The following is a 42137-nucleotide window of genomic DNA, read 5'->3' on the forward strand; positions in this document are numbered from 1 at the left end:
GGCGGCCCACGCTTCGGCGAGGGCGAGGCACGGCCTTCACGGGCACCGCGGGATGGGGATGCGCCGCGCCCGGCACGCAGCGGCGGCCCGCGCTTTGGGGAGGGCGAAGCACCGCGCCCGCCCCGCGGCGGTGGATCGCGCTTTGCGGGCAGCGGCGCTCATCCGATGCAGGCGCCGCGGGATGGCGATACCCGGCCTTCGCGGCCGCCGCGCGATGGGGATGCGCGCCCCGCGCGCACACCCCGCGCCGGCGCCCGCTTCGCGCCGGAGACGGATGGCGAACGCCGCCCGCCCCGCCCCGCACCACGCGGCCCCCGCGCCCCGGAGCATCGATCCCAGCCGGCGCCGGCCTCCGTACCCGAGCACCGAGAGGCTCCGCCCGAGGCGCCGCGCGAGAAGCCCGCGGCGCCCGGCACCCTCTGGATCTATGGCCAGCATGCCGTCGCCGCCGCGCTGGCCAACCCCGCCCGCCGCAACCGGCGCCTGCTGCTGACCGCCGAGGCGGAGCCGGCGCTGGCCGAGGTGCTGCCGAAGCCCTGGCGGCTGACGCCGGAGCGGGTGGAGCGCACGCGCTTCCACACCTTCCTGCCGGAGGATTCGCTCCATCAGGGCGCCGCCCTGCTGACCGAACCGCTCAACCCGCCACCGCTGGAACGCATCATCCAGAACAGCCTCGGGCCGGTGCTGCTGCTCGACCAGGTCACCGATCCGCGCAATGTCGGCGCCATCCTGCGCTCGGCGGCCGCCTTCGGCGCGGCGGCGGTGGTGGTGCAGGACCGCAACGCCCCCCCAGAGACCGGCGCCCTGGCCCGCGCCGCCTCCGGCGCGTTGGAGCTGGTGCCGATGCTGCGCGAGGTGAACCTGGCGCGTGTCATCATCGCGCTGCAGAAGGCCGGGTTCTGGGTGATCGGGCTCGATGGCGGCGCGAAGGCGACGCTGGCCGAAGTCCGGGCGCAGCTCGGCGAACGGCGGGTGGCGCTGGTGCTGGGCGCCGAGGGCGGCGGGCTCCGGCGCCTGCAGCGCGAGACCTGCGACGAGCTGGCGCGGCTGCCGATCGATGCGCGGATGGAGAGCCTGAATGTCTCCAACGCCGCAGCGGTCGCCCTCTATGAGTTTGCCCGGGGGTAGGAGGAAACAATCATGAGCCAAGCACGCGATGCCATCCTGGCGGCCCGGCGCGATCGGGCGGTGCTGGCGCCGCTCGGCGCCCTGGCGCCGGCGGATGAGGCGGCCGGCTATGCCCTGCAGCGGGAGCTGGCCGAAGCGCTGGGCGCGGTGCCGCCGGCCGGGTTCAAGATCGGCGCGACGGCCAAGGGCATGCAGGCCTATCTCGGGCTGGCCGGCCCGGTCGCGGGCTTCGTGGCGAAGGAGGGCCTGCATTCGGCCGGCGCCACGCTGCGCTATGCCGATTTCTTCCGGGTGGGCGTCGAATGCGAGGTGGGGGTGCGGCTCGGGCGCGACATCGCGCCGGGCGCCATCACGCCGGCCCAGGCCGGGGCAGCGGTCGCCGAGGTCTTCCCGGCGATCGAGATCGTCGAGAAGCGCTATGACGACCTCGGCGCGCTCGGCGTGCCGACCTTGATCGCGGACCAGGTCTTCCATGGCGGCGGCGTGACCGGCGCGCCGGCACCGGCCTGGCCCGAGATCGACCTGGCTGCCGTGCGCGGGCGACTGACCGTCGATGGCGCGGTGAAGGGCGAGGGGCTGGGCGCCGACCTGCTCGGACATCCGCTGAACGCACTGGCCTGGCTGGCCGACAGCGGCGCGGCACACGCCTTCGGCGGGCTGAAGGCCGGTCAGGTGGTGTTCCTGGGCTCGGTCACGCCGCCGATCTGGCTGGAGGGACCCGGCGCGGTCGACGTCGCCTTCGAAGGGCTCGGGATGGTCACGCTCCGCTTCGTTTGAGCCGCTTCGTGGAGGGCGGTTTAGCCTTCGCTAATCTCCGCGCGCCATTCTGCGTCAGCGCCCAGGTCGGGCAAGGCGGCGCCATGACGGCGCGCGATGAGTGTGACGCCATGATGCGGGCTGAATGGTCTTATCTCCCGGATGACGTGCAGTTGACCCTCTCGCGGGAGGCGCTCAAGCGGGCGGTTGCGACGCTGGCGCAGCATGCCGAGCTGCTGGCCGAGGAAATGGAAAGCGGCGCGCTGAGCGACCGCGGCGGGCCGGAGGCGCTCAGGCTCTTCGCCGCCGTGGTGCGGGCGACGCAGAGCAGCGGCCTCGATGCCATGGCGCCGGTGGTCGGGCACGCCTGAGGCGCTTGTGACCCGCCCCGGCCCCGCGCTACATGCGGGCCAGTAGTCTGGTCGCGCGATTCACGCTTTCGGCGATGCCGCCTCAAGCGATCGCGCTCTGGGCCGGGTTAGCACAGCGGTAGTGCAGCGGTTTTGTAAACCGAAGGTCGGGGGTTCGATCCCCTCACCCGGCATATCTTTTCAAATCACGTCGCCGCTTCTCCGGCCAGACGCTTCCCGCAGGCGATCGCGCAGGGCCGGGGCCCTGCGCGATACGTTGCCGGTCAGCTTCCCCGGGCCGGTTCGAGCCGGAAGACGCGCCCGTGGATCTCGTCCGTGAGGACGTAGATCATCCCGTCCGGTCCCTGGCGGACGTCACGCACCCGCTGGCCGATACGCATGGACTGGTGCGCCGCCACCGAGCCGTCGGGGTTCAGCGCGATGCGGCGGACATCCTGCGTGGCGAGGCCGCCGGCGAAGATGTTGCCCTGCCAGGCCGGGAAGCGATCACCGGAATAGACCATCAGCCCAGATGCCCCGATCACCGAGGGGAACCAGACCAGGACCGGGTCCACCATGCCCGGGGCCGAGCGCTGCCCCTCACCGATCGTGGCACCGCCGGCATAGTCCCGGCCCCAGGTCACCACCGGCCAACCATAGTTCTGGCCCGGCCTGATCAGGTTCAACTCGTCGCCGCCGAGCGGGCCGTGCTCAGACGCGAAGATCCGCCCATCGGGGTGCCGGGCGAGGCCCTGGATATGCCGATGGCCGATGCTGAACACTTCCGGCCGCGCGCCCGCGCGCCCGGCGAAGGGATTGTCCGGGGCGGGCGTGCCGTCGTCCCTGAGGCGCAGGATCTTGCCGATATGGCTCTCCGGCCGCTGCGCCTGCAGCCGGGAGAGGCCACCCTCGACCGCGACCGGCGGGTTGCCGCCGTCGCCGACCGACATCAGCAGCGTCCCGTCGGGCAGCCAGAGCAGCCGGCCGCCATAGTGCTGGAAGTCCGGCTTGGTCTGAGAAACCTCGAAGAGCACCTGAAGGTTGGAAAGCGTCCGCCCGTCGAAGGTCGCGCGCGCGAGGCGCGTGCGGTTCTCCTGCGGCGTGCCATGCGCATAGGTGAAGTAGAGCAGGTTGTTCTGGGCGAAGTTCGGATGGGGCGAGACCTCGAAGAGGCCCGCCTGGAAGACGAGGCCACGCTCGGGCGCGACCAGCACCGGCGGCACGCCGCCGATAGGTTGCGGGTCGAGGCGCCCGTTGCGGATGGCGCGCAGCCGGCCGGGCCGTTCGGTGACCAGCGCCGTGCCGTCGGGCAGCCAAGCGATGGCCCAGGGGTGTTCCAGCCCCTCGGCCACGGTGACCTGGCGATAATCGAAATTGAGTTCGGGGTCGCCCGCGGCCTGGTGGGTTTGCTGGGCGTGGATGGCGTTCGGAGCACCCGCGGCGAGGACAAGACCAAGCGCCGTGGCTGACAGGATCTGTCGCATGCGTCCCTCCCATTGTTTGATTTTGTGCGTTGTTTTTTGTGCCGGCCCTGCGGCCGGGGCGGAGGTTACCGGAACGCACTATGCCTTCGCCACCGCCACATCCATGCCGCTCGGCCGGCAACCCCGGCGGCACATCAATGTCGACGACCAGGCCATTGCCATCAGCGCATCAGGTCGGCCCAGACGGCCAGGGCGCTCCTGACGAGCCCGATTTGCAGGTGGTCGATCAGCAGCACGCATCCGATCATGAGCAGCCAGTAAAGGGCTTTCCTCAGTATCTCCACCGGCGCCATCCCCTCTCCAGGTCGGCCGGGGAGACGCCCTTTTTCGCGTGCCCGATGCCCATGATCTCCGCCGCATTCTCCGCCAGCCGGCCTAGGCGCACATCGTCCTTGGCGTGGGGGCTGACGTCCGGCTTTTGCGACTTCTCAATTTCGTGATCTGCAGTAGAAAGCGCGTTTCAGCGCGTGGTCGTATTCGGTGCCCGCTGCGGCGTTTGCGACGTGTGCGGGATCCGCCCAGGCTGGACCACGCACATGGCGAGGGAGGCTGGATGATGGCGGATACCGAACACAGGCAGCCCCCGCCTGCGCCGGAGATCGCCTCCCCGGAGGAGGATCCCAACGCCACCATCCAGTGCAGCTCGCCCCCTTGCTTCATGCACGAGCTCGACCCGTCCTGGCTGGGGTTCATGCCCTGGCTGGAGGTGCGCGCCTGGCGCAAGGCGCAGCGCGCCAGGCTGATCGCGGACCGCCTCGCCCCGCCCCGCGAGGCGCGCGCCGTGCGCGATGCCGCGATCACGCCCCGGATTCGCGCCGCCTTGCCGCCCATGGCAGGCGTGGTCGTCGGCTTCTACTGGCCGATGCGCGGCGAATACGACCCACGGCCCCTGGCACGGGCGCTTCACGCGGAGGGCGTGCAGCTCGCGCTGCCGGTCGTCGTTGCCAAGGCCGCGCCGATGGTGTTCCGCCCGTGGTTTCCGGGGGCGCGCCTGGTACCGGGGATCTGGGACATACCGGTGCCGGCCGAAGGCGAGCCGGTGGCGCCGGATCTGCTGCTGGTGCCGCTCGTCGGGTTCGATGCCGGCCGCTACAGGCTCGGCTATGGCGGCGGCTACTACGACCGCACGCTGGCGGCGATGCCGAAGCGCCCGACCACCATCGGCATCGGCTTCGAACAGGGCAGCCTCGCGACGATCCACCCGCAGCCGCACGATATCCCGATGGACGTCATCGTCACCGAAGGCCGGACGGTATCGGCCGGCCAGTAACGGCCGGCCGGCCCTTGGAAGCGGCTAGGCTTCCCCCACACACTCCAGCATGGCGCATTGCAGCGCATCCGCCGGGCTCTTGCCGCCCCAGAGGACGAACTGGAAGGCCGGGTAGAAGCGCTCGCACTCGGTGATGGCGATATCGACCATGTCCTCGAGCGATTCCGCGGAGGCCCCGGGGGCGCCGCGCAGCAGGACGGAATGGCGGAAGACCGGCATGCCCTCGTCGCTCTCCAGGCCGAAATGGCCGATCCACAGCTTCTCATTGGCGAGCGACAGCAGCTCGTAGAGCTTCTCCCGCCGCTCGGCGGGCACCTTCAGATCGAAGGCGCAGGTGAAGGACATGGCGCTGATCTCGGAGGACCAGGCGAAGTGCAGGCCATAGTCGCACCACTTGCCGGGCGCCTCGGCGGCCATCTCGCCGTCCGAGCGGCGGTCAAAGGCCCATTCATTGGCGACGACGATCTGCTCGACCACGTCGAGGGGATTGGCGGCGGAACGCTCGCTGCGGACGCCGATGGTGGCGGACATCGCGAAACCTCCTTCCCGTCGGGGCGGCGGCTATGCCGCGCTGCGCCCCGCCTGCGCTGCGAGACCGGTGCGGCGCCTGGGCCCCCCGCCGAGGGCGCCACCGGTCCCCTGGGTGGACACCGGGTCTAGCGTGTCCCGGCGCGATTCACCCACAAGGGCTAGACTACGCAAGCGCGAAACGGGATCGCAAGAGACAGCCGCGCGAAAACCGCGTTTGGCGCAGGTTGTTCATACCCCGAGACAAGGGGAGACAGCCATCCCTTTGGAGTTACTGGATTTCAATCGGGTGACCAATCTCGCCAGTAGCGTCCGGGCTCCGGCCGGGCCGGACGCGGGCGGTCCGCCTCCGGCGTGCCGACATAGATCCAGCCGAGCAGCGCATCGGTCTCCGCGAAGCCCAGATGCCGCTTCACCGCGGGATCGCGGAGCGCGCCGGAGGAGAGCCAGCAAGCGCCGAAGCCCATCGCATCCAGCGCGTTCAGCAGGTTCATGGTGCCGGCGGCGGCGGCCGCTTCCTGCTCCCAGGCGGGGACGCCCGGGCGGTCGTGGCGGATCGCGGCGCCGGCCGCGATCACGAGGGGTGCGCGGAGCGGCTTATCGCGCTCGATCTCGAGCCGGGCCGGCGGCGTTTCCGGTTCACGGGCGACGAGCGACTCCGCCAGGATGCGGCCGAGGGCGACACGCGCCTCGCCCCGGATGCAGACGAAGCGCCAGGGCCGCAGGCCGCCGTGATCAGGCGCCCGGAGCGCCGCGGCGACGGCGCGATCCATCGCCTCCGGCCCCGGTGCGGGGTCGCGCAATTGGCGGGGCGGCACGGAGGCGCGGCCGAGCAGGCCTTCGAGCAGGGGCGAAGTGGGGGGCAGCGGGGCTTCGGGCATGGGGCATCCTTACGGCGCGTCGTCGCCGATGGCTTAGCCCAGCCGCTGATCAATTGCGAACGATTCTCAATTACCAGCCTGCAACCCCGGCCTGCGCTCCTGGCCGGTTGTAGCGGAGCGGCGGCGACCAGGTCCGGCGTCCCGGCCGCCGCAGATCGTCACCGCCCGGCGCGGCGGATGTTCCAGAACACCGGAATGCCGCTCGGGATCACGCCCTCCAGCTCGGCGCGATAGGCGATGGGCTGGCTGAACTGGCCCCAGATCACCGCCGGCACGATCTCATAGGCGATGGTCTGGATCTCGGCCGCGATGCGCCGCCTGTCCTCGACCGTCCCGGCCGCCGCGAACTGCTCCAGCAGCGGCGTCAGGCGCGGGTCGCAATGCCAGCCGGTGAAGTCCTGGCAATTGGTGCCGACGTAGAAATGCGTCAGCGGCGACGCCAGGTCGAAGCCCTGGGCATGCACGCCGAACAGCGACCAGGAGGCATCGCGCCGGGCACGGCGGGCGACCACCGTGCCCCAGTCCATCGCCTGCAGATCGACGGTGAAGCCGACCTCGCGCAGCCGGGCGGCTACCACCTCGCTGCCGATGCGCGGCGCGTCGATATCGGTCGCCTGCATGATGACCACGGGCTCACCGCGGTAATTGGTCTGGCGCAGCGCCTCCCGCGCGCGGGCGACATCGGGATGGGCCGCGATCTCGCTGCCGGCCGTGGTCTCCAGCGCGCCGCCGCACATCCAGAAGCTGAGGCATTGCGGCAGCGAGAGGTCACCGGTCGCGCCCAGCGCCTGCGGGCCTTGCGACTGGTCGATCGCCATCATCAGCACCCGGCGCACCGCCGGATCGGCGAAGGGTCCGGCCGCCGAGTTCACACGGACAAAGCCCTGCCACATGCTGGGGCCGGCGAGCGGCACCACGCGGACATTGCGGTTGCGCCGCAGCAGCGGCAGCAGGTCGAAGGCCGGCATCTCGATGAAGTCGATCTCACCGGTGGTCAGCGCATTGGCCGCCGTCGCGGCATCGGGGATGACGCGCCAGGTCACGCGATCGACCTGCACGCGCTTGCCGCCGGCCAGGAAATCCGCCGGCTCCTCCCGCGGGCGATAGGCACGGAAGCGGTCGAAGACCTGGGTGGCGCCGGAGACCGAGAGGTCGCGGCGGAAGACGAAGGGGCCGGAGCCGATCAGCTCGCTGTTCTGCTCAGTGCGCGGGCGCTGGGCCAGGCGCTCCGGCATGATCGCGGGCACCAGGGATGAGGGCTTGCCAAGCGCGTCCAGCACCAGGCCGAAGGGGCGGCTCAGCACCAGGCGGAAGGTGCGGGCATCGACCGGCTCCAACGCAGCGGTCGCCGCCAGCAGGTGGCGGCCGAGCCCGTCGCCCGGGCCCCAGCGCCGGAGGCTCGCGACCACATCGGCCGCTGTCACCGGCTGGCCATCATGGAAGGTGAGGCCTTCGCGGAGCGTAAAGGTCCAGGTGAGACGGTCGTCGGAGGTCGTATAGCGCTCGACCATCTGCGGGCGGATATTGCCCTGGCCGTCCATGGCGAAGAGCGTGTCGAACACCATCAGCGCGAAGTTGCGCGTGATGTAGACCGTCGAGGCATGTGGATCCATGATCCGCACATCGGCCTGCATCACCGCGGTGAGCTGGCTCGCGGGCTGCTGGCCGGCCGGGATCTGCGCCAGCGCGCCGAGCGCGGGCAAGGCGAGTGCAGCGGCCAAGGCCGCGCGCCGCGTCATGCGTCCGATCATTCTTCGAATGCCCCTCATGCTTCGCTCAGGATGATATCCGCCGCCTTCTCGCCGATCATCAGCGCGGTGGCGTTGGTGTTGCCCGCGATGTGGCGCGGGAAGATGGAGATGTCGGCGACCCTGAGCGCTTCCGTGCCGCGCACCGCGAGGTCGGGTGCGACGACGGCGCCGGCATCGGCGCCCATGCGGCAGGTGCCGGCCGGGTGGTAGAAGGGGCGCGCGGCAGCCCGCAGATAAGCCAGGTCGGCGATGCGTGCCGAGCCCACCGGCGGCACGCCGACCAGCCGCTTCACCTTGTCCCCGAAGGGGGGCGTCGCCGCCATGCGGCGCACCCAGTCGAGGCCGCGCAGCAGCGTCTCGATATCCTCTGCGTCATCGAGCAGGCGGGGATGGATCGCGATCGGCGCCGCGGGATCGGCCGAACGCAGCGCGAGATGGCCGCGCGAGCGCGGATGGTTCGCATTCATCAGAATGGTGACGAGGTTGTCGCGCGGAATGACGCGCTTGCCGTCCTTGAGCAGCGAGCCATAGGGGAAGAGGTGGAATTGAAGGTCGGGCTCCGCCGCCTCCGCATGGCTGCGGAAGAAGGCCAGCACCTGCGCGGTCGGCACGCCGAAGGGCGATGGCCGGCCCATCAGCCAGCGCGCGAATTGCCAGGCGGCGCGATGCGGGACACTGTCGGCATTGGCGGTCGGCACCGAGACCTCGGCCTGCACATAGAGGCCGGGATGCTCCATCAGATTGCGCCCGACCTCCGGGCTGTCGATCACCGATGTGATGCCGTGGCGGCCGAGCTCCGCCGGGTCGCCGATGCCGGAGAGCATGAGCAGATGCGGCGAGTTGATGGCGCCCGCTGCCAGCACCACGCCGCGCCTGGCGCGGATCGCGAGCGGCGCTCCATTCCGCCGCGCCGCGAGACCGGTCGCGCGGCGGCCGTCGAAGGTGACGCGTTCCACCAGCACCCCGTCCAGCAAGCGGAGGTTCGGCCGGGAGAGGTGCGGACGGATGAAGGCGTCATAGGCCGAGTGGCGCAGCCCGTTCCGCGTGGAGCCCTGGTTCCAGGCGATGCCCTCATGGCTGGCGCCGTTCAGGTCTGCATTCGCCGGAATGCCGGCGGCGATGCCGCTGGCGATGAAATCGCCCGCGATCGGGTGCCTCCAGCCAAGCGCCGAGACGCGCTGGGGGCCGAGACCGCCGCGATGCGCGTTGTCCGGCGCATCCGCCGTTTCCAAGCGGCGGAACAGCGGCAGCACGTCGCGCCACGCCCAGCCGGTGCAGCCCAGCGCGGCCCAGTTGTCGTAGTCCGCGGCGGCGCCGCGGATGAAGATCATACCGTTGATGGCCGAGGATCCGCCCGGCACGCGGCCGCGCGGCCAGAGCTCCGCCTGGCCATCGCGCGTCGGATCGGGCTCCGAGGTGTAGTTCCAGTCGTAGCGGGCATTGCCGATCGTGCGCATCAGCGCCGCGGGCAGCCGGGTGATGTTCAGCCGCTCCCGCTGGCCTGCCTCCACCAGCAGCACGGAGATCCCGGCGCGTTCCGAGAGGCGGGAGGCGAGGACGCAGCCGGCACTGCCGGCGCCCACGATGACGACATCAGCTTCGATAGTCTCGGGCGCCATGCGGTTCTCCGGGTGGGGACCTTCTGGCATGGCATCGCCGGGACGGGAAGCAGCAGAGCGCGGCCGTTCAGGCCCCTTCGGCCGGATCATAGAGCACGCCGGCCGCGGCGAAGCCGCCATCGGCGTTCAGCATATGCCCGGCGATGAAGCCGCAATCATCGCCGCAGAGGAAGGCGACGGCGGCGGCGATATCGGCGGGGGTGCCGTAGCGCTTCACCGCCATGCGATTCAGGAAGGCGTCGCGCTGCCTCGGCCCATGCGCCGTGCGCGCGATCTGGGTCGGCCCCGGCGCCACGCCGTTCACCAGGATGCCGAGCGGGGCGAGTTCCACCGCCAGCACCTTGGTCAGCATCTCGATACCGCCCTTGCTGGCGCCATAGGCGGCACGCCCGGTACCGCCGAACTGGCCAGACACCGAGGAGATGGTGACGATGCGCCCGCCGCGCTGCGCTTCGTCTCCCTGCGCCATGGCGCGCGCCGCCGCCTGGGCGGTGAGAAAGCAGCCGAAGAGGTTGGTCCGCACCACCCGTTCGAAAGCGGCGAAGGGCATCTCCAGCACCGGGGAGCGATCGGTGATGCCGGCATTGCAGACGGCGATGCGCAGCCGGCCGAAGCGCGACTCCGCCTCCGCGACGGCAGCGGCGGCATCGGCTTCCTGGGTCACGTCCGTGCGAAAGGCCTGCGCCTGGCCGCCGGCCGCGCGGATGCCGGCGGCGATGCGCTCGGCGCCTTCCAGGTTGATGTCGGCGACCAGTACCGGCGCGCCATCCGACGCCAGGCGCTCGGCGATGCCGGCGCCGATGCCGGACCCGCCGCCGGTGACGAGCGCGGTGCGTCCCAGGAGCTTCATGCCAGCGGCTCCGCCTCTTCGGAGACGATGACGCGGGCCGGCGCGCCATCGCTATCGGGGATCCTGATCGGCAGACCGATGACCTGGTTCCGCGGCTGGGTGAGCGCGCCCATGTTGCAGAGGTACTCGAACATGATCACGCCCTGCTTCAGCAGATGGAAATGCGTCACGTGCTCAGGCAGCGGCGGACGCGCTTCCCCGGTCAGGAAGTAGCGGATGCAGCGATCCTGCGGGAAATCGAAGCCGACCGCCTTGATGCCGCGCTCCCGCAGCCAGATCGAGCCTTCCGCCGTCATCCAGGGGGAGTTCAGCCAGAATTCCGGCGTATCGATGGAAGCGCGCTCGTCCCAGCGGGTGCGGATCAGAGCGAAGTCGCCGGGCCGCAGATGCTGGCCGGCGGCGGCGAGCTGCTCACCGGGGATGGGCGAATTGGGCGGTACGTCGGAGACATCGATCACCGCACCCGGCCCGACCGTCATCTCCGGCGTGATGGCATCGGTGGTGAAGCCCTCCGGGTCCACATGGCGCGGGCTGTCCATATGGGTGAAGGCATGCAGGTTCCAGCCCGCCCAGGTGCCCTGCCCGGCGCCGCTGTCATGGCTCTTGAGCAGACGGCGCTCCACATCCTTCCAGCGGAAATGCCCGGTGCGGACAGGCGTCGACAGATCGATGAGGCGAGGCATGGCCAATCCTTTTCGAGCTTACTGGTCGCGCCAGGGCCGCCGCTGCCAGAGCGTGCGCAGCGCCTCCGCCTCGCGGAAGACGAGGTCGCGCGTCTCCTGGGCGTTGCGGTAGCGGAGCGGGATGAAGAGGCGCTCCGCCTCCGCGATCCAGACCGGATCGCGCATGGTGGCGGCGAGCATCGCTTCCAGCCGCACCTGGATGGCAGGCGGCGTGCCTCCGGGGACGACCAGGCTGCGCACCACGCCGGTGTCGATGGCATAGCCGCTCTCGCGGAAGGTCGGCACCTCCGGCGTCATCGCGAAGCGCTCGAGGCCGGCGGTGGCCAGCGGGCGCACCCGGCCCTCCCGGATCAGGCCGACGCTTTCGCCCATGTTCATGGAGGCGACCTGGATGTGGTTGCCGATCAGCGCAGTGATGGTCGGCGCCTGGCCCGCGAAGGGGATGTGGTTCAGACGGACATCCGCCGCCTGCTCCACCGCCATCATCAGCAGATGATCGTCGGAGCCGATGCCCGCGGTGCCGACCGCGACCTCGCCGGGTTTGCTGCGGGCATGGGCGATGAGGTCGGCGAGGGTACGGAAGGGGCTGTCGGGGGCGACGTGGAAGCCGCTCGGGTCCTCGACGATGGTGCCGACATAACCGAGATCCTCCAGCTTATAGCGCGGCTGGCGCTCGATGGTGATGGTCTGCAGGCTTGGGGTGATGACGGTGCCCATGGTGTAGCCGTCGGGCGCCGCCTGCGCCGTCGCGGTATAGCCGATCTCCCCGCCCGCGCCGCCGCGGTTGATGACGACGAAGCGCGCGCCAGGCAGGTGCCGCTCGAAATGCGCCGTCATGGCGCGGATGTTCACATCGGTGCCGCCGCCCGGCGGGAAAGGGACGATGAGCTGGATCGGGCGCTCGCTGGGCCAGGTGCCCTGGGCGCGCGCGATACGCGGCGCGGCGAGTGCCGCGCCCAGCCCGGCGACCATCAGGTCGCGACGCGATGTCCTCATGCCCATTTCCCCTCGCCGCAGCCTTCGTCATGAGGCTGTATACAGAGACAGGCTAGAGCGTGATCGCCCGAGGTGGAAGCGCCGAACAGCGTGGCTCACGCGATCAAGACAGAGTGCCGGTTCATGGCGTCGAGTGCGGCCAGCACTTCAACATCATTGCACGCTGTCCCATGCCCAGGCCCGGGCGGCGCGGTCCCGCGCCTGCCAGGCCGCGATGTCACCCTGGCGCGTCATGGTCAGCGCGATGTCGTCCAGCCCCTGCAGCAGCGCGTCGCGGCGCCGGGTATCGATGGCGAAGGGCAGCTCCCGCCCTTCCGGCGTGGTGACGACCTGACGCTTCAGGTCGATGGTGGTCCGGCCCGCGCCCTGACTGCCCTCGGTCTCCTCGGCGATGCGGCGGACCTCCTCCTCCGGCAGGGCGATGGGCAGCAACCCGTTCTGGAAGCAGTTGGCGAAGAAGATGTCGCCGAAGGACGGCGCGATGACACAGCGGATGCCGGCACCCATCAGCGCCCAGACCGCGCCTTCGCGGGAGGAACCGCAGCCGAAATTCGGGCCGGCGAGCAGGATGGGGCTGTCGCGGTAGGCGGGCTTGTTCAGCACGAAATCCGGGTTGTCGCTGCCGTCCGGCAGCTTGCGGAGCTGCTCGAAGGCGAAGCCGCCGAGGCCGCTGCGGCCGGTGCCGACCAGGCGTTCGATGCGGATGATCAGGTCGGTGTCGATATTGGCGCGCAGCAGCGGCGCGGCGGGGCCGGTGACGCCCTCGAACTTCTCCATCACGCCGCCTCCATCCGCCGTACATCGGTGATCGCACCGGTGACCGCCGCCGCCGCCGCCATGGCGGGACTCGCGAGGTGGGTACGGGCGCCCGGGCCCTGGCGGCCCACGAAGTTGCGGTTGCTGGTCGAGACGCAGCGCGCGCCCGGCGGCACCGCCTCCCCATTCGCGGCGACGCAGAGGGCGCAGCCGGGCTCCCGCCATTCGAAGCCGGAGGCGCGGAACAGCGCGTCCAGCCCCTCCGCCTCCGCATCGCGCTTGACGCGTTCGGAGCCCGGCACCACCCAGGCGGTGACATGCGGCGCGACGTGCCGGCCGCGCAGGATTCCGGCCGCGGCGCGGAGATCCTCGATCCGCGAATTGGTGCAGGAGCCGATGAACACCCAATCCACCTTGGTGCCCGCGATCGGTGCGCCGGGGCGGAGATCCATGTAATCGAGCGCCGCGGTCCAGGCCGCGCGGCGCGCCGCATCCGGTGCGTCCGACGGATCGGGGATGACGCCGCCGACCGGCAGCACATGCTCCGGGCTGGTGCCCCAGGTGATCTGCGGCGCGATATCGGCGGCATCGATCAGGAGGTCGCGGTCGAAGCTTGCCCCCGCATCCGTCGGCAAGCCGCGCCAATGCGCGAGCGCCGCGTCCCAGGCGGCGCCTTTCGGCGCGAAGCGGCGGCCGGCGAGCCATTCGAAGGTGGTGTCATCGGCCGCGACCATTCCGGCCCGGGCGCCCATCTCGATCGAAAGGTTGCAGAGCGTCAAGCGGCCTTCCACCGAAAGCGCCCGCACCGCCGCCCCCGCATATTCAACGGCGTGGCCGGTGCCGGCGGCGGCGCCGAAGCGGCCGATCGCGTGCAGGATCATATCCTTGGGCGAAACGCCCTGCGGCAGCGTGCCCTCATAGCGGATGCGCAGGCGCTTCGGCTTGCGCTGCGGCAGGCACTGCGTCGCCAGCACGTGCTTGAGCTCGGAGGCGCCGATCCCGAAGGCATAGGCGCCCATGCCACCATTGGTGCAGGTGTGGCTGTCGCCGCAGACCAGCGTGGTGCCGGGCAGCACCACGCCAAGCTCCGGCCCCATCACATGCACTATGCCCTGCCCATCCTCGCCGAGGTCAAACAGCCGCACGCCAGTCTCCGCCGCGCGCTGGCGCAGCCCGGCAACCAGCCGCGCGCCGCCGGCGAAGGTCTCCGAGGTGCGCCCCGGCGCCGAGGAGACGGCATGGTCCGGCGTCGCGAAGACCAGCTCGGGATGCGCGAGCGGGTATCCCGCCTCCTTGATCTCGTTCAACGCGCGGGCGCCGGAGAGGTCGTGCAGCAGCACGCGGTCGATATGCAGCAGCGACCAGCCGCCACCGAGATCGGCGACGACATGCGGATCCCAGATCTTGTCGAAAAGCGTCCTGGCCATGGGCCGTATCCTCCGGGTGCTTGACGCTGCCGGCGCCGCCACCCCACCGTTGCCGCCAATAGGCAGGCACGCATCGCACTGCCTGCGCAGGCCGCGGTCAAGCCACCGGCTGAAGAAAAGCCCTCGGAGGAACGTCATGACGCGCATCACACGCCGCGCCGCCATCCTTGCCGCTGCCGCACTCGTGCGCCCTGCTCTCGCCCAGGGCAGCTATCCCGACCGCCCGGTGCGGCTGATCGTTCCCTATTCCGCCGGCGGCGTCGCCGACACCATCGCGAGGGTGATGCAGCCCAAGATCGGCGAACATCTCGGCCAGGCCCTGATCGTCGAGAACCGCACCGGCGCTTCCGGTGCCATCGCCGCCGCGGCCGTCGCGCAGAGCCCGCCGGATGGCCACACGCTGATGCTGGAAGGCGCCACCTTCGCCACCCTGCCGCTGGTCAACCACAACCTGCCGGTCAATTACGAGACTGCCTTCATCCCGGTCGCTCAGGCGACCGCCCAGCCCTATTTCATCGCCGTCCGCCGCGATTTCCCGGCCGAGGACATCCGAGGCTTCATCGCCGAAGCCCGCCGGCGCCCCGGCGAGATCACCTATGGCACGCCCGGCGTCGCCCATATCGGCCATTTCATGGGCGAGCTGCTGCAATCCAGCGCCAATATCCGGCTGGAGCACGTGCCGTTCCGCGGCGGCGCCGACGCGTCCCGTGAGGTCGGCGCCGGCCGCATCGATGCCGCGATCATCAGCCATTCTAGCCTGCTGCCGGCGCTGCAGGCCGGCCGCGCCCGGCTGGTCGCGGTGACCAGCGCCGAACGCCGCCCGCTGGCACCCGACGTCCCGGCGCTGGCCGAACTCTTCCCCGGCTACGACCTCGGCTCCTGGACCGGCGTCTTCGCACCCGCCGCGACGCCCGCGCCCATCCTGCACCGCTTCACGGCCGCGCTGCATCACGCGATCAACGACGCCCAGACCCGCGAACGGCTGATCGCCGGCGGCAACGACCCTGTGATCTCCGACATGGAGCGCTACGCGGCGGTCATTCGCCGGGACCGCGACGTGGCGCGCCGGATCGTGGCCAATTCACCAAGCCTGCGGGGCTGATGAGGTTCATGAGATCAACGAGGGACGCGAAGGCGCCCCCTTTCGAGGGAGAACTTCATGCGGTTTGCACGAAGGCGGACTCTGTTCGCGCTCGCCGGCCTCACGCCGGCCCTGGCGACCCCGGCCCTGGCGCAGGCGGACTGGCCGACCCGGCCGATCCGCATGGTCATCCCCTACCCGCCAGGCGGCGCCAGCGACATCATCGCGCGCCTGCTGGCGCCGCACATGACCGAATTGCTCGGGCAGGTCTGGGTGGTGGAGAACCGGCCGGGCGCCAACGGGTTCATCGCCGCCGAGCACGTGGCACGGAGCGCGCCGGACGGCTACACGCTGCTCATGGGCAATGCCGGGCCGAACGGCACCGGCCCCGCGCTCTATGGCAGCCGCACGCCTTATGATGCGATCCGGGATTTCTCCGCGATCATGGCGGTTTCCGTCGTGCCGCTCGTCATGGCCGTGCATCCGGCCGTGCCGGTGCGGAGCTTCCCCGAATTCATCGCCCATGCCCGGGAGATCCGGGGGCGCCTGAGCTACGGCACGGCCGGGGTCGGCTCCGCCGGACATATGGGGATCGAGCTGTTGAAATCGCTCACCGATATCGAGATGACGCATGTGCCCTATCGCGGCAGCTCGCCGCTGACCTCGGACCTGATCGCCGGGACGGTGCCGCTGAGCTGCGACACCGCGCCGGTGCTGCTGCCGCATGCGCAGGCCGGGCGTGTACGGGCGATCGCGGTCACCGCCGCGCAGCGCATCCCCGAGGCGCCGGAACTGGCGGCGGTGAGCGAGACCGTGCCAGGCTTCGAGACGGTGAGCTGGGGCGGCGTGATGGGCCCGGCGGGACTTCCCCCGCCCATCGTCGCGCGGCTCAACACCGCGCTGAACACTGCCATGGCCCGGCCGCAGGTGGGCGAAGCCTTGCAGCGCCAGGGCATCCAGCCGCAACGCGGCACGCCGGAAGCCTTCGCGACCTATGTCGCCGCGGAAGTGCGGAAATGGACAGGCGTGGTGCAGCAGATGGGACTGCGGCCTGAGTAGGCAGGCCCTATCCCTGGGGAAGGCTCCGCCTTCCCCAACCCCCATCCGCCAGGAGGCTTCCGCGTCGGCGTATACACCGACGGACCTGCTTCACTTGGTGCCCCTGATTGCCAAGGGGGTGCCGCCTCGAAGCGGGCGGCACCCCCTTGGCAATCAGGGCTCTACAATGATCGGGGTGCAGGGGCCCTAGGCTCCTGCCGGGTGAGGTCCGGAGAGGGCAGAGCCCTCTCCGGGATGCGCCACCCTCACTCCGCCGCTTTCGGCATGTGCCCCAGGCCGCCTTCGTACTTCGTCGCGCTGTCGGCGGGCAGCCATTGCGCTTCCATGGCGCGGATGCGGTCGAAGCCGGAGAAGGCGTGGAGGTTGCCGATCGGGTGGGCGCGGAAGCGCGCGTCGAATTCGGCTTCGGCCATGGGGCCGTGGGTTTTGAGGGCGGTCGCGAAGTCGTGGATCGCCATCAGGGTGGCGCGCATGGTGGCACCGGGCAGGATGGTGACGGCGATGCCGAGCTCCGCCATCTCCTCCGCGCTCATGCGGGGCGAGATGCCGGTCATGTTGTAGAAGATCGGGCCCTTCACCTCGGCGCAGATGCGGGCGATCTCGGCTTTGTCGGTCGGGCCTTCGACGAAGGCGAGGTCGGCGCCGGCATCGAGGAAAGCGTTGGCGCGCCATATGGCTTCGTCGAGCGAGCCGCCATGGGCACCGCGCGCATCGGTGCGGGCGACGATGACGAAGCTGGGATCGATCGCGTCACGGACCGAGGCGGCGGCGCGGATCTTCCCCACGGCTTCCTCGCGGCCGATCACCTCGCGGCCGGCGACATGGCCGCAGCGCTTGGGCGCCACCTGGTCTTCCATGTGCAGGCCGGCGACGCCGCCCCGGATATATTCCTCGACCGTGCGGGCGACGTTGATGGCGTTGCCGAAGCCGGTATCGGCATCGGCGATGAGCGGAATGCGGACGGCGCTGGCGATCAGCTTGGCGTTCAGCGCCATCTCGGTCTGGGTGACGAGGCCGGCATCGGGCAGACCGAGCAGCGAGAGGGAGGTGCCGTAGCCGGTCATGTAGATGGCCGGGAAGCCGACTTCCTCCAGCACGCGGGCGGACATGGCGTTGTAGCAGCCGGGGATGATCAGCGGCTTCGCGGCAGCGATCGCCGCACGCAGCCTGGTGCCGGGACGGGCGCTTTCGCCTTCGCCGAGACGCATGGGACTCTCCTCCGTTCCTGGACTTTGCGTGGAGTTTGGCCCTGGGCGCGACGCGCGTCACCCCTCCGGATCGAGGACGGCTTCCAGCGTCATCAGCACGGGGTTGTCACCACGGACCAGACTGCCCTCGCTGAGCGCGCCCGTGTAGTCCACCAGGGTGATGTCGAGCTGACTGTCGGCGCCGATGCAGCCGTCACGGATGAACATCTCGGTGGCGAAGGGATCGACGGGGGGCGCAGCGGCGTAGCGCGCGCCAATGATGCTGCCGACGCCGCCGCGCAGCGCGGCGCGTGAAAATCCGGCCTCCCGCGCCAAGGCCTCGAGGGCGAGGGTGATGTCCTGGTTGGGGCGCAGCCGCAATGCGAGGCCGGGATGGCCGCCGACACCGTCGATGCGTGGCGCGGGAATGGGTGCGAAGAGGCGGAAGCCGGTCTCCGGGTCGTCGGCGACGGCGAATTCGGCACCGGAGAGCGCGACACCCGAGACGCGGATCGGCACGGCGATGATCGCTTCCTCAGGCAGGATATGGCCGGCGCAACGCCTGCCGTCGGCTTCGGTCCAGATGGCGTGGGTGTGGAAGAAGGGCGCGCCGTCACGGCTGCCGAAGGTGACGGCGCCGCGTTCCAGCCGCGTCGTGCCGGGCGGACGGAAGGTCCCGCTGTACCAGGCGGCGCAGGCCGCATCGGGCGAGAGCGCCGGCATCACATAGCCGAAGGGGCCGAAGCCGCCGCCTTCGATGCTGAGCGCCGCGGATCGGAAGCCCTGTGCGGCGAGCGCGTCGCGCAGCGCCTCCAGCAGCAGGGCGCCGGGCGGCAGCATGAATTCCACCGGGTGCAGCAGCGCGGGGACGACAACCGCACGTGCGGTCGGTGGTGGGCCGGGCTGGCGGATGCTCCGCATCAGGTCTTCGCCAGCGGCAGCAACCCGCGCGCTTCCAGGGCTTCGCGCACCAGCCGCTTCGGCACCTTGCCATAGCCGGATTTCGGCATCTCCGGCAGGAAGAAGACGCGCTTCGGGAGTTTGTAGCGGGGCATCTTGCCTGCCATCCAGGCGAGCAGCGTGGCCTCATCCGTCTGGCCGTTACGCACCACGATGGCGGCGACGCCGACCTCGCCCCAGAGCGGGTCGGGCACGCCGATCACCGCGGCTTCGGCGACATCCGGATGGGTCAGCAGCTTCTCTTCGATCTCCCGCGGATAGATGTTGGAACCGCCGGAGATATACATGTCCGACGCACGGCCGGTGATGTAGAGGAAGCCCTCCGCATCCATGTGGCCGAGGTCGCCGGTGCGGAACCAGCCGTCGCGGAAGCTCTTCGCGTTCGCCTCCGGATTGTCGTAGTAGCCGGCGAAGACGGCGGGGCCGATGACGCAGATCTCGCCGGTCTCGAAGGGCGCCAGCGCCCGGCCGGCATCGTCCTGGATCTGCACCTCCATCCCTGTCCGCTCGAAGCCGCAGGTGCCGATGCGGGCAGCCGGGCCATCCTCCGCCTCATGCAGGGCGGGCGGCAGGTAGGTGATGTTGCCGGTGACCTCGCCGAGCCCGAAATACTGGACGATCACCTTGCCGAGGCGCCGCAGGATCATCTGCTGGTCGGCGCGGTACATCGGCGCGCCGGCATAGATGACGTGGCGCAGGGAGGCGTGGTCGTGGCGCCCGGCCGCCGGATGCTCGGCCAGCATCTTCAGGATGGTCGGCACGGTGAACATATTGGTCACGCGATGCGCTTCGATCAGGCGCCAGGCTTCCTCGATGTCGAAGCGCTCGGTCGGCAACAGGATGGTCTTTGCGGCGCGGGCGACCTGCGTGAGCTGGTGCACGCCGGCGCCGTGGGACAGCGGTGCAACCACCAGGGAAGCATCCTCCTCGCAGGTGCCGGGCAGCAGGTCGGCCAGGTGGTTATTCACCACGAAGGCCAACTGCCCATGGGTCAGCACCGCCGCCTTGGAGCGGCCGGTGGTACCGGAGGTGAAGAAGAACCAGCAGGCGTCGTCGTACTCGACCGGCTCGGCCGGCGCCGCGGTGCCGGCGTGCTGCGCCATCAGCGCCTCGAGCTCTGCACCGATGCGGATGACACTACCCGTCAACGGCGCTACGGCCTCGGCATGCGCTGAAAAATCCTCGTGGCAGAGGAAGAGACGCGGGCGTGACATCTCGGCGAGATCAGCGACCTCATCGGCCAGCAGCCGGAAATTGGTCGGCACATAGACGGCGCCCACGCGGAAGATGGCGAACATCGCCACGAACATCTGTTCGCAATTCCTGGAATGGACGAGCACCCGGTCGCCCTTGCCGATGCCACGGGCGCGCAGCAGCGCGGCGATGGCGGCGGCGCGGGCCTCCATCTCGGCGAAGCTCCAGGTCCGGTCGCCCCAGACGAAGCCGGGGCGCGCCGGGTGCCGACGTGCCGCCTGGGTCAAGAGGTGGCCGAGATTCATCACCCGGCGGCTGATCCGCTGTTCGGCCATGATGCGTTCCTCCGTCGTCTCCACGCAGTCTTGCGGAGAAGCGGCGCCCTGCCCAGGCCCCGTGGACAGCGGGGCATCCGTCGCGCCAGTCTCACCCGACCGGAGGAGAATCGCCGATGCAACGCCGCAGCCTGTCCGCCCTGGCGCTGGCCAGCCTCACGCCCGGCGCGGCGCATGCCCAGGCATCGCTGGCGCTTCATACCGCCGGCGCCGGCAGCGCCTTCCTGCCTTATGGGGAGGGGCTGGCGGCGCAGCTCGGGCGGGCGAACATCGCTGTCACGGTGCGCCAGAGCACCGGGTCACTGCAGAACCTGACGGCTGTCGAGGATGACGCGGCGGCGCTCGGCACCGCCTTCCTCGGCAGCGCCTGGGATGCGCTGCAGGGCGCGCCGAATGCCGGCGGACGCCGGCATGTCGCGATCCGCGCACTGTTCCCGATGTATGAGACCGCCTTCATGGTCGCCGCCCCCGCCGCTTCCGGCCTGCGAACGCTGCGCGACCTGCATGGCAAGCGCGTCGGCGCCGGGCCGGCGCGCGGTCCGGCGGAAGGCTTCTTCCGGGTCGCGGCCGCGGCGGCGGGGATCGAGCCGGTGATCGTCAGCGGCGACCCGGCGGCGCTCGCCGAGGGGTTGCTGCGCGGCGAGATGGATGCGCTGTGGCAAGGTGCGGCGGTGCCGATCCCGGCGCTGACCATGGTCGCGGACCGGGCCGACGCGGTGATCTTCGGCCTGACCGCAGAGGAGGTCGCGGAGGTCCGCCGCCGCCTGCCCTATATGGCGGAAGCCGTGGTGCCGCCCGGCACCTATCGCGGCCAGACCGCGTCGGTGACCAGCTTCGCCGCCTGGAACTTCATCGTCGCCAACCGGGCGCTGCCGGAAGCGACGGCTTATGCCATCACCCGAGCCGCGCTCTCCGCCGCCGATCCCCGCGCGGAGATCCATGCCAGCGCCGGCGGCACCCGGGCCGAGAATGCGCGCTTCAACAGCGTGCTGCCCTTCCACCCCGGCGCGGCCCGCTTCTATGCGGAGCGCGGGGTGGCGCTGGCGGCACCGCCGGCCTGACGGCCGCGCCCGCTTCAGGCGATCGGGCGCGCATCGTCCAGCAGGATGATCCGGTGCAGCCGCCGCCTGTGCTGGCCCTCGTCCCATTCCGTCGCGCGGTGCAGGCTGCAGCGGTTGTCGCTCATCAGCACATCGCCGGGCCGCCAGTGATGCTCATGCACGAAGCCCGGCTGGGTCATATGCGCGAGCAACGTCTCGAAGAGGGATTTCGCCTCCTCTTCCGGTAAACCCTCGATGATCGACCCCCATTCGCCACCCATGTAGAGGCCGCGGCGGCCGGATTCGGGATGGGTGCGGACCAGGGGATGGACCACGTCGGGATAGCGGGCGCCCTCCGCCTCCACCTGCTCCTCGGTCGAATCGGGGAACAGGATGCGGAACAGGGTGCGGCGGCTGTGGCGCACGCTCATGCCGGAAATGCGGGCCCGGGTCGGCTCGTCCAGCGCCTCCCAGGCGGCGATGCCATTGGCGTAGCGGGTCTCGCCGGCGACCGGCGGCACCTCCAGCGCATGCAGGAAGGTGAAGAGGGCGGGGCGCTCCAGGTGGTAGTGGTCGGTGTGCCAGTTGAGCCCGACCTTGGCGGCGCCTGCCGCCTTGCCGTTTTCCATCACATTGCCGACCACGAAGACTTCGGGATGGCCGGGGACGCAGAGGTCCTGACGGCTGTGGATGTCCAACTCGCCGCCGAAGCGCCGGGTGAAGGCGACATAGCCATCCACGCTCAGGTGCTGCTGGTCGCGGATCAGCAGCAGCGTGCGCTCGACGCAGGCGCCGCGCAGGATGGCGGTGATCTCTTCGTCCTCGGGCGCCGCCAGGTCGACGCCGCCGATCTCGACACCGATCGCGGGCTCGAGCTCACGGACGGTCAGGCCGCGGCGCGCCGCCGCGGCGCGCCAGAACGCCATGCTGCTGCCCATGTCAGACAATCTCCTGCACGAGGCGAAGACGCCGCTTGTCGGCGTCGGAAGTAAGGAAGCGCGCGTAGAGTGGCTCCGCGGCGCGCTGGAACGCCCCCTTGTCGGGATCGGTCACCACGGCACCATGCGCGATGGCCTGGCTGTGCAGCGCGGTCTCGCCTTCCACCACCAGATTGCGCTCGAAGACCGCACTGTCCTCGGCCGCCTGGACGACGGCGCTGCGGATATCGGCCGGCAGCGCCTGGAAGCGGCGTTCCGAAAGGATCACCGGCGCGGTCAGGCTGAGCCAGCCGATGCGTGACCAGTTGCGCGCGACCTCAAAGAATTTCTGCCCGACATAGTTGGTGTAGGCGGCCTCCGCCCCATCCACCACGCCGACCTGCAAGGCACCGTAGAGCTCGCCATAGGCGAGCGGCGTGGCATTGGCCCCAAAGGCCTGGAAGGCCGCGACATGGACCGGGTTCTGCTGCGTGCGGATCTTCTTGCCGCGCAGATCGGCGAGGGTCGCGACCGGCGAGCGCGCCATGACGTGGCGGATGCCGGAGGAGTAGAGCGAGAGCAGACGGAAGTTGCGCCCCCGTGATGCCTCCGCGAGTTCGGCCATCACCGGGCTGCGCGCCACCTTGTCGAGATGCGCGTAGTCGCGGATCAGGTAGGGCATGTCGAAGAGCTGGAACTCGCGCACGAAATTGGCGAAGGCCGCGTGCGAAGGTACGGCGATGTCGATGGTGCCGAGCGCCACGCCTTCGACCATCGGCAATTCATTGCCGAGCTGGCCGTTCGGGAAGATCTGCAGCCCGGCTCGGCCGGAGGTGAGTTCCCTGAGGCGGCGGTCCATGACCTTGAGACCTTCGTCCTGCACCTCCCCCACCGCATTGGTATGGGCGGCGCGCAAGGTCACGGCCTGCGCCAGAGCAGGTCGCGCGACGAAGGGAGCGGCAAGGCCGGCGGCGAGCAGGCCGCGGCGGGTGATGCGCATCGTCATGGAGCCTCCGGTGTCACAGCAGGGCACGCGGCAGCCACAGCACCACGTCCGGCACGTAGGTGCTGAGCAGCAGCATGAGGATGAGGGGAATGAGCGGAATCCAGATCACGCGACTGACCTGCATGACCGAGCGGCGAGCGACGGTCGAGGCGATGAAGAGGCAGATGCCGTAAGGCGGCGTGATCAGGCCGATCGAGAGGTTGATCGCCACCACCACGCCGAAATGCAGCGGATCGATGCCGAGCTTCACCGCGATCGGCATCAGCACCGGCATCAGGATGAGCAGCGCCGAGATGCTCTCCATGAACATGCCGACGATCAGCAACAGGATGTTGACGACGAGTAGGAAGACCCAGGCGGAGCCGATATTCGCCTCGAACCAGGTGGCGAGCAGCGTGGGGACGTCCTGGATGGCGACCAGCCAGGAGAAGATGGAGGCGGTGCCGATGATGATCATGACCGCGGAGGAAATGCCGGCGGTGCGCAGCATCATCCTCGGTAGGTCGGCGAGCTTCAGCTCCCGATAGACGAAGAGGCCGATCAGCAGGCCCGCGACCACGGCGAGCACCGCGGCTTCGGTCGGCGTCACCACGCCGCCGATGATGCCGACCACGACGATGACCGGCATCGACAATGCCGGCAAGGCTTCGCGGAAGGCGGATATCAGGCGCGACATGCGGAAGGGCTCGGCATCCGCGTAGCGCTCCGGCTGACGGCGCGTATAGAGCCAATGTCCCACCATCAGCCCGGCCGCCGCGATGATGCCGGGCAGGATGCCGCCCAGGAACATGGCGCCGACCGAGAGATCGCTGATCATCGCCAGCACCACCATGATGATGGAGGGCGGGATGATCGGGCCGAGCGTGCCCGCCGCCGCGACGGTCGCCGCCGCGTAGTCGAGGTTGTAGCCACGCTTCTTCATCTCCGGGATGAGGATGGCGGAGATCGCCGCCGTATCGGCGCTGCCGGAGCCGGAGATGGCGGAGAGGCCGGTCGCGGTCACCGTCGCGACCATGTAGAGGCTGCCGCGGATCCAGCCGACCAGCGCGGTCGCGAGGTTGACGATGGCGCGCGCGATGCCGCCCTGCTCCATGATGAGCCCGGCCAGCACGAAGAAGGGGATGGCGAGCAGCGGAAAGCTGTCGATCCCGTTGTAGAGCCGCTGCGCCACGACGACGAGCGGCGTCGCGCCGGTGACCGCGAGGGTCAGCGCGCCGGCCACGCCGAGCACGAAGACCATCGGTGCGCCGGCGGTGAGCAGCAGCAGGAAGGAGCCGAAGGTCAGCGCCATCAGTCCACCCTCACGCCGCCGCCGGTGGTCACAGCACCCTGCCCGAAGATGGCCGCACCGAAGGCCAGCGTCGCCTCCAGCCCGAGATAAGCCGCGCTGACCGGCAATGCGATATAGGGCACCTGCATGGAGACCTGCAGCGCCGCGCTGGTCTGGATGGCACCGACCTCGATGAGCAGCAGCCCGCCTTCGAACACCACCCACAGGAACCAGAGGCAGAGGCCCGCGACCGGCACCATGATGGCGCGTGCCAGGCGCGGCGGCAGCATTTCCACCAACGTCTCGATAGAGACGTGCAGGCGTTCGCGCATGGCATAGCCGGCGCCGAGCAGCACCATCCAGATCTGCGCGAAGGTCGCGACCTCGGTCGCGCCGGCGATGGAGAAGTTGAAGAGGTAGCGCCCGGCCACCTGCACGAGCACGGCGGCCACCATGATGGCGACCAGCAGGATCAGCGCGGCATCGACGATGCGGCGGAGCACCAGGAGCGCGAAGCGCGCAGCACGCAAGGCGACGCCTGGCGGCGCGAGCGGCACGGAACCGGTAAGGCCATGCAAGATCGGGTGCTCCTCCGTCGGCGGGTCCGGCGAAGGCAGCTCAGCAATTTACGGGCCAGCAGCGCGTATACGGGTTACAGGCGACCAATCGACGGCATGTTGCCGCCGAAATGCGCGGCCGGCCTGCCGCGCGGGCAGTTCAGGGCGCGCGCAGCGCCGCGATCCGGCTGAGCGCGGCCTCCGGCAGGCGGCCTTTCGCGACCGCTGCGGCGGCATGCTCGAACTCGGCGGTGGAGGAGCTGCCGACCAGGATCAAGCTCATGCCGGCGGGGCCGATCGCGAAGCGCAGCGCGGCTTCCACCAGGTCGGCGGCGTGGCCTTCCTCCACCAGGGGCAGGAAACGGCGCGCGGCCGCGACATCCTCGGCATAGCTGGCGCCGGAGGCTATGGGCTCGACCTTCTGCGCGGAGACGGGATGCCGTGCCTCGCTGCCGCTCAGCGCACCGCCGGCCAGCACGCGGATGCCGATGACGCCGACATCTCGCGATGCCGCATGGTCGATGATCTGGCCGAGATCCGGCATGCCGGCGGGCGCCGGCGCGGCGGCACTCGGGTTCAGCAGGTTGTAGGGGATCTGGGCGCTGGCGAAGCCGCCCTCATCCATCACATGCCGCAGCGCCGCGGCATCGCCGATGCCGGTGATGCCATAGTGGCGGATCTTGCCTTGCTCCCGCAGCCGGCGGAGCGCCGGCACCGCCTCGGCCAGGATCTGCGCGTCGGTGAAGCTCGGCGCCTGGCCATGCAGGGTGATCGGGTTGTGGAGCTGGAAGAGGTCCACGCTGTCGCGGCCGAGGCGGCGCAGGCTGTCCTCGAGCGAGGTCGCGATGGTGCCGGCGATATCGCCGCGCTGCGGATCGAAGATGCGCACCTTGGTGCCGACGATCGGGTCGACCTTCAGGGCGCGGAGCGTGCGGCCGAGATTGGTCTCCGACGCGCCTTCCCCATAGACGAAAGCGGTGTCGAAGTAGTTGACCCCGAGATCCAGCGCGCGGCCGATGGCCTTTTCCTGCTCGGCGGGTTCGCCGCGCACCATGAGGCCGCCGATCGCCCCGCATCCATAGCCGAGGACGGAGACGCGGAGATCCGTCCGTCCGAGCCGGCGCTGTTCCATGGCTGTCCCCCATCCCTTGCTAGAGCACGACCCGTTCGCTTGCGCTCACGGATCATGCTCTAGCCTTTTGTTTGGTCGCGTGATTCAGACTTTTCGGCGATTCCGCCTCAAGTCATCACGCTCTGTGGCGCCACCCTGGGCGATGGCGTGCCGCCCGGCAAGGCGTTGCCCAGGCTCGCAGGCGCGTGAATACTCCGCTGGCCGGCCGCAGAGCCGGCTTCGGAGGATCGATCCATGGGAACCCGTCGTCGCCTGCTGGGCGGTGCCGCGGCCATCGGCGCTGCGCTGCCGCTGCGCGCCCTGGCCGCCTATCCGGACCGCCCGCTGCGCGTCATCGTGCCCTTCACCCCCGGCGGCAACACCGACATCCTCGGGCGCATCGCCGGCGAGGTGATGGCGCCACGGCTTGGCCAGCCGATGGTCATCGAGAATCGCGCCGGCGCCGGCGGCAGCATCGGCGCCGACCTGGTCGCCAAGGCACCGCCCGATGGCTATACGCTGCTGTTCGGCGCCGGTGGGCCGTTGGTCGCCAATCCGGTGCTGCAGGCGCGCATCCCCTATGATGTGGCGCGCGATTTCAGGCCGATCGGCCTGGTCGGCATCATGCCCATGGTCTGCATCCTGGGCCCGCGCCTCCCGGTGCGGAGCATGACCGAATTCCTGGCGCTGCTGCGGGCGCGCCCCGGGCAGGTGACGGTCGCGACGCCTGGCACCGGCAGCGCCGCGCATCTGACGCTGGAACTGCTCGGCGCCCAAGCGAGCGTGCGGATGACACATGTCCCCTATCGGGGCGGCAGCGCCCTGGTGCCGGACCTGATCGCCGGCACCGTCGATGCCGCGCTCGTCGAATTGCCGAACGTGCTGCCGCTGCATCGCGACGGCCAGGCGCGCATCATCGGCATCGCGGCACTGGAACGCTCCGCGGTACTGCCGGAGGTGGAGACCTTCGTGGAGGCGGGCCTGCCCGGCTTCACGGCAGGCAGCTTCGGCGGGCTGTTGGCCCCGGCCGGCACGCCCGATGCAACGATCGCAACACTGCACCGGGCGCTGGCCGAGAGCATGGCGGTGCCGGCAGTCGCAGCGCGCGTCGCCCAGGTCGGCGCGGTGCCGGCGACGCCAGAGCAAGCGACGCCCGCAGGCTTCGCCCGCTTCCTGGCCGCGGAGCTGGCGGCAGCGCGGCGCGCTGTCGAGCTTGCCGGGCTGAAGCCGGAATAGCGTCAGGCCGCCAGGCGCGGTGGGCGACCGCTGGAGAAGGCGCGTGCGCGCGTCTCCTCGACCGGCGTCAGGTCACCGAGTACCCGAGCCAGCCGCACCAGGGTCTGATCCGTCGCCCGGGTCAGCGGCAGCCGCGGCGTTGAATCGCAGAGCTTCAGCAAGCCGAGCGCCGCCTTCACCGGCACCGGGTTCGGCTCCAGAAAGAGCGCGGCATCGAGCGGCGCCAGCGCGTCCCGGAGTGTGGCGGCCAGCGCCATGTCCTGCTCGGCGAAGGCGTGCTGGAGCGCAGCACAGAGCGCGGGCACCACATTCGCCGTGACGGAGACGCAGCCCACGCCGCCCATCGCGAGATGCGCGAACGCGGTCGCGTCGTCGCCCGAGAATTGCGGTAGGTCGGCACCGCAAAGGCGTGCCAGGCGCGGCGGCCGGGCGAGCTCGCCGGAGGCATCCTTGATGGCATGGATCGCGCCATCGTCGCGCAACCGGGCGATGGTGTCGTCGGCGAAGGCGACGCCGGCGCGCGACGGCACGTCATAGAGCATCACCGCGAGGCCGGTCGCCGAAGCGACGGCGCGGACATGCGCGCGCAGCCCTGCCTGACCGGGCTTCGAATAGGGCGGCGCCGAGGCCAGCAGCATGGTCGCGCCGCAGCGCTCCGCGGCGATCGAGAGCGCCACCGCGGCTTCCGTGCAAGGTGCGCCGACGCCCGCGATCACCGGCATGCCGCCCTGCGCCGCTTCGACGGCGCAGGCGATGGCGCGGGCATGCTCGGTGGCGGACAGGGCCGGCGCCTCCCCGGTGCTGCCGCAGATCACGACGGCGGCAGCACCGCGGCGTTGCGCCCGGCTCACCAGCCGCGCCAGCGCGCGCTCATCGATGCGGCTGGGGTCGTCGGTGATGAAGGGCGTGACCAGTGCTGGCACCAGGCCGCGCAGGCTGGCGGGGGCGACGGAGATCATCGCGCAGCCCTCCGCATGCCGGCACGGCGGCAGACCAGCAGCAGGTCACCCTCCGCCTGGGCGCGCAGGCGCACCCGCTCGAAGCCATAGTCCCGGAGCGACGCCGCGATGCCCGCGGCGCCGGCGCCGAGCGCGCGCATCACCAGCCGGCCGCCGCGGCGCAGCGCCCGACGGGCACAGGCAGCGACGGCAAGGCCGGCTTCCGCGGTTTCGACGCGAGGTGCGACGACCACTTCGGCGGGTTCGGGCCGGGCGGGCGGGGCCGCGAAGGCAGCGGCGCCGCGGCAGCCGCGCCGGATCGCATCGACCATCAGGTCCGCGGCCCCGGCCGGGGCACCGATGACGAGGATGCGGTCGTGAGTTCCCGCGCGCACCGCGCCCAACAGGGACGGGGTGGGGGCGGGAAGTCGGCGTGTCGATGACATGAGGTCCTCCACGCCGGGAAAGCTGGGCGCGGAGGCCGTAAAGGCGCCATTCGAGCCTGCTCGCCGCCGCGCAAAGACAGCGTAAAGGCAGCATTTCGACAGCAGCGGCGATCCGCGCCATGCTGAACACGCCTGTGGAGGAAGACGGACATGCACCCGCTGACGATCGCGGTGGTCTCGCGCAACTATTTCAACCTGCCGATCTGGATCGCGCGCAGTGCCGGTCTCTTCACGGCGGAAGGGCTCGACGTCACCATCGACCATATCGAGGGAATCGAGGAAGTGAATGCGCGGCTGCGCGACGGGCGCGCGCAGCTCGCCTATGGCGTGACGGAGCATGTGATCCTGGATGCCGAATCCGGCGGGCGCACCGCGATCATCGGCGGCAATGTGAACAAGCTGCCCTTCTCCCTGATCGCGCGCCCGGGTATCGCGGGGCTGGAGGGGTTGCGCGGCAAGCGGATCGGTGTGTCGTCGCTGCGGGCCGGCAGTTCCTCGCTCATCATGAAGCTGCTGGCGGCGCGCGGGCTGCACTGGCCGCAGGACTACGAGCTGGTGCCCTGCGGCCCGATCCTGGCGCGGTGGGAGCTGCTGCGCAGCGGCGGCATCGATGCGGGGTTGCAGGGCGCGCCGCTGAACCGCATCGCGATGGAGCAGGGCTTCGTCTCGCTCTGCGAGCCGCGCGACGAGGTGCCGCATTTCCAGTTCACCAGCCTCGATGTCCATCTGGACTGGGCGGCCGCCCATCGCGACCCGTTGCTGCGGTTTTTGCGCGCCTTCCTGCGCGCGCATGAGCGCTTCTACAGGGAGCGCGAAGAAGCGAATGCGGTCGCGGTGGCGGAGACCGGCGTCGAGACGCGGCATGCCGATCTGGCCTGGGAGGAATACACGCGGGAGGCGATCTTTCCCCGCGACGGCGAGGCCAGCGGCCCCGGCGTGCAGGCGCTGATCGAGACCAGCGCGCTGATCCGCGAGTTGCCGTCCCGCGCCCGCACCCGGACCGAGGACTATATCGACCGGTCCTGGTTGGCGGAGGCGAGGGCGTCCCTATGAGCGCGCCCGATGATCGGAGGGGCGATAGCGCATCCGAATGCCCCGGAGAGCTGAATCGGCCGCGCCAAGCGAGCGTGATCGACTACGGCGATCGGGCACGGCTCGGGGTGCTGCTGCCCTCCGGCAACAGTGTCGCGGAGGCGGAGCTGCATGCCATGCTGCCGCCGGGCGTCGGGTTGAACGTGACGCGACTGGAGCTGCGCGGCAGCTCCGAACCCGAGCTGATGCGCATGATCGAAGCGCTGGAGCCGGCGGCGCGGCTGCTGGCCGACGCCCGGGTCGACCGGGTGGCCTTCCACTGCACGGCCGTTTCCACCTTCGCGCCGGCGCTGGGCGACGCGATCCGCACCCGCGTCGAGGACGCGACCGCGCTGCCCGCCTTCGCGACCTCGGACGCCATCCTGGCAGCCTTCGCGGCACTCGGCGCGCGCAGCGCCCTGCTGGTGACGCCCTATATCGAACCGGTGCATGCGCGGGAGGTCGCCTTCCTGGCCGCACACGGCATCGCGGTCGCGGGCGGCGACTGGATGGGCGTCGACACCAATGCGGAGATGGCGCGCATTCCGGTCGAGGCGATCCGGGAGCAGACATTGCGTGCCGCGAAGGCGGCGCCGGGGGCCGATCTCTGCTTCCTGTCCTGCACCGCGATCCGCTCCGCCGGCGTCATCGCGGTGCTGGAGGAAGCGCTCGGCATCCCCGTCATCACCAGCAACCAGGCCATGCTGTGGCACGGCATGCGGGCGATGGGGATCGGGGATGCGGTGCCGGGCTTCGGGCGCCTGATGAACGCCCGGTAATCTCACGCACACTTTACGGGGCGCGCGGCTCCACTATACACGGCCTGAGAAGCAAGCGCCGCGGTGCCACGCGGCGGGCCGGGAGAAAGACGTCATGAACCGTTTCACACGCCGCGAGTTGGCCGCCGGTGCTGTCTTCCTGGGCGGCCTCGCGCCTGCCGTGCTGCGCGCCCAGACCCGCATTGTGCTCCGCCTCGGCTGGACCAGCGGCGACGGCGCGCAGGATCCCTACGCGATCGGTGCCCGCGAGTTCAAGAAGGCGCTGGAAGAGAAGGTCGGCGACCGCGTCGACGTGCAGCTCTTCCCAAACCGCGCCATCGGTGACGAACGCCCCCTGGTCGATGGCATGCGGCTCGGCACGGTGGACATGGGCATCATCACCAACGCTGTCATCGCGCAGATCGAGCCCGCGTTCCAGCTCAACGACCTGCCCTTCCTGTTCGGCAGCGAGGCACAGGCGCACCGGGTGTTGGACGGCGCGGTCGGCAACGACCTGAAACAGCGGCTGGAGCGGCGTGGCATCATCGCGCTCGGCTTCATGGAGGGCGGCTTCCGCCACATGATCAACAACATCCGGCCGATCACCCGGCCGGAGGATGTGCGCGGCATCAAGTTCCGGGTGCTGCAGAGCCCGATCTTCATCGAGATGTACCGCAGCCTTGGCGGCAATGCCGTGCCGATGGCCTGGGGCGAGACCTTCACCGCCGTGCAGCAGGGCGCGATCGACGGGCTCGAGATCCCGCTCGGGGTCATCGACCAGAACAAGTACTACGAGGTGACGAAGTACCTCTCGCTGACCGGCCACATCTATTCGATGAACGGGCTGCTGATCAGCAAGCGCAGCTTCGACCGCCTGCCGGCCGACCTGAAGACCGCGGTGAACGAAGCGGCGGCGACCGCCGTGCGGATCGAGCGCCAGACCATCGGAACGCTGGCCGCAGGCCTGGTGCGCAGCCTCGCCGGGCATGGGATGCAGGTGAACGAGGTGCCGGACAAGGCCGCCTTCCGTCGCGCCGTGCTGCCGATGTACGAGAATTTCCGCGGGCAGATCGGCGCCGAGCTGGTGCGCGAAGCCCTGGCCGCGGTGCAGTGAGAGCCCGTTTGAGAATGGTGCGGAGGTGGGCTGGCGAGGGATTTTTCGTTCCTGTCGTGTCGGGCGACGCAGCCGATGCCGGTTGCATCGGCGAGGAGGCCGGCGCGGCAGGGGCGGAAAAGACCCGCCAGCACGCCCCGCAGCCATTCTCAAATGGGCTCTGAGCCTGTGCTCCGGCTCTTCGGGACGCTTGCAGGCCTGATCGCGGCGGCGACGCGGGCGTCGGTGGTGCTGGCCGCGGCGGCGATGCTGCTCGCGATCGCCTACCAGGTGCTGATGCGCTACGTCTTCGGCGCCACGCCATCCTGGAGCGAGGAGCTGGCGCTGCTGCTGTTCAGTTGGACGGTGCTCGGCAGCTTCGCGCTTGGCGTCCATGAAGGCTGGCATGTGCGGCTGACATTGCTGCCGGACGCGCTGCCGGCACGGCTGAGGCGCTGGATGGAGCGGCTGACCGACGCGATGACTGCCTGCCTCGGTGTTTTCCTGGCCTGGGCAGGACTGCGCTTCATGGAGGTGACGGAAGGCTCCGTCTCCGCCGCCATCGAGTACCCGATCGAGATCCTGAACGTGATGGCGCCGATCGCCGGCGCGCTGATCGCGCTGTTCGGCGCGGAGCGCGCGCTGCGCCCGGGCGGCGCAGCGCCGGCGGAGGAGATCGCGGCATGACGCCGATCGCCTGGTGCCTGACCGCCGGCTTTGCCGGGCTGGTGCTGTTCGGCTTTCCGTTCGCCATCGCGATCCCGCTCGCCATCACCGCGGCGCTGATCGCCGCCGATATCGAACCCGCCTTCCTGGCCCAGGCCGTGATCAGCGGATCGCAGCAATTCAGCCTGCTGGCCATCCCGCTCTTCATGCTGGCGGGGGAGCTGATGACGGCCGGCGGCCTGTCGCAGCGGCTGGTCGATTTCGCTTCCACCCTGGTACGGCATCGCACCGGTGGCCTCGCCATGGTGGCCGTGCTCGCGGCGACAGTGTTCTCCGCCATCTCCGGCTCGGCGCCGGCGACGACCGCTGCGATCGGCGGCATCCTGATCCCGGCCATGGCAAAGGCGGGATACGACCGTGCCTTCGCAGCCTCCATCGCGGTCAGCGCCGGCGTGCTGGGGCCGCTGATCCCGCCATCGATCGCCTTCGTGATCTGGGGGATCGTGGCGGAGCAGTCGATCGGACGGCTCTTCGTTGCGGGCATCGTGCCGGGGCTGACCTTGGCGGCCGGGCTGCTCGTCGTCTGCTACGTGCACGCGCGCCGCAATCAGGTGCCGCGCCTGCCGCGCGCCAGTATCCGCGAGACCTGGACCGCCTTCCACCGCGCCAAATGGGCGCTGGGATCGCCGCTGGTGGTGCTGGGCGGCATCTATGGCGGCATCTTCACGCCGACCGAAGCGGCCGCCGTCTCCTGCCTCTACGCGGTGCTGGTCGGGTTGTTCGTGGAGCGGCTGCTCACGCTGCGAGCCCTGCCCGGCCTGATCGCACGGGCGATGAAGACCAGCGGCATGGTCTGCGCGATCATCGCCGTCTCCACCGGCTTCGGCATCCTGATCGCGCAGGAACAGCTCGCGACGCGGTTCGCGCATTGGATGGCCGCCAACATCCAGGAGAAATGGCTGGCGCTGGCGGCGCTCAACATCGCCTTCTTCCTGCTGGCGGCTGTCATGGACGAGATCGCCATCATGGTGATCCTGGGCCCGATGCTGATCGCCATCGCGACCCGCTTCGGTGTCGATCCCATCCATTTCGGCGCCATCATCGTGACCAATGTCGCGATCGGCATGGCAGCGCCGCCGATCGGCTATTGCCTGTTCATCGGCATGGCGCTGAGCGGGCTGTCGCTGGCGCGCATCTCCCGCGCCATCTGGCCACAGATCCTGGTGATGCTGGTGGTGCTGTTCCTGACCACCTACATCCCCGAATTCGCGCTGATCCTGCAGCCGGCGGCCCGGTGATCCCGGGCCACCGACGGGTTCAGCCGAAGCCGTAGAGGCGAGCCGGGTTGTCCACCAGCACGGCCTGGCGCTGCGCCGCACTCGGCGCCCATTCGCCGAGCAGGTCGAAGAGCTGCCCGTCCTCCGGCACCACGTCATGAAGCGAGGGGTGCGGCCAGTCGGTGCCCCAGAGGCAACGCTCCGGCGCCGCGGCCAGCAGCGCCTTGGCGAAGGGCGCGACATCAGCATAAGGCAGCCCGCCCGAGGAGATGCGGTAACCGCAGAGCTTCACCCAGACCTGCTCGCTGCCGAGCAGCCGCAGCAGCGCCTGGAAGGCGGGCGCCTCGACGCCGTCCGCGGTGCGCACGCCGCCCATGTGGTCGATCACCACCTGCACCGGCAGCTTGGCGAGGCGCGGCGCCAGCTCCGGCAATTGATGCCCTTCCAGGTATACCTGCAGGTGGAAGCCGAGCGGCGCGATGCGCTTCGTCAGCGCCTCGAGCTGATCGAGCGGGGTGCCGTTGCCGGAAACGGCATTGAAGCGCAGCCCGCGCACGCCCTGCGCCTGCAAGCTGCGCAGTGCCGTGTCGTCGAAACTGTCATCCACCACCGCGATGGCACAGGCGCGATCGCGACCGAAGCGCTGCACGGCATCGATGGTGCAGCGATTGTCGGTGCCGTAGACGCTCGGCTGCACGACCACCATCCGTTCGATGCCGAGCGCATTGGCGACGCGCAGATAGTCTGCGATGGACGCCTCCTGCGGGTCGTAGCTGCGGCCGGGATCGAGCGGGAAGCGGTCATAGGGGCCGAAGATGTGGAAATGGCAGTCGGTGCTGCCGGCAGGACCGCGCCAGGACGGGCGCGGGGCCTCCTGGCGATGCGGAATACATGGCTTCATGACGGTAGTCCCTTGTTGGTCGGAGCTCGGCGGCAGGATGGCGGTCATTCCACAGTGATATTGGCGTCCCGGACCAGGCGGCCCACCATCTCGCGCTGCGCGGCCACGTAGCGGGTGAATTCGCCGGGCGGCGTGCCGCGGGTGACGGCGCCGATCTGCGCGAAACGGTCACGCACCGCCGGTGTCTCCAGCGCCTGGCGCACCGCCGCGTGCAGGCGCGCGAGGACCGGCGCGGGTGTGCCGGCGGGGGCGTAGAGCCCGTTCCATTCATCGACCAGCACCGCCGGATACCCCGCCGTGGCCATGGTCGGCACATCGGGCAGCGAGGAGACGCGGGTGTCGGAGGCGACGGCAAGCGCCTGCAGACGGCCATCGCGGACGAGCTGGCTCGCGGAATTCACGGTGGCAAAGGCGAACACCACATTGCCGGCGATCAGGTCGGGCAGCACCGCGGAACCGCCGCGGTAGGGGACGTGCGCCAGGTCGAGCCCGGTTTCGCGAAGGAACAGCACGCTGGCGAGATGCGATCCCGTGGCATTGCCGGAGGAGCCATAGGCAAGCTGCCCCGGCCGCGCCCTGCACCAGGCGACGAATTCCGCGAGCGAGGCGACCGGCAGGTTCGGTGGCACGACGAGGATCTGTGGCAGCACCGTGATCAGACTGACCGGCGCGAAGGCGGTCGCGTAGTCGAAGGGCAGGTTGCGCAGCAGATGCGGATTGACGACATGGCCGAGCGCATCGAGCAGCAGCGTGTGCCCGTCCGGCGGCGCGGCGGCGACGACCGCGGCGCCGATCGACCCGCCGGCGCCGGCGCGGTTCTCCACGACGATCGGCTGGCCCAGCACCTCCTGCATCACCGGTGCGATCAGCCGCGCGGTGGTGTCGGTGCCGCCACCCGGCGTGTAGGGCGAAACGACGCGGATCGGGCGTGAGGGGAAAGCTGCGGGTTGCGCGTGGCCGCCGCCGGGCAACGCAGCAGCACCAGCGGCGGCGAGAAGGGAGCGGCGCGATACGGCGCCTTTGCATGTCGTCATGGCCTGCCTCCCCCGGCGCGCCGCCTTCGGGCGCAATGCAAGAAGATCACGCGGCGGGGCAGCCTCCAACCCCCCTTCCCGGTTCCATCGCCTGGTGGGCATGATCGCGCCATCGCCGCACGGAGATGCGGCATGGAGGAGATCATGGGCACGACACGACGCGCGCTGCTGCTCGCCACCCCCGCGCTGGCGCTGCATGGTGCGGCGCGGGCGCAGGGCAACTACCCGAACCGACCGGTTCGGTTACTCGTCCCCTACGCAGCCGGCGGTGGCCAGGACATCGCCGCGCGACTGGCGGCGGAGCCACTGCGCGCCGCACTCGGGCAGCCGGTCATCGTGGAGAACCGCTCCGGCGCCAGCGGCATGATCGCGGCCCAGGCGCTCGCGCAATCGGCGCCGGATGGCTACACGCTGATGCTCGGCGGTTCCGGCGAGACCGCGATCAACCCGCATCTTTTCCGTGGCCGCATCACTTACGACGCCGCACGTGACTTCCGGCCGGTGATGATCATGGTCAAGGTGCCGAACGTCATCATGGCCTATCCGGAAGCCCCCTTCCGGACGCTGCCCGAACTCATCGAACAGGCGAAGGCGGCGCCAGGGCGGTTCAGCTATTCCTCCTCCGGCATCGGCAATCCGCAGCATCTGTCGGGGGAGTTGCTGAACACCATCGCCGGCATCCGCACCGTGCATGTGCCCTATCGCGGGTCGGGGCCCGCGGTGCTCGACATCGCGGCGGGGCAGGTGCAGTTCGGCTACAACAGCCTCGCCTCGGGACTCCCGCTGATCCGGGAAGGGCGGATCCGCGCCATCGGCGTCACCTCGAAGGAACGCATGCCGCAATTGCCGGATGTGCCCTCGGCGTCCGAGTACCCGCCGCTCGCCAGCTATGAGCTGGTGAATTTCTTCGGCCTCTATGCGCCGACCGCGACGCCGGACGCGATCACCGACCGGCTGCATGCCGCGCTGGCGGCAGCCATGCGCGAGCCCACGCTCCGCGGACGGTTCGAGGAGCAGGGGCTGCTGGTGCAATCCATGAGCCGGGCCGAATCCTGGGCCTTCCAGCAGGCGGAGTCCGAAAAATTTGGGCGGATCGTCACCCAGGCGAACATCACCATCGATGGCTGACGGCACACGGCATTGGCAGCGCCTGCTGCTCACCGGCGCGGCGGGGGAGATCGGCAGCGTGCTGCGCCCTGCCTTGGCCGGCACCGCGACCGCCATCCGCCTGCAGGACCTGCGCCCCGTCGCCGGACTGGCGCCGCAGGAGGAGGCGATGCAGGGCGACCTGGCGGAGCCCGGCATTGCCGAGGCCGCGATGGCCGGCGTCGATTGCGTCATCCACCTGGCCGGCATCCCGCGCGAAGCGGGTGGCGATCCGGATGCGATCTTCCGCGCCAATGTGCTCGGCACGCATCTGATGTTCAGCGCCGCCCGGGCTGCGGGCGTGAAGCGCTTCATCTTCGCCAGCAGCAACCACACCATCGGCTTCCATCCTGCGGGCCGCCCGGTCGGCACCGAGGAGCGTCCGCGGCCAAGCGGCTTCTACGGCGCCAGCAAGGTCTATGGCGAGACCCTCGGGCGGCTGCATGCGGACAAGTTCGGGATGGAGGTCGCCTGCCTCCGCATCGGTGCCTTCCGCACGAAGCCCGGCAATGCGCGGGAGCTCGGCGGCTGGATCAGCCATCGCGACATGGCACAGTTGGCACGGCGCTGCGTGGAAGCATCTGACTTCCACTTCCTGGTGATCTATGGCGTCTCCGCCAATCGCCGCGCGCTCTGGGGCGGTGATGCGGCGGCGCGCGCCGCGGTCGGCTATGTGCCGGAGGATGATGCCGAGGTCTTCGCCACGGAGATCGAGGGTATCGCACCGCCGCCTGGCAGCGTCGCCGCCCGCTTCCATGGCGGCGGCGTCTGCGAGGCGGGCTTCTCGGGCGATCCCGACCGGATCAGGTGAAGGCCGCCGGCAGCGGCACCCCGAAGCCCTGCGCGACGGCCACGAGGTCGAGGCGCGTCTGCTCCGGCAGCACCAGCCCTTCGGCGCGATGGCGGGCCTCGTTCCGGGCTTCGATCTCGCCGGGGTAGAAGATCTCGGTCGCACCCTCGGCCAACGGCACCGCCTTGATCTCGGCGATCATGCGCTCGATCCGTGATTCGAAGACGTCACGCGGCCCGAAGGCCGCGATGTCGAGCGCCATGACGAAATGGCCGGAGCGGCTGCGCTTTTCCGCCTGATAGGGCCCGTTCACTTCGGTCATCATGCCGCTGCCGGAAAGCGCGCCGGCCAGCACGTCCATCATCACCGAGATCCCATAGCCCTTGTGCTCCGCCATCGGCAGGATGACCCCGGCCAGCGCGGCGACGGGATCGGAGGTGCGGCGGCCTTCGGCGTCGATCGCCCAGCTCTCCGGGATCGGGATGCCCTTCTGTCGCGCGAGGAAGATCTTGCCGCGCGCCACCACGGTATTGGCGATGTCGAGCATCAGCGGCGGATGCCGGCCGGCGGGCGCCGCGATGGACCAAGGGTTGTTGCCGATCACCTTGCGCCGCCCGCCCCAGGGCGCCATGGCCGGGCTGCCATTGGCGACCAGCATGCCGATGCAGCCCTGCTCCGCCGCGAGACGCGTGAAGTAGCCGAGCGCGCCATGATGGTTCGATTCCCGCACCGAGACGATGCCGACCCCGTGCTTCCTGGCCCGCGCCACCGCATCGAGCATAGCCCGCTTGGCGATCACCTGGCCGACGCCGTCATGGCCGTGGATCACGGCGATGGCGCCGGCATCGACCAGGGTCTCTGGCTGCGTGACCGGCGTCATCATGCCGGTCTTCACCCGGTCGATGTACCAGGGCGCGCGCATCACGCCATGCGAGGAATGCCCCCAGAGATCGGCCCGCACCAAGGTGTCGGCGACCAGCGCGGCATCCTCCTGCGGCAGCCCGGCGGCGCGGTAGAGCGCGGCGGTGAAATCGGCCAGTGCCTCGGCGGCGATACGGGTCATGTGCGGCGTCCTTCCCTGTTTCGGGCAGATGGTGCGGAGCTGCCGAACGGCGCGCAAGGGATGACGACAGGCGACGCGGATGGGCATGATCGCGCCATGCTCCGTCCCCCTGGCCAGCGCGGCCTGCAGGCTTTCCGCCAGACCATGCTCACCGGCAGCGTGACCGGCGCCGCGACAGCACTCCGCCGCTCCCAGCCCGCCGTCAGCCGGCTGCTGAAGGAGCTGGAGGCGGATAACGGCTTCACCCTGTTCGACCGCGTGCGCGGCCGCCTGGTGCCGACGCCGGAAGGGCGGCTGTTCTTCGACGAGCTGCAGCGCGCCTTCGCGGGCTTCGAGCGCATCGCGGCGGTCGCGGCCGAGATCCGCAACGGCCGCCGCGGCACGCTCCGCGTCGGCGCCATGCCGGCCGCGGCCGCGACCTTCCTGCCGCAGGTGATCCGCCGCTTCGCGGAGGCCCATCCGGGCGCTGCGGTATCGCTCCAGGTGCAGGCCTCGACCGAGATCGCGCGGCTGGTGCAGACCCAGGATTGCGACCTCGGCATCGTCGAAGGCACGCTCTCGCCGCCCGGCCTGCACGCCGAGCGCGACCATGACGTGCCCTGCGTCGTGGTGCTCCCGCCGGGCCACCCGCTCGCAGCCAAGCGCCGCATCACGCCGCGCGACCTGGCCGGACAGGATCTGGTGGCGCTGAGCGCACGCGGATCCAGCCTCGGCGCGCAGCTCGAGGCGCTGCTGGGGCGGGAGGGCATCGTTTGCCGAACCCGCATCGAGACCCACCTGGCGCATATCGTCTCGGCCCTGGTGCTGGAAGGCATGGGAATCGGCATCGTGGACCGGCTGACCGCCCAGGCGCATGCGGCGCGCGGCGGCCTGGTGCGGCCCTTCGCCGCCGATCTGACGCTCAGGGTCCGGCTGGTGCGGCCGTCAGCCTTCCCGCCCTCCTCGCTGATGCTGGGCTTCATCGCCCTGTGCGACGCGGCGATCAGCGGCAGCCGGGCGCGGCGTAACCCATAAGCTTTCCGTATGGACCGTGGCGCAGAAGAGATTGGCGCGCCGCGCCCATCCTGGCGATGATCGCGGGATCATGAACGCGAAGACCAGTTTCGATGCGGCCGTGATCGGCGGTGGCGTGGTGGGGGCGGCGGTGGCGCGCGGCCTGCTCGGCGCCGGGCTTTCGGTCTGCATCCTCGATGAAGGCGACATCGCGCATCGCGCCAGCCGCGGCAATTTCGCGCTGGTCTGGGTGCAGTCGAAGGGCCTCGGCATGGCGCCCTATGGCGCCTGGACACGGCGATCCTCCGATGCCTGGGCGGGCTTCGCCGAGGGGCTGCGGGAAGAGACGGACATCTCCCTTGCCTTCCAGCGCCCCGGCGGCTTCAGCCTGGCGCTGTCGGAGGAGGAGCTGGAGAAGCGCCGCACCGCGCTCGTCCGCATGCACAACCAGCCCGGCTGGATCCCCTATGACTGGGAGGTGCTGGACCGGCCGGCGCTCGCCAAAATCTTCCCGGATATCGGGCCGGATGTGGTGGGCGGGCTCTACACACCGATCGACGGGCACGTGAATTCGCTGCGCCTGTTTCGGGCGCTGCACCGGTCCTTCGCGCTGCGCGGCGGCAGCTACCGGCCGGAACACGCGGTCACCGCGATCACACCCCTCTCGGCCGGCGGATTCCGCATCGAGACGGCGCGGGGCGCGATCGAGGCCGCCCGCGTGGTGCTGGCCGCCGGTGTCGCCAATGCGCGGCTGGCGCCGATGGTCGGGCTCGAGGCGCCGGTGCGGCCGCAGCGCGGGCAGATCCTGGTGACCGAGAAGACCGCGCCCTTCCTCTCCCACCCGCTGGTGACGGTGCGCCAGACCGATGAAGGCGGCGTGATGATGGGCGACAGCGCCGAGGAAGCGGGATTCGAGGCTCGCATCGGCCTCGGCGTGCTGTCGGTGATGGCGGAGCGCGCGGTGCGCATGTTCCCGCGCATTGCGTCCCTCAACGTGGTCAGGACCTGGGCGGCGCTCAGGGTGATGTCGCAGGACGGCTTCCCGATCTACGACCAGTCCGAAAGCGCGCCCGGCGCCTTCATCGCCACTTGCCACAGCGGCGTGACCCTGGCCGCGGTGCATGCCGAGACCCTGGCCCCGATGATCGCGCAAGGCGCGCTCGATGCGGCGCTTTCCCCTTTCAGCGCCCGGAGGTTCCATGTTCCGCAGGCTGCATGACGACGCGCCGCGCATCGGCTTCACGCTGGATGGCGAAGCGGTGCAAGGTCGCGCCGGCGATACCGTCGCCGCGGCGCTGCTGGCGCTCGGGCGGCATGCCTGCCGGGAGACCGCGGTCTCCGGCGCCGCGCGTGGCCCCTATTGCATGATGGGCGTCTGCTTCGACTGCCTGGTGGTGATCGACGGCACCGGCAACCGCCAGGGCTGCCTGGTGCCGCTGGCCGAGGGGATGGCGGTCGAGACGCAGCATGGCCGGCGGGAGGTCGGGCGATGAGGCGGCTTTCCGGCGTGGACGGGCTGCGCGATGCCTACGACCTCGTCATCATCGGCGCTGGCCCGGCCGGCATGGCGGCGGCGCTGGAGGCCGACGGCGCCGGGCTTTCGGTGCTGGTGCTGGATGAGAATCCGCGCCCCGGCGGGCAGATCTGGCGTGCCATCGGCGCAGCGCCGCTCCGCGACCCCGCGATCCTGGGGCGCGAATACTGGGCCGGCGGCGCGGTGGCCGAGGCCTTCGCCGGCTGCCGCGCCGACTACCTGCCCGGCGCGACGGTCTGGCACCTGGACGATACGCTGGAGATCGGCGTCTCCGCCGGCACCCAGTCCATGGTGTTCCCGGCGCGGCAGGTGATCATCGCGACCGGCGCGATGGAACGGCCCTTCCCGGTCCCCGGCTGGACCCTGCCGGGCGTGATGACGGTCGGCGCCGGGCAAACGCTGCTGAAGGCGCAGGGCATCGCGCCAGGCGGGCGCGTGCTGCTGGCGGGCTGCGGGCCGCTGCTCTGGCTTTATGCCGCGCAATGCATCGCGGCCGGGGCGCCGCCGGCGATGATCCTGGAGACGACGCCGCGCGCGAACCGGGGCGCCGCGCTCCGCCACCTGCCGGGCTTCCTGACCACGCCCTATCCGTGGAAAGGGCTGCGCCTGATGACCACGGTGCGGCGGCACGTGCGCGTGACGGGCGGCGTGACGCGGCTCGCGATCGCCGCCGAAGGCGCGGCGCTGCGGGTCGACTGGAATGGCGGCACCGAGATCTTCGACCATGTGCTGCTGCACCAGGGCGTGGTGCCGAACATCAACCTCGCCGCCGCCTCCGGCTGCGAGGTCGCCTGGGATGAGGGCAATGCCTGCTTCGCGCCGGCGACCGACGCCTGGGGCCTGAGCAGCATCCCCGGCATCGCGGTGGCCGGCGACGGCGCCGGCATCGCCGGCGCGGAAGCGGCCGGGCTGCGCGGGCGGATCGCGGCGCTCGCGGCGCTGCAAGCCCTCGGCGCCATCGACACTGTGGCGCGCGATGCCCGCGCAGCGCCGCT

43 protein-coding genes and 1 tRNA gene are annotated in these 42137 nt (G+C 70.4%); 20 read left to right on the forward strand and 24 right to left on the reverse strand.

From position 1 onward, the window contains the following. Positions 1 to 423 precede the first annotated feature (423 nt). From GXW71_RS27305 to GXW71_RS27320, 4 genes are all read left to right on the forward strand, one after another. Positions 424 to 1128, forward strand: coding sequence for a TrmH family RNA methyltransferase (locus tag GXW71_RS27305; protein WP_367617383.1), 705 nt, complete (start codon positions 424 to 426; stop codon positions 1126 to 1128). 12 nt (positions 1129 to 1140) lie between these two features. After that, entirely contained in the window at positions 1141 to 1905 is a 765-nt protein-coding gene (locus GXW71_RS27310; RefSeq protein ID WP_211855872.1) for a 2-keto-4-pentenoate hydratase, read from the forward strand. Positions 1906 to 1988: 83 nt separating this feature from the next. Then, positions 1989 to 2255 (forward strand): hypothetical protein, encoded by a 267-nt coding sequence (locus GXW71_RS27315; protein ID WP_246526937.1) that lies wholly within the window; start codon positions 1989 to 1991, stop codon positions 2253 to 2255. A 101-nt stretch (positions 2256 to 2356) separates the two neighbouring features. Further along, positions 2357 to 2428, forward strand: a tRNA-Thr gene (locus GXW71_RS27320). A gap of 90 nt (positions 2429 to 2518) precedes the next feature. Here the strand turns inward: GXW71_RS27320 and GXW71_RS27325 are convergent. Together GXW71_RS27325 and GXW71_RS35290 are read right to left on the reverse strand one after the other, a co-directional pair. Next, positions 2519 to 3718: a PQQ-dependent sugar dehydrogenase gene (locus GXW71_RS27325; protein ID WP_211855873.1), complete on the reverse strand. Its 1200-nt coding sequence runs from the start codon at positions 3716 to 3718 to the stop codon at positions 2519 to 2521. Positions 3719 to 3879: 161 nt separating this feature from the next. Beyond that, positions 3880 to 4011, reverse strand: a complete 132-nt coding sequence (locus GXW71_RS35290) for a hypothetical protein (RefSeq protein ID WP_281417426.1) — start codon at positions 4009 to 4011, stop codon at positions 3880 to 3882. 263 nt (positions 4012 to 4274) lie between these two features. Here GXW71_RS35290 and GXW71_RS27330 point away from each other — a divergent pair, with 263 nt between their 5' ends. Continuing rightward, a complete protein-coding gene (locus tag GXW71_RS27330) occupies positions 4275 to 4988 on the forward strand; it encodes a 5-formyltetrahydrofolate cyclo-ligase (protein ID WP_211855874.1) in 714 nt (237 codons plus the stop codon). Between the two features lie 24 nt (positions 4989 to 5012). Here the strand turns inward: GXW71_RS27330 and GXW71_RS27335 are convergent, their stop codons facing one another. The 9 genes from GXW71_RS27335 to leuC form a co-directional block, all read right to left on the reverse strand. Then, a complete protein-coding gene (locus GXW71_RS27335) occupies positions 5013 to 5519 on the reverse strand; it encodes a type III secretion system chaperone family protein (RefSeq protein WP_211855875.1) in 507 nt (168 codons plus the stop codon). A gap of 278 nt (positions 5520 to 5797) precedes the next feature. Beyond that, the gene (locus GXW71_RS27340; protein WP_211855876.1) at positions 5798 to 6397 is read right to left on the reverse strand and encodes a nitroreductase family protein; all 600 of its coding nucleotides are present in this window, start codon (positions 6395 to 6397) and stop codon (positions 5798 to 5800) included. Positions 6398 to 6555: 158 nt separating this feature from the next. Further along, on the reverse strand, positions 6556 to 8136 hold the full coding sequence (locus GXW71_RS27345) for an ABC transporter substrate-binding protein (RefSeq protein WP_211855877.1): 1581 nt from the start codon (positions 8134 to 8136) through the stop codon (positions 6556 to 6558). Between the two features lie 26 nt (positions 8137 to 8162). Then, positions 8163 to 9767, reverse strand: coding sequence for a GMC family oxidoreductase (locus GXW71_RS27350; RefSeq protein WP_211855878.1), 1605 nt, complete (start codon positions 9765 to 9767; stop codon positions 8163 to 8165). A gap of 67 nt (positions 9768 to 9834) precedes the next feature. Continuing rightward, a complete protein-coding gene (locus GXW71_RS27355; protein ID WP_211855879.1) occupies positions 9835 to 10617 on the reverse strand; it encodes an SDR family NAD(P)-dependent oxidoreductase in 783 nt (260 codons plus the stop codon). Next, positions 10614 to 11300 (reverse strand): cyclase family protein, encoded by a 687-nt coding sequence (locus GXW71_RS27360; RefSeq protein WP_211855880.1) that lies wholly within the window; start codon positions 11298 to 11300, stop codon positions 10614 to 10616. Before GXW71_RS27360 ends, GXW71_RS27355 begins: the two co-directional genes overlap by 4 nt. 18 nt (positions 11301 to 11318) lie before the next feature. Further along, entirely contained in the window at positions 11319 to 12296 is a 978-nt protein-coding gene (locus GXW71_RS27365; RefSeq protein ID WP_211855881.1) for a tripartite tricarboxylate transporter substrate binding protein, read from the reverse strand. Positions 12297 to 12449: 153 nt separating this feature from the next. After that, positions 12450 to 13073 carry a 3-isopropylmalate dehydratase small subunit gene (gene leuD / locus GXW71_RS27370; protein WP_211855882.1) on the reverse strand — a complete coding sequence of 208 codons (624 nt, stop codon included), beginning with the start codon at positions 13071 to 13073 and terminating at the stop codon, positions 12450 to 12452. After that, on the reverse strand, positions 13073 to 14479 hold the full coding sequence (gene leuC, locus GXW71_RS27375; RefSeq protein WP_211855883.1) for a 3-isopropylmalate dehydratase large subunit: 1407 nt from the start codon (positions 14477 to 14479) through the stop codon (positions 13073 to 13075). The genes leuD and leuC overlap by 1 nt, the downstream gene beginning before the upstream one ends. A 136-nt stretch (positions 14480 to 14615) precedes the next feature. Here leuC and GXW71_RS27380 point away from each other — a divergent pair, with 136 nt between their 5' ends. Both GXW71_RS27380 and GXW71_RS27385 read left to right on the forward strand, forming a co-directional pair. Beyond that, the gene (locus tag GXW71_RS27380) at positions 14616 to 15581 is read left to right on the forward strand and encodes a Bug family tripartite tricarboxylate transporter substrate binding protein (RefSeq protein ID WP_211855884.1); all 966 of its coding nucleotides are present in this window, start codon (positions 14616 to 14618) and stop codon (positions 15579 to 15581) included. A gap of 57 nt (positions 15582 to 15638) precedes the next feature. Further along, positions 15639 to 16619, forward strand: coding sequence for a Bug family tripartite tricarboxylate transporter substrate binding protein (locus GXW71_RS27385; RefSeq protein WP_211855885.1), 981 nt, complete (start codon positions 15639 to 15641; stop codon positions 16617 to 16619). A 245-nt stretch (positions 16620 to 16864) separates the two neighbouring features. Here the strand turns inward: GXW71_RS27385 and GXW71_RS27390 are convergent, their stop codons facing one another. The 3 genes from GXW71_RS27390 to GXW71_RS27400 are packed head-to-tail and all read right to left on the reverse strand — an operon-like array spanning position 16865 to position 20319. Further along, positions 16865 to 17827: an isocitrate lyase/PEP mutase family protein gene (locus tag GXW71_RS27390; protein WP_211855886.1), complete on the reverse strand. Its 963-nt coding sequence runs from the start codon at positions 17825 to 17827 to the stop codon at positions 16865 to 16867. A gap of 57 nt (positions 17828 to 17884) precedes the next feature. Continuing rightward, the gene (locus tag GXW71_RS27395; protein ID WP_211855887.1) at positions 17885 to 18727 is read right to left on the reverse strand and encodes a PPC domain-containing DNA-binding protein; all 843 of its coding nucleotides are present in this window, start codon (positions 18725 to 18727) and stop codon (positions 17885 to 17887) included. Next, positions 18727 to 20319 carry an acyl-CoA synthetase gene (locus tag GXW71_RS27400; protein WP_367617382.1) on the reverse strand — a complete coding sequence of 531 codons (1593 nt, stop codon included), beginning with the start codon at positions 20317 to 20319 and terminating at the stop codon, positions 18727 to 18729. The genes GXW71_RS27395 and GXW71_RS27400 overlap by 1 nt, the downstream gene beginning before the upstream one ends. Before the next feature lie 92 nt (positions 20320 to 20411). On the opposite strand from GXW71_RS27400, the gene GXW71_RS27405 reads away from it, so the two are divergent. Then, positions 20412 to 21356, forward strand: a complete 945-nt coding sequence (locus tag GXW71_RS27405) for a TAXI family TRAP transporter solute-binding subunit (RefSeq protein WP_211855889.1) — start codon at positions 20412 to 20414, stop codon at positions 21354 to 21356. 14 nt (positions 21357 to 21370) lie between these two features. Here GXW71_RS27405 and GXW71_RS27410 read toward each other — a convergent pair whose 3' ends face one another. From GXW71_RS27410 to GXW71_RS27430, 5 genes are all read right to left on the reverse strand, one after another. Continuing rightward, positions 21371 to 22273: a TauD/TfdA dioxygenase family protein gene (locus GXW71_RS27410; RefSeq protein ID WP_211855890.1), complete on the reverse strand. Its 903-nt coding sequence runs from the start codon at positions 22271 to 22273 to the stop codon at positions 21371 to 21373. A 1-nt stretch (position 22274) separates the two neighbouring features. Next, positions 22275 to 23258, reverse strand: coding sequence for a TRAP transporter substrate-binding protein (locus GXW71_RS27415; protein ID WP_211855891.1), 984 nt, complete (start codon positions 23256 to 23258; stop codon positions 22275 to 22277). Between the two features lie 13 nt (positions 23259 to 23271). After that, positions 23272 to 24549 (reverse strand): TRAP transporter large permease, encoded by a 1278-nt coding sequence (locus GXW71_RS27420; protein ID WP_211855892.1) that lies wholly within the window; start codon positions 24547 to 24549, stop codon positions 23272 to 23274. Continuing rightward, the gene (locus GXW71_RS27425; RefSeq protein WP_211855893.1) at positions 24549 to 25106 is read right to left on the reverse strand and encodes a TRAP transporter small permease; all 558 of its coding nucleotides are present in this window, start codon (positions 25104 to 25106) and stop codon (positions 24549 to 24551) included. The genes GXW71_RS27420 and GXW71_RS27425 overlap by 1 nt, the downstream gene beginning before the upstream one ends. Before the next feature lie 139 nt (positions 25107 to 25245). Then, positions 25246 to 26217 carry an aldo/keto reductase gene (locus tag GXW71_RS27430; protein ID WP_211855894.1) on the reverse strand — a complete coding sequence of 324 codons (972 nt, stop codon included), beginning with the start codon at positions 26215 to 26217 and terminating at the stop codon, positions 25246 to 25248. Between the two features lie 234 nt (positions 26218 to 26451). Here GXW71_RS27430 and GXW71_RS27435 point away from each other — a divergent pair, with 234 nt between their 5' ends. After that, positions 26452 to 27432, forward strand: coding sequence for a Bug family tripartite tricarboxylate transporter substrate binding protein (locus GXW71_RS27435; protein WP_211855895.1), 981 nt, complete (start codon positions 26452 to 26454; stop codon positions 27430 to 27432). 2 nt (positions 27433 to 27434) lie between these two features. Here the strand turns inward: GXW71_RS27435 and dapA are convergent, their stop codons facing one another. Together dapA and GXW71_RS27445 are read right to left on the reverse strand one after the other, a co-directional pair. Further along, the gene (gene dapA / locus GXW71_RS27440) at positions 27435 to 28391 is read right to left on the reverse strand and encodes a 4-hydroxy-tetrahydrodipicolinate synthase (RefSeq protein ID WP_211855896.1); all 957 of its coding nucleotides are present in this window, start codon (positions 28389 to 28391) and stop codon (positions 27435 to 27437) included. Then, on the reverse strand, positions 28388 to 28816 hold the full coding sequence (locus tag GXW71_RS27445; RefSeq protein ID WP_211855897.1) for a hypothetical protein: 429 nt from the start codon (positions 28814 to 28816) through the stop codon (positions 28388 to 28390). Before GXW71_RS27445 ends, dapA begins: the two co-directional genes overlap by 4 nt. A 150-nt stretch (positions 28817 to 28966) precedes the next feature. On the opposite strand from GXW71_RS27445, the gene GXW71_RS27450 reads away from it, so the two are divergent. The 5 genes from GXW71_RS27450 (at position 28967) to GXW71_RS27470 (ending at position 33702) form a co-directional block, all read left to right on the forward strand. After that, the gene (locus GXW71_RS27450) at positions 28967 to 29869 is read left to right on the forward strand and encodes an ABC transporter substrate-binding protein (protein ID WP_211855898.1); all 903 of its coding nucleotides are present in this window, start codon (positions 28967 to 28969) and stop codon (positions 29867 to 29869) included. Positions 29870 to 29943: 74 nt separating this feature from the next. Then, on the forward strand, positions 29944 to 30666 hold the full coding sequence (locus GXW71_RS27455) for a maleate cis-trans isomerase family protein (protein WP_211855899.1): 723 nt from the start codon (positions 29944 to 29946) through the stop codon (positions 30664 to 30666). 94 nt (positions 30667 to 30760) lie between these two features. Beyond that, entirely contained in the window at positions 30761 to 31759 is a 999-nt protein-coding gene (locus GXW71_RS27460; RefSeq protein ID WP_211855900.1) for a TRAP transporter substrate-binding protein, read from the forward strand. A 153-nt stretch (positions 31760 to 31912) separates the two neighbouring features. Further along, positions 31913 to 32425: a TRAP transporter small permease gene (locus GXW71_RS27465; RefSeq protein ID WP_211855901.1), complete on the forward strand. Its 513-nt coding sequence runs from the start codon at positions 31913 to 31915 to the stop codon at positions 32423 to 32425. Next, positions 32422 to 33702, forward strand: coding sequence for a TRAP transporter large permease (locus GXW71_RS27470; protein WP_211855902.1), 1281 nt, complete (start codon positions 32422 to 32424; stop codon positions 33700 to 33702). Before GXW71_RS27465 ends, GXW71_RS27470 begins: the two co-directional genes overlap by 4 nt. Before the next feature lie 19 nt (positions 33703 to 33721). Here the strand turns inward: GXW71_RS27470 and GXW71_RS27475 are convergent, their stop codons facing one another. Together GXW71_RS27475 and GXW71_RS27480 are read right to left on the reverse strand one after the other, a co-directional pair. Continuing rightward, a complete protein-coding gene (locus GXW71_RS27475) occupies positions 33722 to 34582 on the reverse strand; it encodes an amidohydrolase family protein (RefSeq protein ID WP_211855903.1) in 861 nt (286 codons plus the stop codon). A 44-nt stretch (positions 34583 to 34626) separates the two neighbouring features. Continuing rightward, positions 34627 to 35616 (reverse strand): Bug family tripartite tricarboxylate transporter substrate binding protein, encoded by a 990-nt coding sequence (locus GXW71_RS27480; protein ID WP_211855904.1) that lies wholly within the window; start codon positions 35614 to 35616, stop codon positions 34627 to 34629. Positions 35617 to 35748: 132 nt separating this feature from the next. Between GXW71_RS27480 and GXW71_RS27485 the strand changes: the two genes are divergently transcribed. After that, positions 35749 to 36744, forward strand: coding sequence for a Bug family tripartite tricarboxylate transporter substrate binding protein (locus tag GXW71_RS27485; RefSeq protein WP_211855905.1), 996 nt, complete (start codon positions 35749 to 35751; stop codon positions 36742 to 36744). After that, positions 36737 to 37573 (forward strand): NAD-dependent epimerase/dehydratase family protein, encoded by an 837-nt coding sequence (locus GXW71_RS27490; RefSeq protein WP_211855906.1) that lies wholly within the window; start codon positions 36737 to 36739, stop codon positions 37571 to 37573. The genes GXW71_RS27485 and GXW71_RS27490 overlap by 8 nt, the downstream gene beginning before the upstream one ends. Here the strand turns inward: GXW71_RS27490 and GXW71_RS27495 are convergent. Continuing rightward, complete coding sequence (locus GXW71_RS27495; RefSeq protein WP_211855907.1) at positions 37566 to 38615, reverse strand: Ldh family oxidoreductase; 1050 nt, start codon at positions 38613 to 38615, stop codon at positions 37566 to 37568. The two genes, GXW71_RS27490 and GXW71_RS27495, sit on opposite strands and share 8 nt — an antisense overlap. 96 nt (positions 38616 to 38711) lie before the next feature. Between GXW71_RS27495 and GXW71_RS27500 the strand changes: the two genes are divergently transcribed. From GXW71_RS27500 to GXW71_RS27515, 4 genes are all read left to right on the forward strand, one after another. Next, positions 38712 to 39629, forward strand: coding sequence for a LysR substrate-binding domain-containing protein (locus GXW71_RS27500; protein ID WP_211855908.1), 918 nt, complete (start codon positions 38712 to 38714; stop codon positions 39627 to 39629). Between the two features lie 70 nt (positions 39630 to 39699). Further along, the gene (locus GXW71_RS27505) at positions 39700 to 40827 is read left to right on the forward strand and encodes an NAD(P)/FAD-dependent oxidoreductase (RefSeq protein ID WP_211855909.1); all 1128 of its coding nucleotides are present in this window, start codon (positions 39700 to 39702) and stop codon (positions 40825 to 40827) included. Then, on the forward strand, positions 40808 to 41101 hold the full coding sequence (locus GXW71_RS27510; RefSeq protein WP_211855910.1) for a (2Fe-2S)-binding protein: 294 nt from the start codon (positions 40808 to 40810) through the stop codon (positions 41099 to 41101). The genes GXW71_RS27505 and GXW71_RS27510 overlap by 20 nt, the downstream gene beginning before the upstream one ends. Beyond that, positions 41098 to 42137, forward strand: a 1040-nt coding sequence (locus GXW71_RS27515) for an NAD(P)/FAD-dependent oxidoreductase (RefSeq protein WP_211855911.1), incomplete at its 3' end; no start/stop codon positions are given. The genes GXW71_RS27510 and GXW71_RS27515, both read left to right, overlap by 4 nt.

This window comes from Plastoroseomonas hellenica (assembly GCF_018129085.1).
Classification (GTDB): domain Bacteria; phylum Pseudomonadota; class Alphaproteobacteria; order Acetobacterales; family Acetobacteraceae; genus Plastoroseomonas; species Plastoroseomonas hellenica.

Bases quoted from the DNA above. Each gene is read 5' to 3' on its own strand.
- GXW71_RS27310 (WP_211855872.1), top strand. From the start codon at position 1,141: ATGAGCCAAGCACGCGATGCCATCCTGGCGGCCCGGCGCGATCGGGCG.
- GXW71_RS27315 (WP_246526937.1), top strand. From the start codon at position 1,989: ATGACGGCGCGCGATGAGTGTGACGCCATGATGCGGGCTGAATGGTCT.
- GXW71_RS27325 (WP_211855873.1), bottom strand. From the start codon at position 3,718: ATGCGACAGATCCTGTCAGCCACGGCGCTTGGTCTTGTCCTCGCCGCG.
- GXW71_RS35290 (WP_281417426.1), bottom strand. From the start codon at position 4,011: ATGGCGCCGGTGGAGATACTGAGGAAAGCCCTTTACTGGCTGCTCATG.
- GXW71_RS27330 (WP_211855874.1), top strand. From the start codon at position 4,275: ATGGCGGATACCGAACACAGGCAGCCCCCGCCTGCGCCGGAGATCGCC.
- GXW71_RS27335 (WP_211855875.1), bottom strand. From the start codon at position 5,519: ATGTCCGCCACCATCGGCGTCCGCAGCGAGCGTTCCGCCGCCAATCCC.
- GXW71_RS27340 (WP_211855876.1), bottom strand. From the start codon at position 6,397: ATGCCCGAAGCCCCGCTGCCCCCCACTTCGCCCCTGCTCGAAGGCCTG.
- GXW71_RS27345 (WP_211855877.1), bottom strand. From the start codon at position 8,136: ATGACGCGGCGCGCGGCCTTGGCCGCTGCACTCGCCTTGCCCGCGCTC.
- GXW71_RS27350 (WP_211855878.1), bottom strand. From the start codon at position 9,767: ATGGCGCCCGAGACTATCGAAGCTGATGTCGTCATCGTGGGCGCCGGC.
- GXW71_RS27355 (WP_211855879.1), bottom strand. From the start codon at position 10,617: ATGAAGCTCCTGGGACGCACCGCGCTCGTCACCGGCGGCGGGTCCGGC.
- GXW71_RS27360 (WP_211855880.1), bottom strand. From the start codon at position 11,300: ATGCCTCGCCTCATCGATCTGTCGACGCCTGTCCGCACCGGGCATTTC.
- GXW71_RS27365 (WP_211855881.1), bottom strand. From the start codon at position 12,296: ATGAGGACATCGCGTCGCGACCTGATGGTCGCCGGGCTGGGCGCGGCA.
- leuD (WP_211855882.1), bottom strand. From the start codon at position 13,073: ATGGAGAAGTTCGAGGGCGTCACCGGCCCCGCCGCGCCGCTGCTGCGC.
- leuC (WP_211855883.1), bottom strand. From the start codon at position 14,479: ATGGCCAGGACGCTTTTCGACAAGATCTGGGATCCGCATGTCGTCGCC.
- GXW71_RS27380 (WP_211855884.1), top strand. From the start codon at position 14,616: ATGACGCGCATCACACGCCGCGCCGCCATCCTTGCCGCTGCCGCACTC.
- GXW71_RS27385 (WP_211855885.1), top strand. From the start codon at position 15,639: ATGCGGTTTGCACGAAGGCGGACTCTGTTCGCGCTCGCCGGCCTCACG.
- GXW71_RS27390 (WP_211855886.1), bottom strand. From the start codon at position 17,827: ATGCGTCTCGGCGAAGGCGAAAGCGCCCGTCCCGGCACCAGGCTGCGT.
- GXW71_RS27395 (WP_211855887.1), bottom strand. From the start codon at position 18,727: ATGCGGAGCATCCGCCAGCCCGGCCCACCACCGACCGCACGTGCGGTT.
- GXW71_RS27405 (WP_211855889.1), top strand. From the start codon at position 20,412: ATGCAACGCCGCAGCCTGTCCGCCCTGGCGCTGGCCAGCCTCACGCCC.
- GXW71_RS27410 (WP_211855890.1), bottom strand. From the start codon at position 22,273: ATGGGCAGCAGCATGGCGTTCTGGCGCGCCGCGGCGGCGCGCCGCGGC.
- GXW71_RS27415 (WP_211855891.1), bottom strand. From the start codon at position 23,258: ATGACGATGCGCATCACCCGCCGCGGCCTGCTCGCCGCCGGCCTTGCC.
- GXW71_RS27420 (WP_211855892.1), bottom strand. From the start codon at position 24,549: ATGGCGCTGACCTTCGGCTCCTTCCTGCTGCTGCTCACCGCCGGCGCA.
- GXW71_RS27430 (WP_211855894.1), bottom strand. From the start codon at position 26,217: ATGGAACAGCGCCGGCTCGGACGGACGGATCTCCGCGTCTCCGTCCTC.
- GXW71_RS27435 (WP_211855895.1), top strand. From the start codon at position 26,452: ATGGGAACCCGTCGTCGCCTGCTGGGCGGTGCCGCGGCCATCGGCGCT.
- dapA (WP_211855896.1), bottom strand. From the start codon at position 28,391: ATGATCTCCGTCGCCCCCGCCAGCCTGCGCGGCCTGGTGCCAGCACTG.
- GXW71_RS27445 (WP_211855897.1), bottom strand. From the start codon at position 28,816: ATGTCATCGACACGCCGACTTCCCGCCCCCACCCCGTCCCTGTTGGGC.
- GXW71_RS27450 (WP_211855898.1), top strand. From the start codon at position 28,967: ATGCACCCGCTGACGATCGCGGTGGTCTCGCGCAACTATTTCAACCTG.
- GXW71_RS27460 (WP_211855900.1), top strand. From the start codon at position 30,761: ATGAACCGTTTCACACGCCGCGAGTTGGCCGCCGGTGCTGTCTTCCTG.
- GXW71_RS27465 (WP_211855901.1), top strand. From the start codon at position 31,913: ATGGGCTCTGAGCCTGTGCTCCGGCTCTTCGGGACGCTTGCAGGCCTG.
- GXW71_RS27470 (WP_211855902.1), top strand. From the start codon at position 32,422: ATGACGCCGATCGCCTGGTGCCTGACCGCCGGCTTTGCCGGGCTGGTG.
- GXW71_RS27475 (WP_211855903.1), bottom strand. From the start codon at position 34,582: ATGAAGCCATGTATTCCGCATCGCCAGGAGGCCCCGCGCCCGTCCTGG.
- GXW71_RS27480 (WP_211855904.1), bottom strand. From the start codon at position 35,616: ATGACGACATGCAAAGGCGCCGTATCGCGCCGCTCCCTTCTCGCCGCC.
- GXW71_RS27485 (WP_211855905.1), top strand. From the start codon at position 35,749: ATGGAGGAGATCATGGGCACGACACGACGCGCGCTGCTGCTCGCCACC.
- GXW71_RS27490 (WP_211855906.1), top strand. From the start codon at position 36,737: ATGGCTGACGGCACACGGCATTGGCAGCGCCTGCTGCTCACCGGCGCG.
- GXW71_RS27495 (WP_211855907.1), bottom strand. From the start codon at position 38,615: ATGACCCGTATCGCCGCCGAGGCACTGGCCGATTTCACCGCCGCGCTC.
- GXW71_RS27500 (WP_211855908.1), top strand. From the start codon at position 38,712: ATGCTCCGTCCCCCTGGCCAGCGCGGCCTGCAGGCTTTCCGCCAGACC.
- GXW71_RS27505 (WP_211855909.1), top strand. From the start codon at position 39,700: ATGAACGCGAAGACCAGTTTCGATGCGGCCGTGATCGGCGGTGGCGTG.
- GXW71_RS27510 (WP_211855910.1), top strand. From the start codon at position 40,808: ATGTTCCGCAGGCTGCATGACGACGCGCCGCGCATCGGCTTCACGCTG.